Source organism: Alkalisalibacterium limincola, assembly GCF_008017755.1.
Taxonomy (GTDB): domain Bacteria; phylum Pseudomonadota; class Gammaproteobacteria; order Xanthomonadales; family Xanthomonadaceae; genus Alkalisalibacterium; species Alkalisalibacterium limincola.
Map to the genome: position 1 here is coordinate 170365 of NZ_VRTS01000003.1, position 57504 is coordinate 227868.

The following is a 57504-nucleotide window of genomic DNA, read 5'->3' on the forward strand; positions in this document are numbered from 1 at the left end:
CGCCGGCACCGCCTTTGATCCGACGGCCGTGGAAGCCCTTGCGCGCCGTCGCGCGCAGGTGCGCGAGGTGTACGAGTTCTTCTCCGGCGAGCGGGGTTGAGCAGTCCGGTCCGCCGTCTGCGAGCATGCCATGACCGGACACCTCGACTCACTGCTGGCCCGCTTCCGTAACCGGCCCGATTCCGAGCACGGCCAGGCCACGGTGCGCCTGGTCATCCTGGGGTTGATCCTGCTCTACCTGGTCGCGGTGGTCTCCAACATCGACCGCGCCAACGAAGCCTTGCGCCTGGTCCTGTTCTTCGTCGCGATCGAGTCGATCATCGGCCTGGGGCTGCTGCTGGCGATCGCCGCGCGACCCGGTGTCTCCCATGTGAGGCGCATCATCGGCATGCTGGCCGACTACGGCCTGATCGGGATCGCGATGTACCTGATGGGGGAGGGACTCGCCCCCCTCTACGTCGTGCTGATGTGGGTGACGGTCGGCAACGGCCTGCGCTACGGAAACCGCTTCCTGTTCGCCGCCGTCGGCATGGCCACGGGCACGTTCCTGGCCGTCATCGTCACCACGCCGTTCTGGCAGGGCATCCCGGTGCTGGCCTATGGCCTGCTGGCCGGACTGGTGGCGGTGCCGCTGTACCTGAGCAGTCTGTTGCGGGCCCTGGTGAAGGCCACGGACGAAGCGCGCCGCGCCAGCGAGGCCAAGAGCCGGTTCCTGGCCAACATGAGCCATGAGTTCCGCACGCCGCTCAACGGCATCGTCGGCATGGCCGAACTGCTGGTGACCACGTCGCTGACGCCGGAGCAGCGCGAGAGTGCCGAGGTCATCCAGGCCTCGGCGCGCTCGCTGCAGGTGCTGGTCGAGGACGTGCTCGACATCTCGGCCATCGAGGCGGGCAAGCTCAAGCGCGCCGACGAGGACTTCCGCCTCTCGGAGATGCTCAAGGGTGTCCAGTTGATGCTGTCCCAGGCCGCTGAGGATCGCGGCCTGCGTTTTGACATGGAAGTGGAGCAGGGCGTGCCGGACCGCCTGCACGGCAGCGCGGGGCACCTGCGCCAGGTGCTGGTCAACCTGCTCTCCAATGCGATCAAGTTCACGGAGGAAGGCAGGGTGTCATTGAAGGTGGAACGGATTCCAGGTGGGGCCAACGAGCAGGAGGTGCGGCTGGGTTTCTCCGTGCATGACACCGGCATCGGAATGCCGGCGGAGGCCCTGGAACGGATCTTCAAGGCGTTCGAGCAGGCCGAGGGTGGGCATGCGCGCCGCTTCGGCGGGACCGGCCTGGGCACCACCATCGCCAAGGCGCTCACCGAGATGATGGGTGGCACGATCAGCGTCGAGAGCACGCCGGCGGTGGGCACCCACTTCAGGGTGGAACTGCCGCTCAAGCTTGCCGCGCAGCCCCAGCCCGAGCTGGTCGCCGACGACACCACGGGAAAGATCATCGCCTTCGACGATCCCTTCGTCCGCCACCGTGCGCGCGTTGCGCCGATGCGGATACTGGTCGCCGACGACCAGGCCGCCAACGTGATGGTGCTGCAGCGACTGCTGGAGAAGGCGGGGCACCGTACCGTCGCCGTCACCGAGGGCGACGACGTGCTGGACCAGATCGAGGACCACGCCTACGACGCGGTGATCATCGACCTGCACATGCCCGGGCTGAGCGGCCTGGACGTGCTCAAGCAGGCCCGGGTCATCGAAAGCGGGAGGCGTCGCACGCCCTTCGTCGTGCTCACGGCCGACGCGACCGCCGAATCGGTGGCGGCGTGCGAACGGGCCGGAGCCTTTGCCTTCCTGTCCAAGCCCGTCTCCGTTCCGCGACTGCTGGACACCCTGGCCGAGATCAATGCGGGGGCTGGCAAGGGAAGCCAGGCCGGGCCGGGTTCGCCCGCCCACGGCGAGCTCATATCCCCGGAGATCCTCGATGAACTCGCCGAGCTCAACCTCGGGGAGGATTTCATCGAGCGCTTCGTCGATGAGTGCACGCGCGACGCCCGTCGTTGCATCGCCGCGATGGAGCAGTGCGCATCGTCGGCCAACTGGGATGAGTTCCGCGACCAGTGCCACGCGCTCAAGGGAGTCGCCAGCAACATGGGCGCAGTCCGTCTCGCCGCGCACGCCTCCTCGGCGATGCATGCGGCGAACTGGCAACTGCCCAAGACCTGGCGGGGCAGCGTCGCCGATCTGCGACGCGAGCTCGAGTTGGCCCGGGCCGCGTTGCGCCGACCGCGGAACAATGACGCGCGCGGGGAGGACCCCGAGCGAGGCTGACGCGTCCGGTTCGAGCGGAGCGTCAGCGTCGCCTGGCCCCGGGCATCAGTTCGCGAGCTGGTGGCTGCCGCCTTCCCCCGTCCGGCGCCGCTGGGCCCTGACCAGTCGTTCCATCGTCTTGAGCTGGCGCTCGCCCAGGCCCATCGCCGCATCGACCCACAGTTCGGTGATGCGCAGGAGCTCTTCGAGCGGAACCGGATTCACGATGTCGCGGATGCGATCCATCGCCATGCGCGTGCGGGCGATCTTCTGGTTGCGGCGCATCAGGTCCTGGACGGCCTTGTGGCCCTCGCCCTTGCCGACGAGCACGTCGACCACGCCGAGGCGGTGGAGTTCGTCGCTGCTGTAGATCACCCCGTTGAGCATCATTTCCTCGGCCAGGCGCGCGTTCACGCGACGGGTCAGGAAGGAATAGGCCCCCATTCCCGGGAACAGGCCGAACAGGACTTCCGGGAATCCCATGTTGATGCCGGATTCGGCCACGATGGTCTGGCAGCTCAGGGCCAGCTCCAGCCCGCCACCCAGCGCGTCTCCCTCGACCAGGGCCACCGTGTGTGCATGCGGGTGCAGGTGGGCGTGCAGGATGTGCACCCCTTCCACGCACTCGCGTGCGTAGTTGAGCAGCCGCTCGCGGTCGCGGCCCCGGATGAGCTGGGCGAACAGTTCCAGATCGCCGCCGAGGTTGAACACGTCCGCGTCCGATGCGATGACCACGTGCGCGAGGTGGTTGGGGTCTGCGTCGGCGGTGCTGCCGATCTGCTGGGCGGCCCGCTTGAGGTAGGCATGCATCTCGCGCATCAGCGGGGGGTTGAAGCAGGGCCGGTAGTCCGGGTCCGAAAGCGCCCTGGAGGCGTGCATGAAGCACCAGTGCGCATTGTCGGCCTGGTGGGTGCGGATGGTGTGCTCGTTGGACTCACGACGCAGCGGTTCGACGACGTTCATTGGCTAAAACCTCTCTGGATGGCCCCCGTGGGCGCGCATCACGGGTGGCTTGGGACCCTTTGGATGGGAAACGCGCCCGCCGCCTCGATTCTATGCCCGAGGCCTTGACATTCGTAAACTAATTGCTCTAGAGGGCGATTCGCTTCCCTCTCGCCGGGCTTGCCTTGTGGGTCTTGTTTCTGGCCCACTGCACGCATCGGTGTTTCATCAGCTGGGGGAAGCTGGATGGTCGATTCAGAACACCCGGGGATCAGGTTGTCGCGCTCGCGCCTGCAGGCCACGGCGAGCGTGCGCGTGCCCGACCATCACTGGGAAACACCGGTCGAGGACCTCTCCCTCAGCGGGGCGCTGTTGCGACGTCCGGATGGCTTCGATCCCGAGCGTGCCGCCCTTGCCTCGGTGGAGTTGCGTTGCGGTGACCTGGTGGCGCTGCGGGTCCAGGCACGCCTGGTGCGCAGCGACGAGCGCACGGTGGCCTACGTCTTCGAGGGGCTGGGCCCCAGCCAGGAACAGGATATCCGCGAACTGATCCAGCGGCGCGGGTCGCTCAAGGACGGCGTCGCCTGAAGCACGCGGCCCGGGCTCGCCCGGGCCGGTCGGCCAGCAGTCCGGGCCGGTGCTCAGTCTTCCTTCGAACTCTCCCTGAGCTCACGCCGCAGGATCTTGCCGACGTTGGTCTTCGGCAGCTCGGTGCGGAACTCGACGAAGCGCGGCTGCTTGTAGCCGGTCAGCTCATTGCGGCAGAAGGACTTCACCTTGTCGGCGGTCAGACCCGGGTCCTTCTTCACGATGACGACCTTGACCGCTTCGCCGGACTTTTCGTCCGGAACACCCACGGCAGCCACCTCGAGCACCTCGGGCATCTGGGCGATGACATCCTCGATCTCGTTGGGGTACACGTTGAAGCCCGAGACCAGGATCATGTCCTTCTTGCGGTCGACGATGTAGAAGAAGCCATCGGCATCCATCTTCGCCATGTCGCCGGTGTGCAACCACCCGTCGGAGTCGATCGCCTTGGCGGTTTCCTCGGGACGGTTCCAGTAGCCCTTCATGACCTGCGGACCGCGGATGCACAGCTCGCCCACTTCGTCGACGGGCATCATCGCGCCATCGTCGCCCTTGATGCAGGCCTCGGTGGAGGGGATCGGAAGGCCGATCGCACCGTTGAAGTCCTCGAGGTTCATCGGGTTCATGCAGGCGGCTGGCGAGGTCTCGGTCAGGCCGTAGGCTTCGATCAGCGTGCAACCGGTCACTGCCTTCCAGCGTTCGGCGACGGCGCGTTGCACCGCCATGCCGCCACCCAGGCTCAGGTGCAGGTTGGAGAAGTCGATCTTGTCGAAGCCGGGCGTGTTGAGCAATCCGTTGAACAGCGTGTTCACGCCGGTGATCGAGGAGAAACTGGTGCTGCGCAGTTCCTTGACGAAGCCCTTCATGTCGCGCGGGTTCGTGATCAGGTGGTTGCAGCCGCCGAACTGCATGAACACCAGGCAGTTCGCCGTCAGTGCGAAGATATGGTAGAGCGGCAGCGCGGTGATGATCGTCTCCTCGCCGTGCTTCACGTTCTGGCCCAGCCACACCGACGCCTGCAGCATGTTGGCGACCAGGTTGCGGTGGGTCAGCATCGCGCCCTTGGCCACGCCGGTGGTGCCACCGGTGTACTGCAGGAAGGCGATGTCGCCGGGGCTGATGTCGACGTCGGGGACCGACTTCCCACGGCCGGCGGAAAGCGCCTCGGAGAAACGGATCGAGCCCGGGAGGTCGGCATCGGGCACCTGCTTCTTGACGTACTTGAGCACGAAGTTGATCAGGGGGCCCTTGGGGAAGCCCAGCAGGTCGCCCACGCCGGTGGTGATCACCTGCTTGATCGAGGTCTCGCCGACCACCGACGCGACGGTGTCGGCGAAGTTGTCCAGCACCACGATCGCGGACGCGCCGGAGTCGGTGAGCTGATGCTTGAGCTCGCGCGCGGTATACATCGGGTTGGTGTTGACCACGGTCAGTCCGGCACGCAGCACGCCGAAGATCGCGATCGGGTACTGCAGCACGTTGGGCATCATCAAGGCGACGCGGTCGCCCTTCTTGAGCTTGAGCGTATGCAGCAGGTAGGCGGCGAACTGGGTGCTGAGATCGTCGATCTCACCGTAGGTGAGGGTCTTCCCGAAGTTGGAGAACGCCGGTTTGTCCCGATAACGCTTGATTGCCGTCTCCAGCACGGAGACGATGGAGCGGTACTGCTCGACATCGATCTCCGCCGGCACGCCCGCCGGATACTTGTTCAACCAGGGACGTTCCGAACTCATGCGCATCTCCTCCTGCGTGGACCAAACCGTATGCGCCTCCGAGTGGCTCGGAACAGCGCTGTTCAGGGCATCTTCATCGATTGGAACACAGCCCCCATGGGCAGGCAAGGCGGCATGCGCGAGCGTATGGAAGGGGCTTTTCGCGGTGCTCGTCGTGGCTTCCCTGCTGCTTGCCGGCGGCTGCGCAAGGCCGGATCCGGAGCAGGCCCTGCGCGACCGGATCGCGGCGATGCAGGAGGCCGCGCGCGAGCGATCGGCCAGCGGAGTCCTGGCAGGAATCGACGATGACTTCTCTGGCCCCCATGGGCTGGACCGCGAAGGCCTGGGTCGACTGGTCCGCCTGCAGTTCATGCAGCATGGCAGTGTCGGGGTCCGGCTGGGGCCGCTGGATGTGGAGATGTTCGAGGAGCGTGCGCGTGTGCGTTTCACCGCCGTGCTCACCGGAGGCAGCGGGCGGTTCGTGCCGGACACCGGCCGCATCTACAACGTGGAGACGGCGTGGCGACGGGACGGGAACGATTGGCGCCTCATCATCGCGCAGTGGGATTGACCCGGGGCGCGACGCGCGGGGAGTGCCGCGCGGCGGTGTTGCAAAGAAGAAGGGGCGCCGATAGCGCCCCTTCTTCGTGCAGCCTTCAAGCCTGGCTCAAGCAGCCTTCGACTTCGCCGCCAGCTGGCGCAGCACGTAGTGCAGGATGCCGCCGTGGCGGAAGTATTCGACTTCCTTCGGCGTCAGCAGCAGCACCTTGGCCTCGAACGCCAGCTCGCTGCCGTCCTCGCGCCGTGCGACGACCTGGGCCACCTTGGCCTCGCCGTCCTTGAGGCCGGTGATCGAGATGACCTCGTCGCCCTTCAGGCCCAGAGAAGCGATCGAGTCGCCCTCGTTGAACTGCAGCGGCAGCACGCCCATGCCCACCAGGTTGGAGCGGTGGATGCGCTCGAAGCTCTCCGCGATGACTGCCTTCACGCCCAGCAGGTTGGTGCCCTTGGCCGCCCAGTCGCGCGAGGAGCCGGTGCCGTATTCCTTGCCGGCCATGACCACCAGCGGCACGTCCTCGGCCTTGTACTTCTGGGCCGCGTCGTAGATCGCCAGCTTCTCCCGCGAGGGGAAGTGCAGGGTGTTGCCGCCTTCCTCGCCGTCGAACATCAGGTTCTTGATGCGGATGTTGGCGAAGGTGCCCCGCACCATCACGTCGTCGTTGCCACGGCGCGAGCCGTAGGAGTTGAAGTCCGCCGGCTGCACGCCGCGCTCCATCAGGAAGCGACCCGCCGGGGAGTCCTTCTTGATGTTGCCGGCCGGGGAGATGTGGTCGGTGGTGATCGAGTCGCCGAACAGGCCCAGCACGCGGGCGCCCTCGATGTCGCGGATCGTGCCGACGTCCATCGTCATGCCGTCGAAGTAGGGCGGGTTCTTGATGTAGGTCGAGGCCTCGTCCCAGGCGAACGCATTGCCGTCCGGCGAGGCGATCTGGTTCCAGCGGCTGTCGCCCTTGAACACGTCGGCGTAGTTCTGCTTGAACAGCTCCGGGCCCACCGTCGCGGCGATGACGTCGCCGATCTCCTTGTTGCTCGGCCAGATGTCCTTGAGGAACACGTCCTTGCCGTCACGGTCCTGGCCCAGCGGCTCGCTGGTCAGGTCGATGTCGGTGGTGCCGGCCAGGGCGTAGGCGACCACCAGCGGCGGGGAGGCCAGGTAGTTCATCTTGACCTCGGCGTGCACGCGGCCCTCGAAGTTGCGGTTGCCCGACAGCACCGAGGTGACGACCAGGTCTGCATGGGCGATGCCGGCGCTGACTTCGGTCGGCAGCGGGCCGGAGTTGCCGATGCAGGTGGTGCAACCGTAGCCGACCACGTGGAAGCCCAGGGACTCCAGGTCGTCCATCACGCCGGCCTTCTTCAGGTAGTCGGTGACCACCAGCGAGCCCGGGCCGAGCGAGGTCTTCACCCACGGGGCCGACGTCAGGCCCTTCGCCACGGCGTTGCGGGCCAGCAGGCCGGCACCCAGCATTACCGCCGGGTTGGACGTGTTGGTGCAGGAAGTGATCGCGGCGATGACCACGGCTCCGTCCCTGAGCTTCAGCTTCTCGCCGTTCATCTGGATCTCGGCGAAGCCGTTGCTGAGGACTTCCCGGTTGCCCACCGCGGAACCGCCGCCCTCGTCGACGAAGCGCGCGTCCTCGTTGCTACGCTTGTTGTCGCGGGCGATGGTGAACGGCTTGACGTTCTCCTGGAAGTTGGCCTTCATGTCCGACAGCAGCACGCGGTCCTGCGGGCGCTTGGGACCGGCCAGCGACGGAAGCACCTTGCCCATGTCCAGGCCCAGCACGACGCTGTACTCGGCCTCGTCGCTGGTGCGCCACATGCCCTGCGCCTTGGCGTAGGCCTCGACCAGCGCCACCTGCTCGTCGCTGCGGCCGGACAGGCGCAGGTAGTTCAAGGATTCGTCGTCGATCGGGAAGATGCCGCAGGTGGCGCCGTACTCCGGGGCCATGTTGGCGATCGTCGCGCGATCGGCCAGCGGCAGGTGGTCCAGGCCGTCGCCGAAGAACTCGACGAACTTGCCGACCACGCCATGCGAACGCAGCATCTGGGTGACCGTGAGCACCAGGTCGGTGGCGGTCGCGCCCTCCGGCAGCTTGCCGGTCAGCTTGAAGCCGACCACCTGCGGGATCAGCATCGAGCTGGGCTGGCCCAGCATCGCGGCCTCGGCCTCGATGCCACCCACGCCCCAGCCAAGCACCCCGATGCCGTTGATCATCGTGGTGTGGGAATCGGTGCCGAACACCGTGTCGGGGTAGGCCATCGCCTCGCCGTCGGCGTCGTTGACCATGACCACGCGGGCCAGGTTCTCCAGGTTCACCTGGTGGACGATACCGGTGTTGGGCGGCACCACCTTGAAGTTGTCGAATGCCTTCTGGCCCCAGCGCAGGAAGCTGTAGCGCTCCATGTTGCGCTCGAACTCGATCTTGCCGTTGAGGTCGAGCGCCTCGGGCGTGCCGAACACGTCGACCTGCACCGAGTGGTCGATGACCAGCTCGGCCGGCACCAGCGGGTTGATGTCCTCGGGATTGCCGCCGAGCGCCTTGACCGCATCGCGCATCGCGGCCAGGTCGACCACGCAGGGCACGCCGGTGAAGTCCTGCAGCACCACGCGGGCGGGGGTGAAGGCGATCTCGGTGTCGGACTCGTCGCTGGCCTTCCAGTTCGCCACCGCTTCGATGGACGCCTTGGTGACGCTGACGCCGTCCTCGTTGCGCAGCAGGTTCTCGAGCAGGATCTTCATCGAGAAGGGGAGGCGCTTGATGTCGAAGCGCTCGCCCAGCTTGGCCAGGCTGTGGATCGCGACCTTGCGACCGTTGACGTCGAGGGTGGTACGTGTGGCGAAGGAGTCGCTCATCGATGGCTCCTGGCTGTGATGCGGGAGGGATTGGGCACCCAAAGCAGGCGCCCTAAGCCGTCCATTATAGCGCGGGATCGGGTCGTTCAGGTTGCGCCCGGCGCCGTTTGCGCCCGCCGCTCAGGCCTCGTCGAGCCACGCGCGTGCCGCCTCGGCGATCTGGCGCCGGCGCAACAGCAGGTCGATGTAGCCCCCGCCCAGTTGGCGCCACAGCACGGCCGAGCGCAGGCCGGCGAGCAGTACGGCGCGGATTTCCGCCACTACGGTGGGTTGGCCCAGGTAGTTGGGGTTGCCCTGCACCAGGACGCGCGGGCGCAGCGAGCTCACCGTGCCGGCATACAGCTCGCCGAGCCGGCCCAGCACCGTGGGGTGGCTGGGGCCCCAGTGTTCGCGCTGCCGTGCGATGTCGAGGATGCCGGCATGCACCGCCTGCATCAGCTGTGGCTGTCGCGAGAAGCGGCGCTCGACGTGGAGCAGGGTCACGGCGATGCGGGTGATGGCCGGGTCGCGCAGGCTGGCGCCCGACGCGGTGTCGAACAGCAGCCTCAGGCCGGGTTCCAGGTTCGCCGGGCCTCCGTAGACATCCTGGGCCGTTTCCGCGTCGATGCGGAAAAGGCTGTCCACGCAGGGGGCAAGCGCCCCGGTATCGCTGCCGCCGGTGGTCGCGATGCGGCGTACCTGCTGCACCGACTGCAGGAGGCCGGCAAGGGCCAATGCACGTTGTTTCATCCACTACCTCGTTCAAGCTCGTCTACGGGCGCGTCGGTGGATTCGATCACCGCGCCACCCAGGCATTCGACACCAGCATAGAAGACCACCGACTGGCCCGGGGTCACCGCGCGCTGGGGGCGCTCGAAGCGCACCGCCAGCCGGCCGTCGCCGTCCATCTCGACGCGGCAGGGTTCGTCGGCCTGGCGGTAGCGCGTCTTCGCGGTGCATTCGAAGACGTCCGCCGGTGCCTGGCCTGCGGTCCAGCTTGCCTCGATCGCCACCAGGCGACTGGACATGAGGAAGCGGCTTTCACTGCCCTGGTCCACGTAGAGGATGTTGCCCGCCACGTCCTTGTCCACGACATACCAGGGCGCCTGTGGCCGGCCCTTCACGCCGCCCAGGGCCAGGCCCTCGCGCTGTCCCAGCGTGTAGTAGAAGACGCCCTCGTGTTCGCCCAGCGCTTGCCCGTCGACGCTGCGGATTTCCCCGCGCCGCGCCGGCAGGTACTGCGCCAGGAAGCTGCGGAAATCGCGTTCGCCGATGAAGCAGATGCCGGTGGAGTCCTTCTTGGCGGCCGTGGGCAGGCCGGCTTCGCGGGCCATGCGGCGTACCTCGGCCTTGGGCAGGTGTCCGATCGGGAAGCGGGTCGCGGCCAGCTGCTCCTGCCCCAGCTGGTGCAGGAAGTAGCTCTGGTCCTTGCCCGGGTCGGCCCCGCGCAAAAGGCGCCACAGGCCCCCGCGGCGGTCGATCCGGGCGTAGTGGCCGGTGGCGATGCGGGTCGCGCCCAGCGCGCGGGCCTCGTCGAGGAAGGTCTTGAACTTGATCTCGCGGTTGCACAGGACGTCCGGGTTCGGCGTCCGGCCGGCCCGGTACTCGGCGAGGAAGTGTTCGAACACACCGTCCCAGTAGGCCTTGGAAAAGTCGCGCGCATGGAACGGGATGCCCAGGCGGCCACAGATGGCCAGCGCATCGCGGCGGTCATCCTCGGCACGGCACTCGCCACTGCCATCGTCGGACCAGTTCTGCATGAACAGACCCGCCACGGACTCCCCGGCCTGGACCAGCAACAGGGCGCACACCGACGAGTCGACGCCGCCGGACATGCCGATCAGGGTTTCCGCCGGGGCTGCCATGCTCAGGCCAGCCAGTGGGTGGCGGACAGCGGGAAGCTGCACCCGTCGAGGAAATCCTGGGCCGCGCGCATCACCAGCGGGCTGCGGTGCCTCCCACGGCAGGCGCGCAGTTCCTCCGGGGTCAGCCACAGCGGTCGCAAGATGCCGGCGTCCAGCGGCGCGCCGGCATCGTGTTCCAGCGGGCGCGCCGCGAACGCCACCCGGAGGTACTGCCGTCGCGTCTCCGGATCGATCCACTGGTAGACGCCCACCAGCCCGGTGGGCTCGACCGTCCAGCCGGTCTCCTCGCGGCACTCGCGCACCATCGCATCGACCAGCGATTCCTCCGGCTCCAGGTGGCCCGCCGGCTGGTTTATCACCAGCTCGCCCCGCACGTCCTCCTCGACCAGCAGCAGGCGGCCCGCCTCGAGGACGAGGGCGGCCACGGTCACGTCTGGGAGGTAGACCTCGGAGTCGCCGGACGGGCCCGGGCGAGGTGCTTTTTCCGTGGTGTTCACCGAGGGGATGTTACATCACGCTGAATGGCGTGGGCAGGACTTGTGCCAGCCTGCGTGGGGCACCATATAGTGGTGTCATCAAGGATCGGTCATGGGTCAGGAAAACACGCCGGAACACGAACACGAGCACGACCACGGCCTGGCGGTGGAGCATGCCAAGCCCGAGGTGGTCAGGCCGCCGCTCTACCAGGTGGTCCTGCTCAACGACGACTTCACGCCGATGGATTTCGTCGTGGAGGTGCTGCAGCTGTTCTTCTCGCTCAATCGCGAGAAGGCCACGCAGGTCATGCTGCACGTGCATACCCGGGGCAAGGGCGTGTGTGGCGTATACACCCGGGAAGTGGCCGAGACGAAGGTGTCCCAGGTCAATGATTTCTCCAGGCAGCATCAACACCCGCTGCTGTGTGCGATGGAAAAGGCCTGAACCGGCCGCGCGACATCCCCCACCGGTGCCAGAACCAGGAGGCACGACATGTTCAGCAAGGACCTCGAATTCACCATCGGCCAGTGCTACAAGCAGGCCCGCGAGGCGCGTCATGAATTCATGACCGTCGAGCATCTGCTGCTGGCCCTGCTGGACAATCCCTCGGCGGCATCGGTGCTGCGGGCCTGCGGGGCGGATTCGCCACGTCTGGGCTCGGAGCTGCGCCAGGTGATCTCCGAGACCGTGCCGGTCCTGCCCGACGAGGACGCCCGCGACACCCAGCCCACGCTGGGTTTCCAGCGCGTCCTGCAGCGGGCGGTCTACCACGTGCAGTCCTCGGGACGGAAGGAGGTGACCGGCGCCAACGTGCTGGTCGCGATCTTCGGCGAAAAGGACTCCCACGCGGTTTATTTCCTGAACCAGCAGGAGGTCAGCCGGCTCGACGTGGTCAATTACCTGTCCCATGGCGTGGCCAAGTACATCGACGAGGGCGAGGCTGGTGCGGCCGAGCAGGCGCGCGAAGGCGAGGGTGACGGCGCGGCGGCGGCGGACGGCAAGACCAACCCGCTGGCGGAGTTCGCCGACAACCTCAACGAGGCCGCGAGGGCCGGCCGCATCGACCCCTTGATCGGCCGCGCCGACGAGATCGAGCGCACCATCCAGGTGCTGTGCCGCCGGCGCAAGAACAACCCCCTGCTGGTCGGCGAGGCCGGCGTGGGCAAGACCGCGCTGGCCGAGGGCCTGGCCAAGCGCATCGTCGATGGCGAGGTGCCCGAGGTGCTCGAGGATGCGGTGATCTACGCCCTCGACCTCGGCGCGCTGGTGGCCGGCACCAAGTACCGCGGCGACTTCGAGAAGCGCCTCAAGGCGGTGTTGCAGGCGTTGAAGAAGGAACCGCATGCGGTCCTGTTCATCGACGAGATCCACACCATCATCGGGGCCGGCTCGGCCTCGGGCGGCACGATGGATGCTTCGAACCTGATCAAGCCGGTGCTGGCCTCGGGCCAGCTGCGCTGCATCGGCTCGACCACCTTCCAGGAGTACCGCGGCATCTTCGAGAAGGACCGGGCCCTGGCCCGCCGCTTCCAGAAGATCGACATCGTCGAGCCGTCGGTGGCCGACGCGATCGCGATCCTCAACGGCATCAAGTCCAAGTTCGAGGAGCACCACGGCGTCGAGTACGCTGCCGACGCGATCCGCGCCGCGGTCGACCTGTCGGTCAAGCACATCGGCGACCGGCTGCTGCCGGACAAGGCGATCGACGTGATCGACGAGGCCGGTGCGCGGCAGCGGCTGCTGCCGGAGGAGAAGCGCAAGCGCCTGGTCGACGTCGAGGAGATCGAGCTGATCATCGCCAAGATGGCGCGCATCCCGACCAAGCAGGTCTCGGCATCCGACAAGGACGTGCTGCAGAACCTCGAGCGCAACCTGACCATGGTCATCTTCGGCCAGGACCCGGCCATCCAGACCCTGTCGGCCGCCATCAAGATGGCGCGCTCGGGTCTGGGCAATCCGGACAAGCCGATCGGCAGCTTCCTGTTCGCCGGCCCCACCGGCGTGGGCAAGACCGAGGTGACCCGCCAGCTGGCGATGCAGCTGGGCATCGAGCTGGTGCGCTTCGACATGTCCGAGTACATGGAGGCGCATTCGGTCAGCCGCCTCATCGGCGCACCCCCGGGCTACGTGGGCTTCGACCAGGGCGGTTTGCTGACCGAGCAGATCGTCAAGCATCCGCATTGCGTGCTGCTGCTCGACGAGATCGAGAAGGCGCATCCGGACGTGTTCAACATCCTGCTGCAGGTCATGGACCGCGGCACGCTGACCGACACGAACGGGCGCGAGGCGAACTTCCGCAACGTCATCATCGTCATGACGACGAATGCCGGCGCCAGCCAGGCCTCGCGCCGCTCGATCGGCTTCACCCGGCAGAGCAACGCCAGCGACGCGATGGAAGTCATCCGTCGCACGTTCAGCCCGGAGTTCCGCAACCGACTCGACGCGATCGTGCAGTTCGGTGGCCTGGGCCTGGAGCACGTGCTGCGGGTGGTCGACAAGTTCATCATCGAGCTCGAGGCGCAGTTGCACGAGAAGCACGTCAGCCTGACCGCCTCGCCCGAGGCGCGCACGTGGTTGGCCGAACACGGCTTCGACCCCGAGATGGGCGCGCGCCCGATGGCCCGCGTGATCCAGGAGCAGATCAAGCGGCCGCTGGCCGACGAGCTGCTGTTCGGAAAGCTGGTCGGAGGCGGCCGGGTCAAGGTCGACGTGGTCGACGGCAGCCTGCACGTGACAGCCGAGGCGGAACCGGAGAGACTGCTTCCAGCCACCATCGACTGAGGCCTGGATGCGGATCCTGCTTGCGAGACATGGAGAAACCCCCTGGAACGCCGAAGGGCGCTACCAGGGGCAGATCGACATTCCACTCTCACCGGTGGGCGAAGACCAGGCGCAACGCCTAGGGGAGCGCCTGCGCGACATCCGCATCGACCGTGCCGTCGCCTCGCCGCTGTCGCGTGCACGACGCACCGCGGAGTTCGCCCTGGGTGTCCAGCGCGAGTCCATGCTGCAGTTGTCCAACGGGCTGCTCGAGATCGCCCACGGCGAGTGGGAGGGCAAACTGGCCTCGGAGATCCGCGAGAGCGACCCGCAACGGCTGGCGGCATGGCGCGACGCACCCGACAGCGTTCAGATGCCCGGCGGCGAAAGCCTGCCCGAGGTCTTCGAGCGGTCCTGGGCTGCGCTCGAAGCGGCCTGCGAAGGCTTGGGCGATGACGACACGCTGCTGGTGGTGGCCCACGATGCGGTCAACAGGGTGATCCTGTGCCGGGTGCTGGGCATGCCGTTGGCGCAGCTGTGGCGATTCCGCCAGGCGCCGGCAACCTTGAACCTGCTGGAGGGCGCGCGACCGGACCGGCTGGAGGTGGTCCGGCTCAACGACAGCGCACATCACACCGCGCTGTTCGGAGAGGCCGTGCACCGGGCGCTGTAGGCGCGCCTGCCTCGTGGCGCCCGCGTCGTGCCGCTTACTTCATGCGGTAGGTGATGCGGCCCTTGGTCAGGTCGTAGGGCGTCATTTCCACCTTGACCTTGTCGCCGGTCAGGATGCGGATGTAGTGCTTGCGCATGCGGCCGGAGATGTGGGCGATGATGACGTGCCCATTCTCGAGCTGCACGCGGAACATCGTGTTGGGCAGGGTCTCCTGGACCGTGCCCTCCATTTCGATGGAGTCGTCCTTAGGCATAAATCTCGTCATAAACGGCAGGAAGCCGCTCTCAAGGGCGGGAATTCTGCCACGTCCGGGGGGCGAGGGCAAAATTCCGTTAAGCGTGGGTTTCGGGGGTCGGGCCGCCGGACGGGGGAGGCGTGGCCAACGCCGCTGCCGAAACGGTCTCCCAGGTCTCGCTCCATGCGCCTTCGCGACCCGGAAAGCCGCCCAGGGACTGGATACGCGCAAGGAACGCCTCGCGCGGTACCGGCCGTGCGCCGAGCGAGAGCAGGTGTGGATTCTCCACCTGGGCATCGATCCACGGCCAGCCCCAGGCGGCGAGCTGGCGCGCCAATCCCGCCAGGGCCACCTTCGATCCGCCGCTGGTGCCACTGAACATGCTCTCGGCGAAGAACATCCGGCCGATCGCGACCCCGTACAGGCCGCCGACCAGCACGTCGCCATCGAGCACCTCGATGCTGTGGGCGTGGCCGAGCCGGTGCAGCCGACCATACGCCGCGCGCACCTCGGCGCCGATCCAGGTGCCGGACTGGCCCTGGCGGGGCGCATCGGCACAGCGCGCGACGACCTCGTCGAAACGGGTGTCGGCGCTCATGCGCCAGGTGGAGGCCTTCAGCCGCCTCCGGAAGCGACGCGGCAGCACAAAGGTCGCGGTGTCGAAGACCAGCCGCGGATCCGGCGACCACCACAGGATCGGCTCGCCCGGGCTGAACCAGGGGAAGATCGCATGGCGGTAGGCGTCCAGCAGGCGCTCCGGGTGCAGGTCGCCACCGACCGCAAGCAGTCCGTCCGGGTCGCGCAGGGCCCGGGACAGGGGCGGGAAGCCGCCCCGAGGGTCATCCGGCAGCCAGGGGAGGCGCATCGCGGAACGGGTTGTGGTTGGTTTCGATCAGGCTCGCGTAGCGTTGCGCGTGGGTGCGCTCCTCCGCGCACCAGGGGGCCAGCGCCTCGCGGAAGCCCGGGTGCGCCACCCAGTGTCGGCTGTGGGTGAGCACCGGCAGGAAGCCCCGGGCCACCTTGTGTTCGCCCTGGGCCCCCGGCTCGAACACGTCGATGCCCTCGCGCAGGCAGTACTCGATGCCCTGGTAGTAGCAGGCCTCGAAATGCAGGCCGGGCACGTCCACGCGCGTCCCCCAGTAGCGTCCGTAGAGCCGGTGCCGGTCGCGCAGGCATATCGCGCCGGCCAGCAGCTCGCCCTGGCGCTCGGCCAGCACCATGACGAGTTGCCGCGGCATGTGCGCCGCCAGGTGCTGGAAGAACGCAAGCGTGAGGGCCGGGGAGTTGCCCTTGCTCGCGAAACTCAGGCAGTACAGCGCGTGCAGGGTCGCGATTTCGTCGGCAGTGGCTTCATCGCCGTGGACCACGCGCAGGGCCACGCCGGCGTCGCGCACCTGGCGCCGTTCGGCCCGGATGTTCTTGCGCTTCTTGCGCTCCAGGGCGCCGAGGAAGTCCTCGAAGTCGTGCCATCCGGCCTGGCGCCGCCAGTGGAACTGGATGTCGTTCCGGGCCAGCCAGTCCGGCCCCGTCGCCTGCAGCTGCGATGCCGGGGCGAAGTTGAGATGGATCGAGGAGAGGCTTTCCCCGAGCGCGCGTTCGACCATCGCGTCCAGCAGCTGGCCTGCATGGGCGGGGGTGCGTGCCAGCAGGCGAGGGCCGGTCACCGGGGTGTAGGGCGAGGCCACCAGCCACTTCGGGTAGTAGGCATGGCCATGCTGTTGGTAGGCGTGCGCCCAGGCATGGTCGAAGACGAACTCGCCGTGCGAGTTCGTCTTCAGGTAGGCCGGTGCCGCGGCAACGAGTCGTCCGTCCTCCCACAGCGAGGCGTGCCGGGGCGTCCAGCCCCAGGCGTCGCGCAGGCAACCGGTCGACTCCAGCCCGGACAGGAACGCGTGCCGCATGAACGGATGTTCGCAACCAAGCAGCCCGTCCCAGGTCGCGGCCGGGATCTCGCCAATCGAATCGTGGATGCGGAGTTCACTCATGGCGGGCCCGGGCGGCAGCGTCGAGCCCATGGTCGACGCTGCCGGGTCGCGACGGCGTGACCCAGTGCCTGTGCCTACTCGCCGGTTTCCAGGAAACGCTCGGCATCGAGCGCGGCCATGCAGCCGAAGCCTGCCGACGTGATCGCCTGGCGATAGACCTGGTCGGCCACGTCGCCGGCCGCGAACACGCCCGGCACCGAGGTCGCCGTCGCCATCCCCTCGAGCCCGGTACGGATGGTGATGTAGCCGTTGCGCATGTCCAGCTGCTCCTCGAACAACGAGGTGTTGGGCGTGTGCCCGATCGCCACGAAGAAGCCGGTCACGTCGATCTCGCGGGTGGACTCGTCCTTGGTGGACCGGATGCGCATGCCGCTCACGCCGCTGTCGTCGCCCAGTACCTCGTCCACGGTGTGGTCCCAGATCAGCTCGATCTTGCCAGCCTTGGCCTTGGCGAAGAGCTTGTCCTGCATGATCTTCTCCGCGCGCAGCTTGTCGCGGCGGTGCACCAGGTAGACCTTGCGGCAGATGTTGGAGAGGTACAGCGCCTCCTCGACCGCGGTGTTGCCACCGCCGATCACCGCCACGTCCTGCTCCTTGAAGAAGAACCCGTCGCAGGTGGCGCAGGCCGACACGCCCTTGCCCATGAACTTCTGCTCCGACGGCAGGCCCAGGTACTTGGCGGTGGCGCCGGTCGAGATGATCAGTGCGTCGCAGGTGTACTCGCCGCTGTCGCCCTTGAGCCGGAACGGGCGCCTGGACAGGTCGGCCTCGTTGATGTGGTCGAAGATCATCTCGGTGTCGAAGCGCTCGGCGTGTGCCTGCATGCGCATCATCAGGTCCGGGCCCATCAGGCCGTGGGCATCGCCGGGCCAATTGTCCACCTCGGTGGTGGTCATCAGCTGGCCGCCCTGCTGCAGGCCGGTCACCAGCACCGGCTTGAGGTTCGCGCGGGCGGCGTAGACCGCCGCGGAGTAGCCCGCCGGGCCGGAACCCAGGATCAGGACGCGGCTGTGGCGGGGCGTTTGCGCGGGGTTGCTCATGTATAATCCTTACGGCTTTGCAGGAGGGTGATCGCGCCTCCCAGCGCCTTTGGCGCAGGGAGGGCAGTCGGTGGGAGACGGCTGAACGTGTCGCCGCGGCGACGGTCCCGGAAAGGATGGGGCTGCAGCCGGGTCGATTCAAGCCTGACACCCCGGCGTGATCGCCACCGCAGGCTAGACAGGCCGGCGATTCGCCGGTTTTCGCTTTTTTAGTATGGGACCCAACATGCGCATCGGTATCCCCCGTGAGACCAAGACCCTCGAAGGCCGCGTGGCCCTCGTTCCCGCCGCCGCCGCCGACCTGGTCCGACGTGGCCACGAGGTCTGGGTCGAGACCCAGGCCGGCGTCAAGAGCGGCTTCAGCGACGAGCACTACTCGGCGCTGGGCGTGAACATCGCCGCGGACGCCGCCACGCTGTACGAGAAGGGCGAACTGATCGTCAAGGTGAAGGAGCCGATCGCCGGCGACCTCAAGCACCTGCGCAAGGACCACCTGCTGTTTTGCTACCTGCACCTGGCCGCCGAGCCCGAGCTGACCTCGCGTCTGCTCGACATCGGCCTGACCGGCGTGGCGTTCGAGACCGTCGAGCTCGAGAACGGGGACCTGCCGCTGCTGGCGCCGATGTCCATCGTCGCCGGTCGCATCGGCGTGCAGGTCGGCACCCACCTGCTGCACGCCCCGATGGGCGGCAAGGGCAAGCTGCTGGGTGGCCTGCCTTCCACCGAGCGCGGCAAGGTGGTGGTGTTCGGTGCCGGCGCCGCCGGTGGCAACTCCGCGGAGCTGGCAGCCTCGGGTGGCTCCAACGTCGTGGTGTTCGAGAAGCGCCAGGACCGCCTGGCGCAGATGATGGCGCTGGGCGCCAACGTCACCGCGCTGTTCCCCTACGAGGACGTGGTGGCGCGCGAGCTGGCCACCGCCGACCTGGTCATCGGCGCGGTGCTGGTGACCGGCGCGAAGGCCCCGCACGTGGTGACGCGCGAGATGGTCGCCTCGATGCAGAAGGGCAGCGTGCTGGTGGACATCTCCGTCGACCAGGGCGGCTGCTTCGAGACCACGCGTCCGACCACCTGGGCGGAGCCGACCTACGACGTCGACGGGGTGACCCACTTCGCCGTGACCAACATGCCCGGCGCGGTGCCGCAGACCTCCTCGCAGGCGATCTGCGCGGCCATCCTGCCCTGGGTGCAGAAGCTGGCTTCGGGCGAATGGCGCGACAACCAGGCGCTGGTGCGCGGCATCAACGTCGAGGGTGGGAAGCTGGTGCATCCGGCGCTGCAGGACATGGGCGCCTGATCGGCGCTCGACAGCCGGCCGATCCGGTGTAACGTGGTGGCCGCCGCTCCTTCCGGGTCGGCGGCCACTTTCGTTTTAAAATGCCGTATATTCAACGGCTAATCAGGATTTCCTGAGGTAGGTTCTAACGGTGGGACGCGCCCGTACAGCCCGCACCAAGCCCGACGCGCAGCCGGCGAACCGCAAGCTGTGGCGCGAATTGATCCTCGTGGCGGTGGCGCCGGTCGTGCTGTTCCTGCTGGCGAGCCTGCTCAGTTACACCCCCGACGACCCGGGCTGGTCGCGCTCGGGCAGCGTCACCGGCCAGATCAGCAACTTCGGCGGCACCGTCGGGGCCTGGCTGTCGGACCTGGTGTTCTACTTCTTCGGCTACGTCGCCTACACATTGCCCTTCGTGCTGGCCGGGATCGTGTGGGTGGCGCTGTTTGCCGCCGACGACCGCGGCGCGGGGTTCACGCCGGCGCTGCGCCTGGTCGGCCTGGTCGGGTTCCTGGTGTGTGCCAGCGGCCTGGTGCACATCCAGATGGGGGCTGCGCCGGCCCTGCCGGCCGATTCCGGCGGCATCCTCGGCCAGCTCGTCGGGCGCTCGTTCTCCAACCTGCTCGGGCCGTTCGGGGCCAACCTGTTCCTGCTGGCCGCGGTGCTTGCCGCGATCACGCTGGCCACCGGCCTGAGCTGGCTGGGCCTGATGGACCGCCTGGGGCAGTGGGCGATCGCCGTCTGGATCTGGGCCGGGGCGAGCGTGGTCCGCCTGCGCGAATGGCGCCAGGCCCGCGCCGCACGCGAGGTGCGCGGCGAGACGCGCAAGGTCGAGACCGCGCGACGCGCACGTCGCGAGCCGATCCGGATCGAGCCGCCGCCGGCGCCGGTCATCGAGAAGAGCGAACGCGCCAAGCGCGAGCAGCAGATCCCGCTGTTCCACACCGATCCGGCCGGGGGACTGCCACCGCTGTCCCTGCTGGATGATCCCAAGCCCCAGCCGAAGGGCTACTCCGAGGAAACGCTCGAGGCGCTGTCGCGGCAGATCGAGTTCAAGCTCAAGGATTTCCGCATCGACGTCGAGGTGGTCGGCGCGTTCCCGGGCCCGGTCATCACCCGCTTCGAGATGGAGCGGCGCCGGGCGTGAAGGGCAGCCAGGTCAACAGCCTCGACAAGGACATCGCCCGCGGACTGAGCGTCAAGGCGGTGCGCGTGGTCGACGTGATCCCGGGCAAGTCGGTGATCGGACTGGAGATCCCGAACGCCACGCGCGAGATGATCTACCTCAGCGAGCTGCTGCGCTCCAAGGAGTACGACAAGTCCCCCAGCCCGCTGACGATCGCACTGGGCAAGGACATCGGCGGCCGGCCGACGGTGGCCGACCTGGGCCGCATGCCGCACCTGCTGGTGGCCGGCACCACCGGTTCGGGCAAGTCGGTCGGCGTCAACGCCATGGTGCTCAGCCTGCTGTACAAGGCCTCGGCCCAGGACGTGCGGATGCTGATGATCGACCCGAAGATGCTGGAACTTTCGGTTTACGAAGGCATCCCGCACCTGCTGGCGCCGGTCGTGACCGACATGAAGGAGGCGGCGAATGCGCTGCGCTGGTGCGTGGCGGAGATGGAACGCCGCTACAAGCTGATGAGTGCGGTCGGCGTGCGCAACCTGGCCGGCTTCAACCGCAAGGTGAAGGATGCGCAGGAGGCGGGGCAGCCACTCCTGGATCCGCTGTTCCAGCCCAATCCGGAGCTCGACGAAACCGCCCCGGAGCTCGAGACCTTGCCCTACATCGTCGTCTTCATCGACGAGTTCGCCGACATGATGATGATCGTCGGCAAGAAGGTCGAGGAGCTCATCGCCCGCCTGGCGCAAAAGGCCCGCGCAGCCGGCATCCACCTGATCCTGGCCACCCAGCGGCCCTCGGTCGACGTGATCACCGGCCTGATCAAGGCCAACATCCCGACCCGGATCGCCTTCCAGGTCAGCTCCAAGATCGACTCGCGCACGATCCTCGACCAGAGCGGCGCGGAAACGCTGCTGGGCCACGGCGACATGCTCTACCTGCCCCCCGGCACGGCCATGCCCGAGCGTGTCCATGGCGCCTTCGTCAGCGACGAGGAGGTCCATCGGGTCGTCGACTACCTGAAGAAGCAGGGCGGCGGCCCGGACTATGTCGAGGGTGTGCTCGACGACACCCAGACGATGGGCGACGGCGTCGTGGTCGGTGCCACCGGCCTGCCGGAGGCCTCGTCCGGCGGCGACGAGTCCGACCCGCTCTACGACGAGGCGGTGCGCATCGTCACCGAGAGCCGCCGCGCGTCGATCTCCGGTGTGCAGCGACGGCTGAAGATCGGCTACAACCGTGCCGCACGCCTGATCGAGGCGATGGAACAGGCCGGGATCGTGACGCCCCAGGAATCCAATGGCGACCGCAAGGTGATCGCGCCACCGCCGCCGAAGTGACCCTGAACGGAGCAGTGGCCATGTGTACGGCCGCGGGTCCGCGGTTCAGCCTCCGCCGTTCAGAATCGACCACGAACCTCCCCATGTGGATGCCGCCATGCGACGTGTGATTGCCCTTGCCACCCCGCTGCTGCTGCTCGGCCTGGTTGCGCCCCAGGCGCAGGCCGATGACGCGCGCGCGGCCTTCGATCGCTTCAGCCAGGACCTGCGCGGACTGGACGGCAGCTTCGAGCAGCGCGTTTACGACGCCAACGGCCACCTCAGCGAGCACTCCACCGGCACGATCGCGTTGCGCACGCCGCGGCAGTTCCGCTGGGAGTACCTCGATCCGTTCCCGCAGCTGATCGTGGCGGACGGCAACCACGTCTGGATCTACGATCCGGACCTGGAACAGGTCAACGTGCGCATCCAGAGCCACGAGGAGCAGTCCAGCCCGCTGGCCGTGCTGATCGATCCCGACGAGCTCGAGCGTCAGTTCACCGTCTCCCGGGGCGGCGACGAGGACGGCCTGGACTGGATGGTGCTGACCCCGCGTGGCGAGGACGCACAGTTCGACCAGGCGCGCCTGGCCTTCGACGGTGCCGGGGCGCTGGCGCGCATGGAGCTCGACGATTCCCTCGGCCAGAAGACCCGGGTGACGTTCAGCGGCTGGGAGCGCAACCCGGACTTCGCCGCGGACCACTTCAGCTTCGAGCCGCCGGCCGGCGTCGACGTGGTGGGTGCGATGGCCGAGGCCGCCGAGGTCACGCCGATCCGGTAACGAGGCCTGCAGCCGCCTACAATGGGTCGATGAACCGCCCTTCCTCCGTCGACGGCCAGGACGGCCTGTTCGAGGCCCCCGAATCGCTGCAGCCCCTGGCCGAGCGCATGCGCCCGCGCACGCTCGACGACGTGGTGGGCCAGCGCAGGCTGGTGGCGGAGGGGTCGGCACTGCGGCGCGCGATCGAATCGGGCCGCGTCCATTCGATGATCCTCTGGGGCCCGCCGGGCTGCGGCAAGACGACGCTGGCGCTGTTGCTGGCGCGCTATGCCCGGGCCGGGTTCCGGGCCATCTCGGCGGTGCTGTCGGGACTCCCCGACGTGCGCAAGGTGCTGGCCGAGGCGCAGGCGCGGTTCGAGGCGGGCGAGCGCACCGTGCTGTTCGTCGACGAGGTGCACCGCTTCAACAAGGCCCAGCAGGATGCGTTCCTGCCGCACATCGAGCGCGGCAGCATCCTGTTCGTCGGCGCCACGACCGAGAATCCCAGCTTCGAACTCAACTCCGCGCTGCTCTCGCGCTGCCGGGTGCACGTGCTCGAACCGGTGTCGGCCGACGACATCGTGCAGGCGCTGCAGCGTGCGCTCGGTGACGCCGAGCGGGGACTTGGCGAACGTGGCATCGAGGTGGAGGCCGACCTGCTGGCGCTGATCGCACAGGCAGCCGACGGCGACGTGCGCCGTGGACTGACCTTGCTCGAGATCGCCGCGGAGCTGGCGCAAGACGAGGATGGCGTCATCACCGAGGCCACGCTGGCGCAGGTGCTCGCCGACCGCACGCGTCGATTCGACAAGCAGGGCGAGCAGTTCTACGACCAGATCTCGGCGCTGCACAAATCGGTGCGCAGCTCCAATCCCGATGCCGCGCTGTACTGGCTGTGCCGCATGCTCGATGGTGGCTGCGACCGCATCTACCTGGCGCGGCGGCTCACGCGCATGGCGGTCGAGGACATCGGCCTGGCCGATCCGCGGGCGCTGGCCATGGCCACCGAGGCCTGGGATGCCTACGACCGCCTCGGCAGCCCGGAGGGCGAGCTGGCGCTGGCGCAACTGGTGATCTACCTGGCCAGCACCGCCAAGTCCAACGCCGCCTACGTGGCCTACAAGGCGGCGATGTCGGATGTGCGCGAGCACGGCAGCCAGGAGGTGCCGATGCACCTGCGCAACGCACCGACCAAGCTGATGAAGTCCCTGGGCTACGGCAGCGGCTACCAGTACGACCACGATGCGGAGGCCGGCGTGGCGCTGTCGCAGACGGCCTTCCCCGATGCGATGGGCGAGCGCACCTACTACCAGCCGGTCGAGCGTGGCCTGGAGATCCGCCTCAAGGAGAAGCTCGACCAGCTTCGCGCCCAGCGCGGGCAGGCACGCGGGAAAAGTTGACGCGGCGTTGGCGCATCGCGGGAAGGGCGGCGATAATGCGCGGTCCCTTGCCGAACCCGGAAGTCCCCGATGCTCGATCCGATGCTGCTGCGCGTCCAGCTGGCCGACACCGCCGCCCGCCTGAAGGCCACCCGGGGTTTTGACCTGGACGTGGCCGCGCTCGAGCGGCTGGAGGCCGAGCGCAAGCAGTTGCAGACGCGAACGCAGGAACTGCAGAACCTGCGCAACACGCGGTCCAAGGCGATCGGGCAGGCCAAGGCGAAGGGCGAGGATGCCAGCGCCCTGTTGGCCGAGGTGGCGGGGCTCGGCGATGAACTCAAGCATGCCGAGCATCGGCTGGCCGAGCTCAAGTCCGAGCTGGAGGCGATTGCGCTGGGCATCCCGAACCTGCCCGACGACGGCGTGCCGGTCGGCGCGGACGAGACCCACAACGTGGAGGAGGAGCGCTGGGGCGAGCCGCGCACCTTCGATTTCGAGGTCCGCGACCACGTGGCACTGGGCGAGCGCCATGGCTGGCTCGACGCCGATGCCGGGGCCAGGCTCAGCGGCGCGCGGTTCACCGTCATGCGAGGCAAGATGGCCCGCCTGCACCGGGCGCTGGCGCAGTTCATGCTCGACCTGCAGGTCGGCGAACACGGCTACAGCGAGTGCAACGTCCCGCTCATCGTCAACGCCGATGCGATGCAGGGCACCGGCCAGTTGCCCAAGTTCGAGGAAGACCTGTTCTCCACGCCGTTCGGCGACACCACCCGCTACCTGGTGCCGACCGCCGAGGTGCCGCTGACCAACCTGGTGCGCGAGGACATCGTGGAGGACTCGGCGCTGCCGATGTGGCTGGCGGCCCATTCGATGTGCTTCCGGGCCGAGGCCGGCAGCCACGGCCGCGACACGCGCGGCATGATCCGCCAGCACCAGTTCGAGAAGATCGAACTGGTCGCGATCAGCCGACCGGCCGAAAGCGATGCGGCCCACCAGCGCATGGTGGGCCATGCCGAGGCCGTGCTGCGGCGCCTGGGCCTGCCGTACCGGCGCATGCTGTTGTGCACGGGCGACATGGGCTTCTCGGCCCGCCGCACCTACGACCTGGAGGTGTGGCTGCCGGGGCAGGACAGCTATCGTGAAATCAGCTCGATCTCCAACTGCGGTGATTTCCAGGCGCGCCGGATGCAGGCACGCTGGCGCAATCCCGAGACCGGCAAGCCCGAGCCGCTGCACACGCTCAACGGCTCCGGCCTGGCCGTGGGGCGGACCCTGGTCGCGGTGCTGGAGAACTACCAGGAGGCGGACGGCTCGATCACCGTGCCCGAGGCCCTGCGCCCGTACATGGGTGGACTGGAGCGCCTTGCCTGAGTTGCCGGAGTCGTTGACCGCGGCAGGACGATGCGCTTAAGTGGGAGAACGGTGTTCCCCTGGCGAAACGGCTGCCCGCGATGCAGGACCTCAACGATCTCTACTACTTCGCCGTCGTGGTCGAACACGGCGGATATGCCGCGGCCGAGCGCGCCCTCAACATCCCGAAATCGCGCCTGAGCCGGCGCGTGTCGCAGCTCGAGAGCGACCTCGGCGTGCGCCTGCTGCAGCGCTCGACCCGGCGCTTCTCGGTGACCGAAGTCGGGCAGGACGTCTACCGCCATGCCCAGAGCATGCTGGCAGAGGCCCAGGCCGCCCGTGAAGCGGTGGACCGGCTGAGTGCCGAGCCGCGCGGACTGGTCCGGGTGAGTTGCCCGGTGGCCCTGGCACAGAACCAGCTGGCCCGGCTGTTGCCGGGGTTCATGGCGGCGCACCCCAAGGTGCGCGTGCACGTGCATGCCAGCAATCGGCGTATCGACGTCATCAACGAAGGTTTCGACGTTGCATTGCGGGTGCGCAGCCAGCTCAACGACGACGGCAGCCTGGTCATGCGCAGTTTCGGACAGATACAGGAGCTGCTGGTGGCCAGCCCGGCCTATCTGGCCAGGGCAGGGCGCCCGGCGGCGCCCGCGGACCTGCACGACCACCAGACGCTCAGCATGAGCGAGGACGAGGGCAGGCAGCGCTGGGAACTGCACGGCCCGCAGGGTCAGATCGAGCGCGTCGACATCCAGCCCCGGCTGATGTGTTCGGATTTCCCCATGCTCGAGCAGGCCGCGGTCGAAGGGCTGGGCATCACGCTGCTTCCCGAGACGATCTGCGCCGACGACGTACGCAGCGGGCGACTGGAGGTGGTCCTGCCGCAGTGGAGCCTGCCGCAGGGCATCTGCCATGCGGTGTTCCCCTCGCGCCGCGGCCTGCTGCCGGCGGTGCGGGGCTTCATCGACTATCTTGCCGAACACCTTCCCGGGCAGATCGAATCGAGCCGGCTCGACTGTTCCGGGTGTCGCCGCGAGCCCGATGGCGAACTGGCGCGGGCTGGCTGAACGCGCTGTTTTCGTACAGAATTGCGCAGGCTCCGGCCAGGAACGGCCGGGGTTTTTCATGGAGAGGTGGCCGAGTGGTTTAAGGCAGCAGTCTTGAAAACTGCCGTGGAGGCGACTCCACCGTGGGTTCGAATCCCACCCTCTCCGCCATCCAGGGAAGGACTATGGGGAGATATGGAATGATCCGAGTGTTCATTCTCGATGACCATGCGCTGGTGCGAACCGGACTGCGCATGATCCTGGCCGGACAGGTCGACGTGGACGTGGTCGGCGAGGCCAGCAGTGGCGAGGAAGGCCTGCCGATGATCCGGCAGCTCAAGCCCGACGTGGTGCTGTGCGACCTGCACCTGCCCGGCGTGAGCGGCCTGGAGATCACCGAGCGCATCGTGCGCGGTGCGATGGATACGAAGGTGATCATCGTTTCGGTGCAGGAAGACGGCCCGTTGCCGCAGCGCCTGCTGGCGGCGGGTGCCAGCGGATACCTGGGCAAGGCCTGTGGTGCCGACGAGTTGCTTCGCGCCGTGCGCGACGTGGCCCACGGCCGGCGCTACGTGGCCAGCGACCTGGCGCAGCGCATGGCCCTGGGCGTGGTCAACGGCACCGCATCGCCCTTCGAGGCGCTGTCCCCGCGCGAGACCGAGATCGCGATGATGCTCTGCCAGGGCAAGCGCATGGACGATATCGCCGAGCGCCTGAGCCTGAGTCCGAAAACCGTCGCCACGCACAAGTACCGCTTGTTCAACAAGCTCGAGATCCGCGACAACGTGTCGTTGCTTCGACTGGCCAGCCAGTATGGCCTGGTGGAGGCGACGCAACAGGCGCGCTAGCGGAAAGCGGTCCACCGACATGCAAGAAGGGCGCGTCGTTCGACGCGCCCTTCTGCGTTTGCACCTTTGCTGATGGAATCAGCGGTCGGTCCGGGTGCTTTCCTCCTTGCCCGACTCGACAGACTCCGAGGCCTCTTCGACGCGAGTCACTTCCTCTTCCTCGTCCTCGTCGGTTGCCTCGACAGCCCGGGTGTCGACGACGGCGGCCGGGGTGCCCGACAGCTCCCGATCCGACTGGCCTGGTTCGACCGACGACTCCGGCATGGCGTGGCTGGTGGCCTGGGCGGGCGCTTCGCCGATCTTTTCGACCGACTGCTCGACCGGAGAGTCATCCAACGCTTCAACCGGCTTGGCCGGCGCGGCTTCCAACGGAAGGCTGTGCTGCGGCGAGCCCTCTCCAGACCCGTCCGACGACTCGGGCCTGGCCTTCGGCGCGGCGGGCATCGCCGGCTGGCTCCGGTTCGCCGAGAGCGCGACGGCGACCGCAAGCGCCACCTGGCGCGGCTCCGGGCGTGGTTCCGGACGCGGCTCCGCCTGCGGACGACGTGGTGTGCGCTCCGTGCGGGGGGGGCGCGGCCTTGGCCACGGCCTTGGGCTCGGGCTGCGACTCCCGTGCGGCAGCAGCGTCATCTTCCGCCGGGGCGGCTGCCTCGGCGGCGGTGGATGCTTCGCTGGTGGAGGCTTCCGCGGCCGCTGCCTGGTTGCCCGTGCCGGAGATGTATCGACTCTTGCGCGCGGCGGGGGCGTGTGCAGCCCGCTCCGGCGACGCCTCGGTCCGATCGACGTTCGCCGACGAGGTGCTGTCTTCGACAGCCTCGATCGCCTCGGCAGTCGCGGTGGGTGCGGTAGCTTCGGCAGGCTCGGCAGACGCCGCTGCCTTCTCGGCCTTCTCGGCTTTCTCAGCCTTCTCGGCCTGCGGGGCCGGAAGGTCGTCGAAGCTCAGCTCGGAGCGACTGGCGGCCGCGGTGGCGGGGCCATCCTCGGCCACGGGGACCGAAGGCCCGTCGTTGCGGTTGCCGTCGGAGGCGGTACGGGAGCCGTCTTCGCTCGAGTGGGCCGGGGCAGTTTGCGCCCGGTTGCCGTCGGCATCGCCCGTACCGTTCTCGTCGTGGCCGTCCTGGCCATCCTCGATCACATTGGGCGCGTCGGCCGCGCTGCGGCGACGGCGGCGGCCACCACGGCGTCCACGACGCCTGCGGCTGCCGGCGCTGGCATCCTGTCCATCCTCGCCCGGGGTGGTGCTGGCCGGATTCGCGGAGGCATCGGCCATGGCCTGCGGGTCGGCATCGGCGGCGACATCCTTTTTCGGATTGGCACCCGTGCCGGCGTCGCGACCGCGGCTGCGGCAGTCGCCTTGCCGGCGCCTGCGCTGCCGTCCTCGGACTTCGCGGTGCCACTTCGGCGAGCGCCGTCCCTGGCGGGTTTGGCGCCGTCCTGGGTGGCTGCGGCTTCGTTGCGCGGCCGGCGCTCGCGGCGTGCCTTGGGTGCGGCGGCGTCCTCGCGCTTGTCCTCGGGACGTTCGTCGCGACGCTCTTCGGACTTCGCGGCGCTGCCGGTGCGCTGGCTGCGGCTGCGGCCGCTGCGCTCCTCGTCACGGCCACCCCGGCGCCGTCGGCCACCACGGCTGGACGGGCGCTGGTCCTCGTCGGCCGCTGCGCGTTCTTCGCGCTTGGGTTGCGTGCGGGGCGTGGAGGCCGGCTTGTCGGCGCTGCCGCCGAAGAACCCGACGATGCGATCCCACAGGCTCGGCTCGGCGGCCTGCACGGCGCGAGGGGCGGTCACGGCCTTCGGCGGCGGGGCCTCCTCGGCCGGCTCGCGTTGCGGGGCGGGGCGTACCGGCTCCACCTTGCGCACCGCCGGCGGCGGCGGGATGTTGAGGTTGTCACGCGTCAGCGCATGGGTCTCGAGCTTGCGCGGCGTGGTGCGGTGGTAGCTCGGGCGACCCGCCTCTTCGGCCAGCTCGTTCTCGCGCAGGCGGCTGACGTTGAAGTGGGGCGTCTCGAGCTGCAGGTCGGCCACGATGACGACCGGCGCGTCGTGGCGCTGTTCGATCTCGACCAGTGCGCGGCGCTTCTCGTTGAGCAGGTAGTTCGCGATTTCCGGCGGCGCCTGGACCAGGACCTGGCCGGTGCTCTCCTTCATCGCATTCTCTTCGGCCAGTCGCAGGATCGACAGCGCGAGCGATTCGACGCTGCGCATGCGGCCATGGCCGGAGCAGCGCGGGCAGACGATCTGGCTGGACTCGCCCAGGCTCGGGCGCAGTCGCTGGCGCGACATCTCCAGCAGGCCGAAGCGCGAGATCCGGCCGATCTGCACACGGGCGCGGTCGTGGCGAAGCGCCTGCTGCAGGCGGTTCTCGACCTCGCGCTGGTGCTTGCTGGAGGACATGTCGATGAAGTCGATGACCACCAGCCCACCCAGGTCGCGCAGGCGCAACTGGCGGGCCACTTCGTCGGCGGCCTCCAGGTTGGTGTTGAACGCGGTGTCCTCGATGTCGCTGCCCTTGGTGGCGCGCGCGGAGTTCACGTCGACCGCGGTCAGCGCCTCGGTCTGGTCCATGACGATGGCGCCGCCGGAGGGCAGGCGAAGCTCGCGCTCGTAGGCGGCCTCGATCTGCGACTCGATCTGGTAGCGGTTGAACAGCGGGACGGTGTCTTCGTAGAACTTGAGCTTGCGCAGGTTGTGCGGCATCACCCGCTCCATGAACTCGCGCGCGTCCTCGTAGAGTTCACGGGTGTCGACCAGGATCTCGCCGACATCGTTGCGCAGGTAGTCACGCAGCGCACGGATGATCAGGCGCGATTCCTGGTAGATGAGGAACGGGGCCGGCTTGGTCAGTGCGGCTTCGGTGATCGCGCGCCAGACCTGGATCAGGTAGTCGAGGTCCCACTGCAGTTCCTCGGCGTCGCGGCCGACACCGGCGGTGCGGATGATCACGCCCATCTCGTCGGGGATGTCGAGCTTGTCCATCGCGTCCTTGAGGGCGGCGCGGTCGTCGCCCTCGATGCGGCGCGAGACGCCACCGGCGGTCGGGCTGTTGGGCATCAGCACCATGTAGCGGCCGGCCAGCGAGATGTACGTGGTCAGCGCCGCGCCCTTGCCCTGGCGCTCATCCTTGGTGACCTGCACGACGACTTCCTGGCCCTCGCGCAGCAGCTCCTTCATCGACGCCTTGTTCGGGTCGACGCCGGCCTGGAAGTAATCGCGGGAGATTTCCTTGAGCGGAAGGAAGCCGTGCTTTTCTCCGCCGTAATCGACGAAGGCCGCTTCGAGCGAGGACTCGACGCGGGTGATGCGGCCCTTGTAGATGTTGGACTTCTTCTGTTCCTTCGACGGCTGTTCGATATCGATGTCGTACAGCGTCTGGCCATCGACGATGGCCACTCGCAACTCTTCTGCCTGAGTCGCGTTGATAAGCATCCGCTTCATTGTCAGTTCCTCACGCGCTCTACCGCGAGGAACGCCGGGTGTCCGCGCCCTGATGTGGGGCGCCCTCCGCGCCATGGAGAGCGGAAGGCACTGCGAATTCGCCAGCGCTGCCAAACAACCGACGGACGTTCATCCGCGGGAGCGCTTGTTCATTAAGACCGGTGGGCGCCATGCCCGCCGGCAACCATTCGGACCCCGGGACGCCCAGATGGTTCGGACGTTCCGTGGCGCTCGAGCGACTCACGCCTAAGATGCGGGCACCGATCGCGCGGCCCGGCTACCATGGGCAGCCTCAGGGCGGTGCGCGTTGCAGTACCCGGGTCCACCTGGACGGCACAGCGAATTATTGCGCTGCAGCAGTGCCAGGGAAATCAGGACGTTATTTCGCCTGCTTAGTGTAGCAGATAGGAGTCAGAGTGAGTCGAGAGGTGACCGGGGCCAGCCCGGCAGTCAGGTTGGTGAAGGTGCCTGCCGACCGGGCCGGCCAGCGGCTGGACAATTTCCTGCTCGGCCTGCTCAAGGGGGCGCCGCGCAGCCTGGTCTACAAGATCGTGCGCAGCGGCCAGGTGCGGGTTGACGGTGGCCGGGCCAAGGCCGACTTCAAGCTCAGGGGCGGCGAGGAGGTGCGGGTGCCTCCGGTGCGTTTGCCGGAGCCGGGCGAGGAGCGTGCGCCGCCCGCCTCGCAGCTCGACCGGATCCAGGCCGCGATCGTGTTCGAGGACGACCGGCTGCTGGCGCTGGACAAGCCCAGCGGCATCGCCAGCCACGGCGGCAGCGGCATCAGCCACGGGGCGATCGAACTGATCCGGGCCGCACGCCCCGGCGAGTCGCTGGAGCTGGTCCATCGCCTGGACCGGGACACTTCCGGCCTGCTGGTCATCGCCAAGAAGCGCAGCGCGCTGACCACGCTCCAGCGCCTGATGCGCGAAGGTGGGCTGCGCAAGCGCTACCTCACGCTGCTGGTCGGGCGCCTGCCCGAGGGGCGACTCCGCGTCGACGTGGCGCTGCTCAAGGCCACGCTGCGTGGCGGCGAGCGCATGGTGCGCACCGACGAGGGCGGCAAGGACTCGGTCAGCCATTTCCATCTGCTCGAGCGGCGGGGCGGGCACAGCTTCACCGAAGTGCGCATCGAGACCGGCCGCACCCACCAGATCCGGGTGCACGCCGTGCACCTGGGCCATCCGGTCGCCGGAGACGACAAGTACGGCGACCGCGAGGCCAACAAGCGGCTGCGCGAGAAGGCCGGGCTCAAGCGCCTGTTCCTGCATGCCGCGTCGCTGGAGTTCGCGCTGGAGGACGGATCGCGTCCCTACGTGCTCAACGCCCCGCTGCCGCCCGACCTCTCGGGCGTGCTGGACCGCCTTGCCTGATCAGCCGGGCGGGCGGCGTCGCGTCGCGGTCAGGGCGCGTCGGCGTAGAGCGCGTCCGCGCGGGCCGCGCAGATGAAGTCGTTCTCGGACAAGCCGTCCACGTCATGGGTGGAGAACCTGACCACCACGCGGTCGTAGTGCACGCCCAGGTCGGGATGGTGGTCCTCGCGGTGGGCGATGAAGCCCAGTGCATTCACGTAGGCCAGGGTGCGGTAGTAGTCCTTGAAGCGGAACGTGCGCGTGATCGCCCGGCCTTCCTCGACCAGCTCCCATTCAGGCAGCAGGCCCAGGCGCTCGGACACGGCCACGGCCTCCAGGCGGTCGCCTGCGCCCTTTCGGGGCTGGCAGTGGGAGGAGGCGAGGGTGGCGAGATCGGTCATGGGGCACATCCTGTGATGTCGGGTTCGCGCAAAGTATACGCAGCCCCTGCGTTAGAATAGCGGGATGATCGAGATCTCCACGCACGCCCAGAGCCACTTCCGTCGCCTCATCGAAACGCAGGGCGGCGATGCCATCGGCATCCGCCTCACTGCCGTCGACCCCGGCACGTCGCGTGCCGACGCGCGACTGGAGTTCTGCGAGCCACTCGACCTCAGCGGCGACGAATGGTCGCTGGAGTGCGACGGCTTCACCCTGTACGTCGACGGTGCCAGCGCTCCGTTCCTGGAAGGGGCCGAAATCGACTTCACCGACCAGCAGACCGGTGGCCAGTTGACGATCCGCGCGCCGCGCATCAAGGGTGAGGCCCCGGCCGGGGATGCCGGCCTGGTGGAGCGCGTGCGCTGGCTGGTCGACAACGAGATCAACCCGCAGTTGGCCTCGCACGGCGGGCGCGTCGCGGTGGAGGAGATCACGGCGGAAGGCGTCGTGGTGCTGAGGTTCGGTGGCGGTTGCCACGGCTGCGGCATGGCCGACGTCACGCTCAAGCAGGGTATCGAGAAGACGTTGCTGGCCAAGGTGCCGGGCGTCACCGCCGTGCGCGATGCCACCGATCACGCCACTGGCGAGAACCCCTACATCTGATCCGCGCGAGGGAGCCCCGCCAGGCGCGAGGGCCCCGGATAACATCCCGCTAACCCTGCCGTCGCTACGCTCTGCCGCGGCCAGGATGCGGTGTGGATGTCATGCGGGGAAGCAACGGGGGAGATCTTCCAAGGCGATCGGGTCTTATCCGGCCGGCGGAGCAGGCACCGTTGCAGCCCTGGCGCATCCTCGTGGTGGCCGTCGTTGTGGCCCTGCATGCCGCGGTGCTGGTACACGTCACCCGTCCTCCTTCCAGCGATTCGGCGCCCGCGGCTTTGGTGCGGGTCGATCGCATCCAGCTCGTCGAGATCGCCCCGCCTCCGCCGCCGCTGCCCGTACGTCGTCCACAGCGCCCCGCGCCGGGTCCGTCGGCTGCCCCTGCCGACGCCCGGGCGGGCGCGCTGCAGGTCGTCGCGGCCCCTGCGGATGAGGCTGGCGGCGTTGCTGGGGCCCCTGCCGCCGGTGCCGATCAGCACGCTGCCGAGGAGCGGCCTGCCGATGCGCAGGCGACGTTCGCGCGACCTTCGGCCGGCGCCCGCCCGCTTCGGGAGCCGGGGAGGCAGCACCTGCCTGGTCGCGACGAGGCGTTCGTCGAAGGATTCCATGTGCGGGAAGCACCGAGCCTCGAGGATCGGGTGCTCGGCGCGGCGGCCATGCTGTTCGGTGGCGGCCGGCCGGAGACCTGCGACGACGTCCGCCAGCGCCTCATCGGGGCCGGGCCCGGGCTGGCCCGCGACATGGACGTGGAACGCCTGCGGCGCCTGTGCACGAACTGAACCACCGGTGCCGGTGCATCTCCGGAAACGCGCGAGGGCCCCGTTCGGGGCCCTCGAGGCGAAGTCGCCCGGTGCGGCTCAGCGCGTGCCGCGCATGCTCCGCAGCGGACCCGTCTGGGCGGCGTAGAATGCCGACAGGTCGCGGATGTCCTGGTCGCTCAGGGTCGCGGCGAAGCCCGCCATGATGAGGTTGTCGCGGGCACCGGAGCGGTAATCGCGAAGCGTCTTTTCCATGTAGTCGGCGTACTGGCCCGCCAGCAGCGGGTACTGCGGATCGCCGATGCCGTTTCCATCCGGACCGTGGCAGGCCTGGCAGACCTGCGACTTACGCTCGCCGGCTTCGACGTCACCCGCATGGGCCGGGGCGAGGAGGAACAGCGAGGCCACGGCCACGCCAAGGATCGTCTTGTACATGCTTACTGCTCCTTGCCCAGCTGTGCGAGGTAGGCGGAAATGTCGCGCAGCTCCTGCTCGGTGTAGCCCTCGGCCTGCGCCCGCATGGTCGGATGCTGGCGGGAACCTTCGCGGTACTGGCCGAGCGCGGCGACCAGGTACTCGTAGTTCTGGCCGGCGATCTTGGGGACGCTGTAGCTCGGGTAGGCGTTCTTGTAGCCCGCGATGCCGTGGCAGCCATAACAGGTGTAGGCGAGCGACTTGCCGTTCTCGATGTCGTTCTCGGCAAGTGCGGGCGAGGCTGCGAGGGCAAGGCCCAGGGCAGTCAGAAGGAAGGTTGGCTTCATCTGAGGATCGTTCCGGCTTGGAAGTACCGGCCGCCGGGTGTGGCGACCACCAAAACCCGAAGTATAGCCGGAGCCGGCCGGCTCTTGCAGTCCAATGCGTATCCCGCAGCGGGGCAGGTCATTTCGTGACTTGCGTCACTCGCGCCGGACCGCCGGCTTGCGGAGACTGGCCACACTGGTGCTTGCACGCTTCGGTGTACTAGGCTACTATAACACCAGAACCCCACCCTCGAGTCCTGCTCATGAACGTGAATCCCTGCAGCCACCGCCTTCACATCCCGCGAGCCGGGCTGGCCTGTGTCCTTGCCGTGTCGTTCGCGCTGGGCCTTTCCGCCTGTGGCGGCAGCGGCACCGATGCCGCCGCCCAGGAAGAAGAACGCCCGCCGGACGCGGTGCCGGTGGAAACGGCGCAGGTCGGGCGACGCGAGATCGCTGCCAGCTACAGTGGCACCGCGACGCTTGAGGCGGTCAACGAGGCCCAGGTCGTGTCCAAGACCAGCGGCGTGCTGCTCGAACTGATGGTGGAGGAGGGGGATGTGGTGCGCGCCGGCCAGGTGCTGGCCCGGCTGGACCCCGACCGCAAGGGCCTGGCGCTGGCCCAGGCCCAGTCGCAGTTGCAGAAGCTGCAGAGCGAGTACGCGCGCTCCGAAGAACTGTTCGCCCGGCAGCTCGTCTCCGCCGACCAGCACGAGCGCCTGCGCGCGGAGCTCGACATCCAGCGCTCCGCGGTCGACATCGCCCGGCTGGAAGTGTCCTACACCCGCATCACGGCGCCCATCGATGGCGTGATCGCGGTGCGTGAGGTCAGGCTGGGCAACCTGATCCAGCCCAACCAGTCGCTGTTCCGCATCGTCGACACGGCCACGCTCGAGGCGGTGCTCAATGTCCCCGAACGCGAGCTGGCGACGATGCGCATGGGCCTGCCGGTATCGATGCAGGTCGATGCGGTGCCCAACCAGCGATTCGAGGGCCGCGTGGCCCGCGTCAGCCCGGTGGTGGACTCCGGCAGCGGCACGTTCCGGGTGACCACCGAGTTCACCTCCCAGGGTGTGCTGCGTCCGGGCATGTTCGGACGCGTCGGTGTCGTGCACGACCAGCGTGCCGACGTCTTGAGCGTGCCGCGATCGGCGCTGATCGAAGGCGACGGCATGACTTCCGTGTTCGCGGTGCGCGACGACACCGCGGTCCGCACGCCGGTGGAGCTGGGATACATCAACGGCACCTTCGCGGAGATCCGCGGCGGCATCGAGGAGGGGACCCAGGTGGTGACCGTGGGCAAGGTGACGCTGCGCGACGGCAGCCGCGTGCAGGTGCTCGACGCACCGGGGCAGGCGGTGCCTGCCGAGGACGTGGCGGGTGATGCCGAGCCGGGCGCGGGTGCCGACGTGGGCGCGGCGGAGGACGCCGCGCAGCAGGATGCCGGCGTGGCCGACACGGCCGGGTCCGACGACGGGGAAGAGGCCGGGGCATGAGCCTGATCGAATTTTCCACGCGCCGTCGCGTCACCATCGCGATGGCGACGTTCACCCTGGTGCTGTTCGGCTTCATCGCGCTGGGCGACCTGCGCATGAACCTGCTGCCGACCTGAGCTATCCGACGCTCACGGTGCGCACCGAATACACCGGGGCCGCGCCGAGCGAGATCGAGAACCTGCTGACCGAGCCGGTCGAGGAGGCGGTCGGCGTGGTCAAGGGCCTGCGCCGGCTGCGTTCGGTGTCGCGCACCGGCCAGAGCGACGTGCTGCTGGAGTTCGCCTGGGGCACGAACATGGATATCGCCAGCATCGAGGTGCGCGACAAGCTGGAGGTGCTGCGGCTGCCGCTGGAGGCGGAGAAGCCGGTGATCCTGCGCTTCGACCCGTCCACCGAACCGGTCATGCGCATGGTGCTGGCGGGAGCGAGGGCACTGCGGCCCTCGGGGCGGCGGCCGAGGAGGCCGAGCTCAAGCAGCTGCGCCGGCATGCCGACGAGGAGATCAAGCGCCGCCTTGAACCGACCCCGGGTGTCGCCGCGGTCAAGGTCTCCGGTGGCTTGGAGGACGAGGTGCAGGTGTGGCTGGACCAGCAGCAGCTGGCACGGCTCAACCTGGACCCGGGGCGGGTCATCGAGCGGCTGCGACAGGAGAACATCAACATCTCCGGCGGCCGGATCGAGGAGGGCAGCCAGCGCTACCTGGTGCGCACGGTGAACGAGTTCATCGAGCTCGACCAGATGCGCGAGTTGCTGGTCACCGACCTCGATGGCGTGCCGGTTCGCCTGCGCGACATCGCAACCGTGACCCAGGGCTACCGGGAGCGCGAGGCGATCATCCGGCTGGGCGGTCGCGAGGCGGTCGAGCTGGCGCTGTACAAGGAAGGCGATGCGAACACCGTCGAGGTGTCCGAGTCGGTGATGCCGCTGCTGGAGCGCTTGCGGCAGGACCTGCCGCCGGGCGCCAGCCTGGTGGTCGTCGACGACCAGGCGATCTTCATCCGCCAGGCGCTCAACGACGTCAAGCTCGAGGCCGTCATCGGCGGCCTGCTGGCGATCCTGGTGATCTTCCTGTTCCTGCGCAACGGCTGGAGCACGCTGGTGATCGGCCTGTCGCTGCCGGTGTCGATCATCGCCACGTTCTTCTTCATGGGCCAGTTCGGCCTGAGCCTCAACGTCATGTCGCTGGCGGGCCTGGCCCTGGCCACCGGCATGGTGGTGGACGACTCGATCGTGGTGCTGGAATCGATCGCCAAGGCGCGCGAGCGCGGCCTGGGCGTCATCGAGGCGGCGATCGTCGGCACCCGCGAGGTCGGCATGCCGGTCGTTGCCTCGACGCTGACCACGCTGGCGGTGTTCCTGCCGCTGGTCTTCGTCACCGGCATCGCCGGCCAGCTGTTCGCCGACCAGGCGCTGACCGTGGCGATCGCGGTGATCATCTCGACCTTCGTCGCGCTGAGCCTGATCCCGATGCTGGCCTCGCTGGCGGCGCCGGCGCCGATGGCGTTCCCGGCCCACCCGGCGAACCCGCGCCCGCTGTGGCGCCAGACCTTCGAGTTCTCGCGGCGCAGCGCGGCCTGGCCGGTGGACCGTTCGCGGCCGCTGGCCGCGCAGCGGCTGCGTGGCCTCGCGTGGCTCGTTGTCCTGGTGCCGAAGCTGGTGATGCTGCTCGTGTTGCTGGTGGTGACGGTGCTGCTGCTGTTGCTGTCCCTGCTCGTCCGTTACGGGCTGCTGGCGCTGTCGTTCGTGTTCGTGGGCCTGCGCGGCAGCGTCGGCCGCGTGATGGACCGGACGGCGGGCGGCGTCGGCGCCGGGTTCAATGCCCTCTCGGCGCGCTACCTGCGCGTGCTGCCCGAAGCGCTGTCGCGGCCCTTCGCCGTATTGGGCATCGCTGCGGCGATGTTCATCGTGTCTGTGCTGATGGTGCCGCGACTGGGCATGGACCTGGTGCCGCAGCTGGCGCAGGACCGCTTCGAGATGACCGCCAAGCTGCCACCGGGCACGCAGCTGCGCGATACCGACGCATTGGTGCGCAGCCTGCAGCTGGCCCACCAGGACGACGAGGACATCCGCGTGCTGTACGGCGTGAGCGGCAGTGGCACGCGCCTGGACGCCAACCCGACCGAGTCGGGCGAGAACATCGGCAAGCTGACCATCGTCATGGGCAGCGGCACCAGTGCGCGCACCGAGGCCCAGATCAGCCAGCGCCTCCGCCGCACGATGGAGCGCTACCCCGGCGTGGAGGTCGATTTCAGCCGGCCGGAGCTGTTTGCGATGGCCCAGCCGCTGGAGATCGAACTGCGCGGCAACGACCTGGCCCAGCTCGAGGTCGGCGGCAACGAACTGGTGCGGCGCCTGGCCGCCGACGACCGCTTCGTCGACGTGAGGGCGACCACCGACCAGGGCTTCCCGGAACTGCAGATCCTCTTCGACCAGGAGCGGGCTGCGGGACTCGGGCTGACCAACCGGCAGATCGCCGACCAGGTGGTGCGGCAGGTGCGCGGCGAGGTGGCCACCCGCTACAGCGTGCGCGACCGCCGCATCGATGTGCTGGTCAGGGCCCAGCCCAGCGACCGTGCTTCCGTCGCCGACATCCGTCGCCTGATCGTAAACCCGTCCAGCGACCGCCCCGTCACGCTCGATTCCGTGGCCGATGTCGTCCAGACGATCGGGCCGAGCGAGATCCACCGCACCAACCAGAACCGCGTGGCGATCGTCTCGGCGAACCTGGCCTACGGCGACCTGGGCAGTGCGGTGGCTTCGGTGGAGCGCATGCTGGCCCAGGGCCCACTGGCCGCCGGCGTGAGGACCTCGATCGGCGGGCAGAGCGAGGAGCTGGTCGCTTCGCGGCAGTCGATGATCTTCGCCTTCGTCCTGGCGATCTTCCTAGTCTACCTGGTCATGGCCTCGCAGTTCGAGTCGCTACTGCACCCGTTCGTCATCATGTTCACCATCCCGCTCGCGGTCGTGGGCGCCGTACTGGCGCTCTCCCTGACCGGCAACACCGTGTCGGTGGTGGTGTTCATCGGACTGATCCTGCTCGCGGGCATCGTCGTGAAGAACGCGATCGTCCTGATCGACCGGATCAACCAGCTGCGCGAGGCCGGCGTGCCCAAGCGTGAGGCGATCCTGGAGGCGTGCGAGGTGCGCTTGCGCCCGATCCTGATGACGACGCTGACCACGGTGTTCGGCTTCATGCCGCTGGCGCTGGGGCTGGGCGACGGTTCGGAGGTCCGCGCACCGATGGCGATCACGGTGATCGGCGGCCTGCTGGTGTCCACCCTGCTGACGCTGCTGGTGATCCCGGTGATGTACGACCTGCTGGACCGGCGCAGCGACGAGAGCTATGTGGCGCGTGCACGGCCGGTTTCCCTGGATTCGGGGCGCGATCTTCCGGCGGAGGTCGGCGCATGAGTCCCCCGGACGGTGGCTGGAGCCTCGCCCGGCTGAGCCTGAAGCGGCCGGTCACGGCGACGATGTTCTTCGTCACGCTGCTGCTGCTGGGCATGATCGCCGCGGTGCGCATCCCGCTGGCGTTCTTCCCGGAGTTCGACGCACCGTTCCTGTACGTGGACATGCCGTATCCGGGCTCGACGCCGGAGGAAGTGGAGCAGACCCTGGTGCGGCCGGTCGAGGAGGTCATGTCGACGCTGTCCGGCGTCAAGCGCATCCAGTCGACCGCACGTGCCGATGGCGCCGGGGTGGGGGTGCAGTTCGCCTGGGGCCGCAACATCAACGTGCTGGCCTCGGAAGCGCGCGATCGGCTGGATGCGATCCGCGGCGACCTGCCTTCGGACCTGCAGTTCTACCGCGTGGTCAAGTTCTCGAGCTCCGACCAGCCGGTACTGCGGGTGCGCTTCGCCAGCGAACGCGACCTCAGCGATGCCTGGGGCCTGCTCAACGACGAGGTCAAGCGACGCCTCGAGCGCCTGCCCGGCGTGGCGCGGGTGGAGCTGTCGAGCATCGCGCCGCCGGAGGTGGAGGTGGCGATCGATTCCGACCGCGTGACCGCGGCGGGAATCGGCTTGAACGAACTGGCCAAGACGCTGCAGGAGGCGAACTTCTCGCTGTCCGCAGGCGAGATCGATGACGGCACGCGACGCCTGCGGGTGCAGCCGGTCGGCGAGATCAGCGACCTGGACGTGCTGCGCAACCTGGTGGTGGCGCCCAACGGCATGCGCCTGGGCGAGATCGCCGACGTACGCCTCCAGGGAAGCCGGCTGGACTACCGGCGTCGGCTCGAGGGCCGCACGGCGATCGGCATCGACCTGTGGAAGGAGCGCGATGCGAACCTGGTGGAGGTGGCGCGCTCGGTGCACGCCGAACTGGCGGTCATCGGTGCGCAACCGGACTTCCAGGGCATCGAGTTCATCACGATCCAGGACCAGGCCAGCGGCGTGACCAGCTCGCTGACCGACCTGGCCAAGGCCGGGGCCCTGGGCTCGGCGCTGGCGATCCTGGTGCTGTTCTTCTTCCTGCGCCACTGGATGTCGACGCTGATGGTGGCGGTGGCGATCCCGATCTGCTTCGTCATCACGCTCGGCGCCATGTACTTCTTCGGCACCACGCTCAACATCATCTCGATGATGGGCCTGCTGCTGGCGATCGGACTGCTCGTGGACAACGCCGTGGTGGTGGTGGAGAGCATCTACCAGAAGCGCGAGAAGTACCCCGACGATCCGGTGCGCTGCGCGATCGAGGGCACGCGCGGGGTGCAGCTGGCGATCTCGGCCGGCACGCTGACTTCGATCATCGTGTTCCTGCCCAACCTGTTCGGCGAGCGAAACGAGATCAGCCTGTTCTTCGGCGAGATCGCACTGACGATCACGATCGCGCTGCTGGCCTCCTGGCTGGTCGCGGTCAGCCTGATCCCGATGATCTCGGCGCGGATCAAGGCCCCGCCCAAGGTGGCGGCCGGGACCGGCCTGATCGGGCGGTTGCAGGACCGCTACGCACGCGGCCTGCGCTGGTCCCTGCGGCACCGGGGCGTGACACTGGTGGCCCTGGGCTGCCTGGTGCTGTCGAGCTGCGTGCCGTTCGGCTACATCCAGCAGAACACCGACATGTTCCCGCAGAACCCGGCGCGCGAGTTCGAGATGTACTTCCAGTGGCGCGGTTCCTATTCGCTGGAACAGATGTCGGGCGAGGTGGGCAAGATCGAGGCGTTTCTGGACGAGAACCGCGAGCGCTTCCAGATCCGCCAGGTCTACAGCTGGTTCTCGGAGCAGGGCTGGGGCGGGGTTCGCGTTTCGCTGCAGGAGCAGGGCAGTGGCCTGCGCCCCGTGGGCGAGTTGCAGCAGCTCATGCGCGACGAGATGCCGAAGCTGGCCACGGCCAACATCGGCTTCCGCGGCGAGGGCGGGGGTGGTGGAGGCAGCGAAGGCCTCCGGGTCAACCTCTACGGCGATTCCTCGGAGACGCTCGACGAGCTCTCCGAGGAGGTGGTCCGGGTGCTTTCGCAGAGCGACGTGCTGCGTGACGTGCGCGCGGACCGCGGCGATGTCTCCAGCGAGCTGCGCATCCGCGTGGACCGCGACCGGGCGGCACTGTACGGCTTCAACGCGCAGGAAGTGGCCACCTTCGTCGGAACGGCGATCCGTGGCACGCCGCTGCGCGAGTTCCGCTACGGCGATCGCGAGATCCCTATGTGGGTGCGTTTCGACAGCGGCGAGGAGCCCTCGCTGGAGGACCTCAGCAACTTCATGGTTCGCGCGCAGGACGGACGCATGGTCCCGCTGCTGGCCATGGTGTTCGCGGACGTCCAGCCGGGCGCGGCGCAGATCCGGCGCGAGGATCGCCGCTCGTCGCTCGCCGTCGAGATCAACCTGGTCGACGGCACCACGCAGAACGATGCGCGCAAGGCCATCACCGAGGCGCTGGAGCCGATCGCGATGCCACCCGGCTACCGCTGGAGCTTCGGTGCCGACTTCCAACGCTCCAACGAGGCGCTGGAGCGGATGATGTTCAACACGCTGCTGGCGCTGATGATGGTGGTCGTGGTGATGGCCGCACTGTTCGAGTCGATGCTGTTCCCGGTCGCGATCATCAGCTCGATCGTGTTCTCGTACTTCGGCATGTTCTGGTTCTTCATGGTGACCGGCACCACGTTCTCGATCATGGCCTTCATCGGGCTTATCGTGCTGATGGGCATCGTGGTCAACAACGGCATCGTCATGGTCGAGCACATCAATTCGCTCCGGCGTGACGGCCTGGAACGCATCGATGCACTGGTGTCGGGCTCGCGCGAGCGGCTGCGACCGATCCTGATGACGATGGGCACCACGGTGCTGGGCATGCTGCCGCTGTGCATCGCCGGGGCCCAGGTGGGTGGCGACGGCCCGCCGTACTATCCGATGGCCCGAGCCATCGTCGGAGGACTGCTGTTCTCGACGATCGCGAGCCTGGCCTTCCTGCCGACGATCTACGCGGTGCTCGACGACTTCAGCCTGTGGTTGAAGCGCCAGTGGAGCGACGCGGCGATCGTGGTGGCCCGGAAGCCCGCCTGAAGGATTGCCCCCGGACCGGCCATGGGCCGGTTCGGGGCCGATCCGACGCAGGACGCGTGCTTCAGCCGCCGGCCATCCGGCCGGCGATGCGGAAGATGCTGATCCACACGCCGATCGAGGTGCCCAGGCTGGTCAGGAAGAACACGACCAGCACGTGCGAGACGCGGTTGCGCCACCAGCCGCGCAGCGTATTGGTGTCGTCGCGCAGGTAGAGGAAGTCGCGATAGGTGGGTTTTCGCAGCCAGGCCTGCACGCCGGCGCTGATCATGCCCGAGGGCACCAGGCGGTGGAACGGCGTGAACGGGGAGGCCACGAAGGCGGCGAGGATCGCCAGCGGATGGCCGCCCGCCGCCAGGCAGCCCAGGGCGCCCAGCGTGCCGGTGGTCAGCACCCAGCCCAGCGCCATGCTGGCACCGACTTCGCGCCCCTGGGAGAAGCCCCACGCCAGGCCACCGACCACGGCCAGCGCGACCAGGATGGTGATCCAGGGGATCGAGCGCTTGCGGACGACCTGCTCGAGCACCCCGCGTGCGGTGGCGGGCTCGGCCTTGTCATGGGCAAGCCGCTCCGCCAGTCCCTTGAGGTGCCCGGCGCCGACCACCGCGAGCACGCGTGTGGGGCCCGCGGCCGCGCCATGCTCGCGCAGGCGCAGCGCCATGTACTCGTCGCGCTCGGCGATGACGGCTTCGTACAGCGCCGGATCCATCGCCGCGAACTCGCCGAAGCTGCGCTCGAGCATGTCGCCCTGCTTGAGCTTCTCGATCTCCGCCTCGTCGACGTCGTCGTTGGTGAACAGGCTGCCGGCCAGCCCCATGGCCAGCTTCATGCGTCCCCAGAAGCCCAGCGCGGTCCAGGCCCGTCGCAAGGTGAGGCCCACTTCGCGGTCGATCAGCACCACCGGCACACCGGCGGCGTCGGCGCCCTCGGCGGCGGCCTTGAGCTCGGCGCCCGGTTGCACGCCCAGCTTCTCCGCCAGTCGCCGCTGGTAGGCGGCCAGGGCCAGGTTGGCCGCCACCAGGCCGACCTTGCCCTCGCGGATGATCGCGAACAGGTCGAGCTTGTGGAGCGACTCCACGTCGGTCAGCGCCCGCAACCGCTGCTCGTCGAGTTCGACGGCGACGGCATCGAAGCGGCCGCTGGCGACCAGGGCCTCCACCGCGTCGATGCTGGCCTGGGAAATGTGTGCCGTGCCCAGCAACGTGTAGTGGATGCCGTCGCGCTCCACTTCCAGGATCGGCTGGCCCAGCAGGGCCTTCTCGAGCCTGTCGGGAAGGGTCGGGTCGTCGATGCCCTGCAGGGTGTTGCCGTCCCCGCCCGTCGGCTCGCTGCTGTCGGTTCCCATCAGTCGCGGTACCTGCGCAGCAGGTCGCCGTAGGCATCGATGCGACGGTCCCGGAGGAAGGGCCAGATGCGCCGCACGTCCTCGCTGCGTGCCAGGTCGACGGTGGCGTGCAGCACTTCGGGTGCATCGGTGCCGGCCTGCGCGATGAACTCGCCCTGCGGACCCAGCACGTGGCTGGTGCCCCAGAAGCGGATGCCGCGGGTGCCCAGCGGCGAGGGCTCGTGCCCGACCCGGTTGCAGCTGAGCACCGGGAGGCCGTTGGCCACGGCGTGGCCACGATGCGAGAGCACCCACGCATCGCGTTGCCGCGTGTTCTCGTCGTCGCCTTCGTCGGGGTCCCAGCCGATCGCGGTGGGGTATAGCAGCAGCTCCGCACCGGCCAGCGCCATCAGGCGCGCCGCTTCGGGGTACCACTGGTCCCAGCACACCAGCACCCCCAGGCGGCCCACCGAGGTGTCGATGGGTTCGAAGCCGAGATCGCCGGGGGTGAAGTAGAACTTCTCGTAGAAGCCCGGGTCGTCGGGAATGTGCATCTTGCGGTAGGTGCCGACCAGGCGGCCGTCGGATTCCAGCACCACGGCGGTGTTGTGGTAAAGGCCCGGCGCGCGTCGTTCGAACAGCGAGCCGACGATGACCACGCCGTGGCGCTTGGCCAGCGCACCCAGCCGATCGGTGCTCGGCCCGGGGATCGGCTCGGCCAGGTCGAACTCGTCGACCGACTCGTGCTGGCAGAAGTAGGCGCCGTTGTGCAACTCCTGCAGCAGCACGAGCCTGGCGCCGGCGGCCGCGGCCTCGGCTACGCGCTGCTCGATCACTGCCAGGTTCGCTTCGGCGTCGCCGTGGTTGGATTCCTGCACCAGCGCGACGGACAGCGTGCGCTTGCTCATGGACTTGTCCTCGGGTTCGGGCCCGTGCCGCCGTGGCGGTCGGGCGGGGGATCAGCGCCGCAACAGGCCAGCCGGCAGCTGCATCGTGATGCAGTGCAGGCTGCCGTTCTGCCAGATCAGCGGGCGGCACGGGACCTGGACGATGGCACGGCCGGGAAAGGCTTCGGCCATGACGGCGGCCGCGGCATCATCGGCAGGATCGTCATAGGCCGGCATCAGCACCGCGTCGTTGATGATCAGGAAGTTCGCGTACGAGGCCGCCAGGCGCCGACCTTCATCGAGGACCGGGCGGGCCCACGGGAGCGCGAACAGGCGGTAGGGCGTGTCTTCGACCGTGCGCAGTGCGGCCAGTTCCGCAGCCATCGCCTGCAGCTCGCCGTGATGGCTGTCTTGCGGGTCGTCGCAGCCCTGGTAGACGATGGCATCCGGCGCGGCGAAGCGCGCCAGCGTGTCGATGTGGGCATCGGTGTCGTCGCCCTCCAGGTAGCCATGCTCCAGCCACAGCACCCGGTGTTGGCGCAGCGACTCCACCAGCACCGCCTCGATGTCCTGCCTGCTGCGGTCGGGGTGGCGCTCGGCCAAGCAACGCCATGTGGACAGCAGCGTGCCGTCGCCGTCGGTCTCGATCGCGCCGCCCTCGAGCGCGAAATCGATGCGTTCGCGCCGGGCATCCTGGAACACGTCCGCGTCCATGAGCTGCTCGACGAGCCGGTCGTCGTTGCCCGCGTCGAACTTCCCGCCCCATCCGGTGAAGCGGAAATCGAGCAGCCGGAAGCTGTCCTGGCCGACCAGCGTGACCGGCCCGGAGTCGCGCAGCCAGGTGTCGTCATAGGTCGCACGCACGAAGCGGACCTGGTCGAGGTCGACACCGGCACGCTGCAGGCGGGTGGCGGCATGGTCGCGCAGCTCGGCGTTGGCCACGGCCACCAGCACCGGTTGGCGCGCGGCGATCGCCGCGACCAGCGCCAGGTAGGTGGTCTCCACATCGTGGAGCCGTGCGGCCCAATCGGTACCGGCATGGGGCCAGGCGATGAGGACAGCCGACTGGGGCTCCCACTCGGCGGGGAACCGGAATTCAGATGGGGTCATCGGAAAAGGACTGGTGCGGCGGCGAGCCGCCCCGGCTGGGTCAGCGCGAGGCGGGCTTGGGACCGGTTTCGCGGTCGAGGCGGTTGGCGACGGAATCGATCACCGTGCTGTGCTCGAAGTAGACCGAGAAATCGGGGTAGGTCCAACGGGTGATGGGCGGGTGCTGGGGGCGGTTGCGACCGGCGCGTGTTTCTGCTCCGGGGCGCCGAAACGGCGTTCCACCTCGCCCATGCTCAGGCCGCGGCGGGGCAGGTCCATGCTGCGCTCGGCGGCTTGGCTGCGCTCGACCAGCAGCACGTCGCCCGACGCGCGGCGGTCGTGCTCCTGCGCCAGGGCGGTTCCTGCCATGCCCAGCAGGGCAGCGAAAAGGCTCGTCACGGTGATGGAACGGATCATCGTCGGTCTCCGGATGAGGGGCGGCAGGGCCGCCTGGGTCCCACTATTTAACAAATGAATCGGGTTTGCGCCACGAATAGCGCTCCGGGCAATAAAAAAGGCCGCACGGTGGCGGCCTCCTTCATGCATGGCGGAACGCGTCCGCCATCCAACCCTCAGCGCTGGCGCGCCTTGAAACGGGGGTTGGACTTGCAGATCACGAAGACCTTGCCGCGGCGGCGGACGACTTTGCAGTCGCGGTGACGGGTCTTCGCCGACTTCAGGGACGACAAGACTTTCATGACTGAATCCTCGGAACGGGCATACAAAGAAGCGGAATGATAACGCCTGCCCGAGTCCTCGGCAAGTAGGGCAGGGTTTCCCGCTGCCGGGGCTCAGTTGCGGCGGCGCTCGAGCCCCAGCCAGAAGAATACCCCGATGCCCAGCAGCAGGCCGAGGAGGTTCCTGACCACGTCGGCCACGCTGGGCCAGCGGCCGGGTATCCAGTACTGCAGCACCTCCGTCCCCACGGCCAGCGTGGTGCCCACCGCCAGGCACATCACCACAGCCGCCGCCGTCCCCAGCCACTTCCGCGTGAGCGCATGCATCCACAGCAGCACCAGCAGCGCGAACATCGGGATGTGCATCAGGCTCAACAGCGGTCCCAGCTGGATCTGCTCGGTCATCGGCACCAGCAGCGCCAGCACGATGGCCAGCGTGGCGAAGGTGGCCAGCCTGAAGGGGTTGCGCCGGGCCGCATCAAGGACCTGCTCACGCCGCATGGCTGACCCCGTCACGAAGTTCCCAGGCCAGCGAGCTGCGGGCGATCACGTCCAGGTCGTCCAGGCGCGGCGACCAGCCCAGCACGTCGCGGATGCGTTGGCATTCCGCGACGAGCACCGGCGGGTCCCCGGCGCGCCGGGGAGCCTCCTGCACCGGGATCGGGCGCCCGTGGGCACGCGACATCGCGTCGACCACCTCGCGGACGCTGTAGCCGTGCCCGTATCCGCAATTGAGCGTGATGGACTGGCCCCCGGCACGCAGGTAGGCCAGCGCATCGGCGTGTGCCTGTGCCAGGTCCTCGACATGGATGTAGTCGCGCACGCCGGTGCCGTCCGGCGTGGGGTAGTCGGTCCCGTAGATCATCAACTGGGCCCGGCGGCCGGCCGCCACCTCCGCGGCCACCTTGACCAGAAGCGTGGCGTTGGGCGTGCACTGGCCGATGCGTCCGCGCAGGTCGCACCCTGCCACGTTGAAATAGCGCAGGGCCACGTACTGCAGCGGCGAACTGGCGGCGAGGTCGCGCAGCATCCACTCGGTCATCAGCTTGGAGCTGCCGTAGGGATTGATCGGGCTGGTGGGGGTTTCCTCGCTGGCCCGGCCTCCGTCGGGAACGCCATAGACCGCAGCGGTGGACGAAAACACGAGCCGGCGGATGCCGGCATGCTGGCACTCCTCGAGCAGGGTCCGCGAGGCGGCGGTGTTGTTGCCGTAGTAGCGCAGGGGATCGCTCACCGACTCCGGCACGATGGTGCGTGCCGCGAAATGCATGACCGTGCCGACGTCGTGGTCCTTCAGTATCCTGCGCACCAGGCCGGCGTCGCCGACATCGCCGACGACGAGGGGGGCGTCGAGCACGGCCTCGGGAAAACCGGTGCTGAGGTTGTCCAGCACCACCACGCGTTCCCCGGCTTCGCGCAGGTGGGCGACGACGTGGCTCCCGATGTAACCGGCGCCGCCGGTGACGAGTACGGTGTCAGGTTGCATGGCCGATCTCCGTTTTCCTGTGACTGGGGCGGGCGTGCGAGCGCGGCGCGGAAAACTTGCCGTCGATCGCCATGAGCCCGTCGCTGAATGCGTAGGTGTGGCAACCGCGAAGCCCGGGATGCCAGTCGCCGGCGAGCCGACCGAGGGGTCGCTCCTCGTAGGCCTCGGGCGTGAGGGTCACGATGTGGTTGAACTGCACGGCACGCCCGTATTCGATCGAGCCGTCCTGGGAAGGACGGATGAGCCGCGAGCCATGGCGGAACAGTGGGCCGGCAGGCCGCGCCCGCGACACGTCGCTGCACACCGGATTGCACGGGTGCGGGGTCCAGGGGCCACGCGGACTGGTGGCATGGAACACGAAGAGTTCGTTGGACTCGCGCCCTCCGTCGTCGAAGGGGGACTCGCTGATGCAGCCGAACAGCCACCAGCGGCCCTCGTGCTCGCACAGGGTCGTGTCGACGATCCGGCATCCCGGCAGCACGTCGCCCTCCGGCACCCAGCGATCGGGGAACTGCTCGCAACGGTACAGCGTGGTTCGACGGGCGGCGCTGCTCTCCACGACCATCCAGGTCGCATCGCTCCACCGGAACACGAACGGATAGGACAGGTGGTGGTCCACGCGCATGACCGGGTGCACCCGCCGCACGGCCAGCGACTCGTCGAGCTCGAGCGCCTGGATCTCGCCGCGGCCGTTGCGGTAGTCCAGTGCCTCGATCATGACCCAGTCGCCGCCGTCCTCGCGCCAGGGGAACGGATCGGCCCAGAACCAGCCGGTGGGCGGCTTCAGGCGCCGCACCTCGCCCACCTTGGGGGCCTCTGGATCGAGGTGGGCGCTTCGTCGCTGCACCGCCACCATCCAGCATTCGATGCCCCTGGCACGCTGCAAGATGCTGCGCGTTGCCCGGATCCCGAGCCGGCCCAGCAAGGCGATGACATTGACGGCATGGGGGCGCATCGGCTCGGGTCGTTCCACCCAGCGCAGCCCGGTGCCTTCGGCCAGGCGTCGCAGCGCCCGCAACAGCTGCGCGGGCGCCTTCTGCAACTGGTAGGCACGGTGTCGCGAAAAGCTCAGGCGCGGCGGGGACACGATCACGGGCTCCAGCAGTCGCCACGCACCCCGGGTGCTGTCGTGCACGCACAGGCCGGCCACCGTCGTCGTGTCGCCGCGCGCGAACGCGTCCAGCATCCAGGCGCCACTCGCCAGCGGGTCGCAGGCATCGGGTTCGAGGGTCCATGCACCATGCCGGGCCAGGGCAGCCAGTTCCCGCGCCGGACGTGCCAGGCCGACCGCAAGGATCAGGTCGGGTGAGCATTGCCCGATCCTGTCCAGGGTCCCCTGGTCCAGTCCCAGCCGGCCGCTGGCGTCGAGGGCTCCCGTCGCATGGTGTTCGAGCATGTCGGCGGGCAGTGCGGTGGGGGTGAACACGGCGGCCATCGACCCCACGGTGATCCGCTCGAGTCGTAGGTAGGCACGGAAGACCGGGCCAAGCCGGGGGGGCGGCGACGGGCCGGACACGCGCACGAAGGCGGGCTTCACATGCCGGCTGGTTCCCAGGTCGTGGAGCATGCGGACCAGCCAGGCGGGCGCCTCGTCGACACCCAGCAGTACCAGGACCCGCAAGGCGGCTCCGGTGAACGGGGGGTAGAGGTCGGGGGAAGCTGGATGGTTCATGCGGCCTGAGCCTGGTGCCCGCCCATCCATTCGCCGACCGTATCGGCCAGCCGCAGGCGGTCCTGCGGACGGAACATCAGGTGGTCGCAATCGCGCCAGTGCTGGAAGCGCACCTGGGTGCCGTCGGCGTCGCAGCCCCAGGTCCTTTGGAACTGCCTGGGATGCAGGAAATAGGAGGCCGAGCCACCCGTGTAGACGAACAGCATGCGCGCGCCCCTGCGCTGCAGCGCCTGCATGCCGCTGCGGGCCTGCTCGGGCCGTGGCCACGCACGCAGGTCGTCGTCCGTGGGTTCGCTCGGCGCGGAGCGCTTGAAGACCTGGCCCAGGGCCTTCCAACGCCGTCGCCAGCTTCGGCGCCGCAGCAGGCCCAGCCGACCCCAGTGCAACCAGAACCCGCCGGTTGCGAAGGCGTCGACCAGCAGCAGCCCATCGACGCGCTCGTCGACCTGGGCCAGGCGCCAGGCGTCGTCCGCGGCGCTGCAGATGCCACCCACCGCCACGCTCGCGCACCCGGTGTCCGCGCAGACCTGGTCCAGGACCTGACGAGGCCAGGCCGGCCAATGCAGTTGTCCGTGGCTGTCGCCGACCCCCGGCATCTCGCAGCGCACCGTCGTGATGCCCCGCAAGGCCAGCGAGCGGGCAAGTTCGACATGCAGGCGAAACGCGCCACTGCGCGGCATGAAGCCGGCATTCAACAGCACCAGCACCCGCGGCTCGCGGGCATTGCCATTGCCCGGCGTCAGTATGCCGAAGCCTCCGTCCTGGAATGCAAGTACGCGTTCGTTCATGCCGCCTCCCGTACCAGCCAGTGCAGCCGGTCCGACAGGCTCTCGGCGATCCGGGCGATGTCCCGGTTCGGAAAGCGACCCGGTGCATCGACCTTCCCTGTCCATGACGCCAGCGCCTGCGTGAGCGCGATGAAACCCATGCTGCCCGGGTGTTCACCTGGGGGCGACGGCTCTTCGTCCACGAGGATGGCCGCGAGCCCCGGAGTGACCACCGCATCCATGAGTTCCCTGCGCAGGCGCGCGCCCGTGCGGAAGCCCATCAGGCAGTCCGAGGGAACTTCGGCCAGTTCATCCGGGCTCAGGAAGGGGAAACGGTGCGTGCTGAAACGCTCCTGCGCATCGAGTGCGTGCAGCTCACGCAGCCACTGGGCGCCAGTGGGGACCGGCTGCCACAACAACAGGGGGAGCGATCGCCGTTGCGCGACGACGGCCGCGGGGAACGCGCCGGCACGGGCACCCGCGACCATGGCCGGCACACCCGGCAGTTGTTCAGCCAGCCAGTCGACGACAGCACCTGCATCCCCAGCCGCACCCGCCAGTGTCAGTGACTCGCTGTCTCCGGGCGAATCACCACTGCCGCGGTAGTCCAGGCGAAGGCTCGCAACGCCGCGACCGGTCAGTTCCTCCGCAAGCAGGGAGAACAGGCGAACGCTGGTCGGTTGCTCATGCAGCATCGGCGGGCACCAGGCGATCACCATGCGCGGCGTGGTCGCCGGCAGGTGCGCCATGGCGAAGATCGACCCTTCGCCCGCGGCAACGAACTGTGGCCCCGGGCGGATCATCGCTGCTGCCCCGTCCGGTCGCCGCCGATCATGCGAAGCAGGCGCCGGCCCAAGCCTTGGCGCACTTCGGGTTCGGCTGCCCGACCGGGGCTCGGGAGTTCCATCGCGACGATACGCAGGCTCGAGTTGGCCAGCCGCAGCAGGTTGGGTCGAACGCCGGTGCGCGCCTTCACCCGTGCCGCCACGCTCAGCGCGAGCAGGGAATGGCCGCCACTTTCGAAAAAGTTGTCGTTGGCCTGGATGCCCGGATCGCCCAGCACCTCGCGGACGAGTTCCAGGAGCATCTCCACGCGCGGATCCTCGGCTCCGGTGTCGGCCGCGGCCGACGCCTGGGCATGGGCGACCACCGTCAGCGGGCAGGGCAGGGCGTTGCGGTCGATCTTGCCGTTGGGGGTCAGCGGAAGCCCCGGAAGCACCACGACGTGCTGTGGCACGAGGTAGTTGGGCAGGGCATCGACGAGGTGCTGGCGTACCGAGGCCGGATCCGGTGAGTGGGCGGCACGGGCGGTCACATACGCCACGAGGCGCACGTCCCCGGGAGCGACCTCCCGGGCCACCACGACCGTCTGGCCGACGTCGGGGTGCCGCGCGATGCAGTGCTCGATCTCGCCCGGTTCGATGCGGTGACCGCGCACCTTGAGCTGGAAGTCCGCCCGGCCCAGGTGCTCGAGTTGACCCGATGCATCCCACCGGCCCAGGTCGCCGGTCCGGTAGAGGGGCCCGGCGATCCCGGCCTGTTCCGGCGCGTCGAGGAAGCGCTCCCGGGTCAGGTCTTCTCGACCCAGGTAGCCCAGCGCCAGGCCATCGCCACCGATGAAGATCTCGCCCACCGAACCCGGTCGGCAGGGCATGAGGCCTGCATCGAGTACGTGGATCGTCGTGTTCGCGATCGGGCGGCCGACGCGGATGGCATCCGCATCACGGACCGGCCACAGGCTGGACCAGACCGTTGTCTCGGTCGGGCCATACATGTTCCAGGGCTCCAGTCCCAATGCCAACAGTTCACGCGCCAGCGTCGGTGGCAAGGCCTCGCCGCCGACCAGGGCCTTGAAGCCCTCGCGCCCCGTCCAGCCGGTCTCCAGCAGCATCCGCCAGGTCGACGGCGTGGCCTGCATGACCGTCGCCCGGGAGTCGTCCAGCAGTCGGATCAGCGCCTCGCTGTCGGCTGCCTGCCCGCTGTCGGCCAGGATCAGCGTGGCCCCGGTCGCCAGGGGCAGCATCAGCTCGAGGACGGAGATGTCGAAGCACAGGGTGGTGACCGCCACCAGCCGGTCCTGCGCGTCGAGCCCGGGTTCGACCGCCATGCTGGTGAGGAAGTTGACCACGGCGCGGTGCGGCACGACCACGCCCTTCGGGCGACCGGTGGAACCGGACGTGAAGATCACGTAGGCCGGGTCTTCTCCGGACGCATCGCGTTCGGGATCAGGGGGCAGGGGCGAGGCGTCCACCTCCGGGGCCATTGCTTCGGTGGGGTCGAGGCGTTGCACGCTCCCCAGCCAGCCGAGCACCGCGCCGGCGTCCGCCAGCACCAGGTCGAAGCCTGCATCCTCGGCGATGACCTGAAGCCGCGCATCGGGATAGGCCGGGTCCAGCGGGACATAGGCCGCGCCACTCTTGAGTACCGCCAGGACCGCCACGAGCATCGTCGGACCGCGCTCGAGGCACAGCCCCACGCGCCTGCCGCGCCCAATGCCCCGCTCGCGCAACGCCCGGGCCAGGCGATTGGCGGCGTCGTCGAGATCCTCGCCCCGCCAGCAGGTGTCATGGAAGACCAACGCGGCCTCGGAGCGGCGCAGGGTCGCGCACACGTGCTCGTCGACCCTGATCGTGCGGGGATAGGCGAGCGCCGGACCGGAGCAGTGCGCAGCCGCGCCGCGCTCGCCCGTCGTCGCCCTGCCGCGGCCTTCGATGGCGCGATCGTCCGTGCCGAGGCCGGCAATGCGCTCGACGAGGCCGTCCAGCACCTGCTGCGCGTGCCCTTCGGAGAAGAAGTCGCGGCTGTAGTGCAGCTCCAGGAGCAGCGAGTCGTTGAGTTCGTAGAAGTTGAAGAAGGCCTCGCTGAGCAGCCCCGGCTTGGTCGCTTCGCGCACGCTGGCCACCAGCGGTTCGAAGCCGGTCAGGGGCACCCGCGGATTGAGGTTGAAGAACACACCGCTGATCGGTGGCCGATCCCCGTTCGCCTTCAAGCCCAACGCGCGTGCCAGCGTGCCCTGGGTGATGTTCGGGTGCTCCAGGGCCTCGATCATCGCGTCGCGGGCGATGCCGAGGGTCTCGTCGAACCCTTCGGCCTGCGAGAGGTCCAGCAGCACGGGAAGGTCCAGGGCGCCATCACCGACCAGGTGGTGTCGCCCCGCCACGGCCTGGCCCGGATAGGGAACACCCACGACCACGCGGGGACGGCCGGTCCGGTCCGCGAGCTCCGATGCGAGGCACGCCAGCAGCAGGTGGAAAAGGGTGGCCTTGCCGGGCACCGCTCGGCGTCGCAGCCCCTTGAGCGTGGCCGTGTCGAACTCGTGGCGCAGGGTCGCGCAGGAAAACCCACGGTCTCCGGCCGGTGCGACATCTCCGATCCGGGGTGCCTCGGGGACGTCGCGGAGCGTGTCGCACCACCAGGCCAGGTCGGCCTGTCCAGCCGGTCCGTCGAACCGATCGCGCTCCGCCACCGCGAAGGCGACCGGCGAGTCGGCCTCGGGCAGGCGGGAGTCCAGGCCCTGCGTGCGGGCGCGATAGGCCTGGGCAAGTTCGCGGACCAGGACCGAAGACGACCACCCGTCGAAGATCAGGTGGCTGACCACCAGCAGGAATACGTGGTGTCCAGGCCTGACCCGGATGAGAAGCGCCCGGGCAAGTGGTGGCTGTCCCATGTCGAAGCGGGTGTTGGCGTATTCATCGCACAGCGACTCCAGCGCCCCCAGCAGGTCCGGGCGCCGGTCGAGGTCGATGCGCTCCAGCTGCAGCCTGGCCGTGCCGTCGAGATGCTGGCGCGGCTGTTCGTCGTCGAACGCCAGCCGGAAAGCGCCGTGCCTGTCGAAGATCTCGCGTGCAGCGTCCTGGAACGCCGCCAGATCCAGGTCTCCGGTGAGCTCCAGGCGAAGCGTCTCGTTGAGCGCGAGCATGCCGCGGTCATCGAAGTTCGCCGCCAGCCAGCGTTCCATCTGCCCCGGGCCGAGCGGGCCGGATTGCAGCGCTTCCCCAGTCACGGGGGGAGGGGGGCGTCGGCCGATGTTCGCGTACGTGCATCCGGCTCCGCCGCGGATGGGCGGGTGGCGGACTCCGGCGTGTCCTCGCGGATCGGGTCGCGGGAGGGCAACGACCCCTGGATTGAACGCAGCAGTTCCAGCTGCTGGGCCATCAGTGCCATCTGCTGCTCGATGAGGCGCGCCACGTCCGTCGACGACACAAGCGCAGGTACTGTCGGCAGCGGGCTCGCAGGCGCCGGATCGCTGGCAGCATCCTGCCCGTCCGCACGTTGTGGCGCCTGGGCCGGGGTGTCGGGTTCCACGTCCGGCGTGGCCGGCATGAACCGATCCGGCGACACCCGCTCGTCCAGGTGGTCCACCAGCACTCCGAGTCGATCCAGGGGCCCGAGCAGTTCGCGCAACGCGACGCGGCAGTCGAACACGCGACTGATTTCCAGTGCAGCCTGGGTCAGCGACAGCGAGTCCAGGCCCTGTTCCAGCAGCGATGACTGGCCGTCGATCTCTTCAGGTGCGAGTCCCGCGACGCCGGCGAGGACCTGGCGCAGCTCGGATTCGATCACCGACCTGCGATCCGCAGCTTGTCCTGGGGCAGGCGTGGCAGGCGGCTGCCGGATCGCTTCGCGGGGCGGGGCGACGGGCGTCGACGAGGCTGGCTGCGCTTCGCTGGCGTGGCCGGGTTCGGGTCGCGGATACCAGAAGCGTGTGTCGGCGAAACAGTAGCCGGGCAGTTCAACCCGATGTGCGTGCGCGTCGGCAACAGGCGCAATGGGAAGGCCCAGCGCCCACAGGGACCCCACGGCCTGCACGGCATGCGGTGCGGCCGCGCCGTCGCCCGAAGCGGTTGGCAGAAGTGCGACGCAGGGGGGCACGCTCCCATCGCCGCGCCGGTGGGCGCGAACCAGGGACGAAAGCGCCTGCGAGGGACCGACTTCGACGAACACCGTGTCGGGCTGGTCGATCTCGGCCATCAATGCGTCACTGAAGCGCACGGGCTGGCGGACCTGACGTGCCCAGTAGGCCGGGTCGCCCGCCTGCTCGCGGCTGATCCGTGCGCCGGTGACACAGGAATAGAACGGGACCTGCGGCTCGCGCGTGGCCACCGCCCGCCAGGCGGACTCCACCGCATCCAGCGCGCCTTCCATGCTGCGGCTGTGGAAGGCATGCGACACCTTGAGCCGGGTGGTCTGGACGTCGCGCTCGCCCAGGCGCGCGGCGATCGCCTCGATGCCTTCTACCGACCCGGAAAGGACCGTCAGGGCGGGTGCGTTGCTGGCGGCGACTTCGGCGGTTTCGCCAAGCAATGGTTCGACGTCTGCCAGGGCGGCGCGCACGGCCAGCATGGCGCCGGGCGGCTGGGCCTGCATCGCGGCCCCGCGTGCACAAACGCAGCCCGCGGCGGATTCCATGTCGATCAGGCCCGACACCGCCGCGGCCGCGTATTCGCCAATGCTGTGCCCGATCATCGCGGCAGGTTCGACGCCCAGCGAACGCAACCAGGTCGCCAGTGCGTACGACATCGCGAACAGGGCGGGCTGGGCGTAGCGCGTCTGTGCGAGCAGGGCTGCGGCGTCCTCGCCTGCCTCGCGCTCCAGCAGGAGGCCCGCAAGGTCGATGTCGAGATGCGGGCCAATGACGTCCATCACCGCGTCGAAGGCGGTGGCGAAGGCCGGCAGGGACTCCCGCAGGCCGGCGGCCATGCCCGGATGTTGCGAGCCCTGGCCAGGGAACAGGAACACGACCCGGGGGGCGTCGAGCGCCGCCCGCACGTCCCGGATGGCGCGCAGTGAGGCTACGGCTTCCGCGCAGTCGCTGGCGGTGGCCACCGCCCGGAACGTCCGCGCGGTCCGGCGGCCCAGCGTGGCGGCGACATCCTGCAGCGCGAGGGTCGGGTGGTCCTCCAGATGGGTGGCCAAAGCGTCGGCGTTGCGCAGCACCGCGTCGCGGTCGGCGCCGGAGACCGGCAGCCAGAGCGGCATGGGCATGTGGCGGCTTGCCGGCGCCTGCACCTGCCTGGCCGGGGATTCGCCAAGCACCACGTGGGCATTGGTTCCGCCGACGCCGAAGGAGCTGACCGCCGCCAGGCGCGACGGGGGCGGCGCGGCCACGGCCTCGCCTCGCGCTGCACAGTGAACGCGGTGGTGCTGAAGTCGATATGCGGATTGGGTGCGTCGAAGTGGGGCGTTCCCGGGATCTTCTCGTGGTGCAGGCTCAATGCGCAGCGGATCAGGCCCAGCACGCCGGCGGCGGCGATCGTGTGGCCCACGTTCGCTTTCACCGAGCCCAGCATGCAGCGCTCCGCCGACGGATCCCTCGACCCCCACGCCCGGGCCAGTCCGGATACTTCGATGGGATCGCCCAGTGGCGTGCCGGTCCCGTGCGCTTCGACGTACCCGATGTCGGCCGGGTCGGCATCGGCGTCGCGCAGGGCCCGCCGGATCGCATCGCACTGGCCTTCGACGCTGGGCGCGGTGAAGCTGGCCTTGTGGCCGCCGTCGTTGTTGACCCCGACGCCTTCGATGACCGCGTAGACCGTATCGCCTGCCGCCAGCGCATCGTCCAGCCGGCGCAACACGACCAGAGCTGCTCCGCTGGAGAACACGGTGCCGCTGGCGCCGGCATCGAACGGCCGGCAATGGCCGTCGGCGGATTCCATGCCTCCCTCGATGTGCAGGTGGCCGGTGCGTTGCGGCACGATCACCGTGGCGCCGCCTGCCAGTGCGGCCTCGCACTGGCCACTGCGCAGGGCCTGCACGGCCTGGGCCACCGTGACCAGCCCGGTCGAGCAGGCCGTGTGCACGCTGATGGCCGGGCCCTTGAGGTTGAGCCGGTGGGCGATGCGCGTTGCGACGAAATCCTTGTCGTTGCCCACCATCGTCGCGAACTCGCCGCTTTGCGCGACCAGCTGCGCGGCGTGCTGGCGCAGGTGCGCGACATAGGTGTTGTTCGCGGTGCCGACGAAGACCCCGATGTCGGGGCAGCGCTCAGGGTCGATTCCCGCATGCTCCAGTGCGTGCAGGGCCATTTCGACCAGGATGCGCTGTTGCGGGTCGGTCAGCGTGGCTTCCCGGGGTGGAACACCGAAAAGCGCTGCATCGAAGCGGTCGGCATCTTCGATGATGCCCTTGGCCGGGACGAAGTCGCTTCGTGTGCGCAAGGTCTCGGGGACTTCCGGGTCCAGTTCCCCGGGAGCGAATCGACGGATCCCCTCGCGTCCCTCGCACAGCATGTCCCAGAACGAGGCCAGGTCGTTCGCACCGGGCGCACGCACG

The 57504-nt window shown here is 68.7% G+C and carries 46 protein-coding genes, 1 tRNA gene and 3 pseudogenes (2 of these 50 cut by a window edge); 21 read left to right on the plus strand and 29 right to left on the minus strand.

Features of this window, described 5'->3' with window-relative positions:
- A protein-coding gene (locus tag FU658_RS05905) for a response regulator (RefSeq protein WP_425477593.1) crosses the window boundary here: on the plus strand, nucleotides 1-100 show its 3' portion. The gene continues 962 nt to the left of window position 1, outside the view; only the last 100 of its 1062 coding nucleotides appear in the window; the start codon falls outside the window, past its left edge; the stop codon is at nucleotides 98-100.
- Nucleotides 101-130: 30 nt separating this feature from the next.
- Nucleotides 131-2269, plus strand: coding sequence for an ATP-binding protein (locus FU658_RS05910; protein WP_147891238.1), 2139 nt, complete (start codon nucleotides 131-133; stop codon nucleotides 2267-2269).
- Nucleotides 2270-2314: 45 nt separating this feature from the next.
- Here FU658_RS05910 and FU658_RS05915 read toward each other — a convergent pair whose 3' ends face one another.
- On the minus strand, nucleotides 2315-3211 hold the full coding sequence (locus tag FU658_RS05915; protein ID WP_147891239.1) for a crotonase/enoyl-CoA hydratase family protein: 897 nt from the start codon (nucleotides 3209-3211) through the stop codon (nucleotides 2315-2317).
- Between the two features lie 225 nt (nucleotides 3212-3436).
- Between FU658_RS05915 and FU658_RS05920 the strand changes: the two genes are divergently transcribed.
- On the plus strand, nucleotides 3437-3778 hold the full coding sequence (locus FU658_RS05920; protein ID WP_147891240.1) for a PilZ domain-containing protein: 342 nt from the start codon (nucleotides 3437-3439) through the stop codon (nucleotides 3776-3778).
- Between the two features lie 53 nt (nucleotides 3779-3831).
- Here FU658_RS05920 and FU658_RS05925 read toward each other — a convergent pair whose 3' ends face one another.
- A complete protein-coding gene (locus tag FU658_RS05925; RefSeq protein ID WP_147891241.1) occupies nucleotides 3832-5511 on the minus strand; it encodes a long-chain fatty acid--CoA ligase in 1680 nt (559 codons plus the stop codon).
- Nucleotides 5512-5665: 154 nt separating this feature from the next.
- On the opposite strand from FU658_RS05925, the gene FU658_RS05930 reads away from it, so the two are divergent.
- Nucleotides 5666-6061, plus strand: a complete 396-nt coding sequence (locus FU658_RS05930; RefSeq protein WP_147891242.1) for a nuclear transport factor 2 family protein — start codon at nucleotides 5666-5668, stop codon at nucleotides 6059-6061.
- 96 nt (nucleotides 6062-6157) lie between these two features.
- Here the strand turns inward: FU658_RS05930 and acnA are convergent, their stop codons facing one another.
- The 4 genes from acnA to FU658_RS05950 all read right to left on the minus strand — a co-directional run bounded on the left by acnA (nucleotide 6158) and on the right by FU658_RS05950 (nucleotide 11177).
- On the minus strand, nucleotides 6158-8908 hold the full coding sequence (gene acnA / locus FU658_RS05935) for an aconitate hydratase AcnA (RefSeq protein ID WP_147891243.1): 2751 nt from the start codon (nucleotides 8906-8908) through the stop codon (nucleotides 6158-6160).
- A gap of 120 nt (nucleotides 8909-9028) precedes the next feature.
- Nucleotides 9029-9637 (minus strand): high frequency lysogenization protein HflD, encoded by a 609-nt coding sequence (gene hflD / locus FU658_RS05940; protein ID WP_147891244.1) that lies wholly within the window; start codon nucleotides 9635-9637, stop codon nucleotides 9029-9031.
- Nucleotides 9634-10752: a tRNA 2-thiouridine(34) synthase MnmA gene (mnmA, locus tag FU658_RS05945; RefSeq protein ID WP_147891245.1), complete on the minus strand. Its 1119-nt coding sequence runs from the start codon at nucleotides 10750-10752 to the stop codon at nucleotides 9634-9636. The genes hflD and mnmA overlap by 4 nt, the downstream gene beginning before the upstream one ends.
- A gap of 2 nt (nucleotides 10753-10754) precedes the next feature.
- The gene (locus FU658_RS05950) at nucleotides 10755-11177 is read right to left on the minus strand and encodes an NUDIX hydrolase (protein ID WP_425477585.1); all 423 of its coding nucleotides are present in this window, start codon (nucleotides 11175-11177) and stop codon (nucleotides 10755-10757) included.
- Nucleotides 11178-11340: 163 nt separating this feature from the next.
- Between FU658_RS05950 and clpS the strand changes: the two genes are divergently transcribed.
- Genes clpS through FU658_RS05965 form a run of 3 tightly spaced genes read left to right on the plus strand, consistent with a single transcriptional unit; the run spans nucleotide 11341 to nucleotide 14662 of the window.
- On the plus strand, nucleotides 11341-11673 hold the full coding sequence (clpS, locus tag FU658_RS05955; protein WP_147891247.1) for an ATP-dependent Clp protease adapter ClpS: 333 nt from the start codon (nucleotides 11341-11343) through the stop codon (nucleotides 11671-11673).
- Between the two features lie 48 nt (nucleotides 11674-11721).
- The gene (gene clpA, locus FU658_RS05960) at nucleotides 11722-14010 is read left to right on the plus strand and encodes an ATP-dependent Clp protease ATP-binding subunit ClpA (RefSeq protein WP_147891248.1); all 2289 of its coding nucleotides are present in this window, start codon (nucleotides 11722-11724) and stop codon (nucleotides 14008-14010) included.
- A gap of 7 nt (nucleotides 14011-14017) precedes the next feature.
- Nucleotides 14018-14662 (plus strand): histidine phosphatase family protein, encoded by a 645-nt coding sequence (locus FU658_RS05965; protein WP_147891249.1) that lies wholly within the window; start codon nucleotides 14018-14020, stop codon nucleotides 14660-14662.
- A 34-nt stretch (nucleotides 14663-14696) separates the two neighbouring features.
- Here the strand turns inward: FU658_RS05965 and infA are convergent, their stop codons facing one another.
- From infA to trxB, 4 genes are all read right to left on the minus strand, one after another.
- Nucleotides 14697-14915 carry a translation initiation factor IF-1 gene (infA, locus tag FU658_RS05970; RefSeq protein WP_147891250.1) on the minus strand — a complete coding sequence of 73 codons (219 nt, stop codon included), beginning with the start codon at nucleotides 14913-14915 and terminating at the stop codon, nucleotides 14697-14699.
- A 79-nt stretch (nucleotides 14916-14994) separates the two neighbouring features.
- Complete coding sequence (gene aat / locus FU658_RS05975; RefSeq protein ID WP_147891251.1) at nucleotides 14995-15762, minus strand: leucyl/phenylalanyl-tRNA--protein transferase; 768 nt, start codon at nucleotides 15760-15762, stop codon at nucleotides 14995-14997.
- Complete coding sequence (locus FU658_RS05980; protein WP_147891252.1) at nucleotides 15737-16882, minus strand: GNAT family N-acetyltransferase; 1146 nt, start codon at nucleotides 16880-16882, stop codon at nucleotides 15737-15739. Before FU658_RS05980 ends, aat begins: the two co-directional genes overlap by 26 nt.
- A 74-nt stretch (nucleotides 16883-16956) precedes the next feature.
- Nucleotides 16957-17922: a thioredoxin-disulfide reductase gene (gene trxB, locus FU658_RS05985; RefSeq protein ID WP_147891253.1), complete on the minus strand. Its 966-nt coding sequence runs from the start codon at nucleotides 17920-17922 to the stop codon at nucleotides 16957-16959.
- Between the two features lie 226 nt (nucleotides 17923-18148).
- Between trxB and FU658_RS05990 the strand changes: the two genes are divergently transcribed.
- The 8 genes and pseudogenes from FU658_RS05990 to FU658_RS06025 all read left to right on the plus strand — a co-directional run bounded on the left by FU658_RS05990 (nucleotide 18149) and on the right by FU658_RS06025 (nucleotide 27020).
- Nucleotides 18149-19216: an alanine dehydrogenase gene (locus tag FU658_RS05990; RefSeq protein ID WP_147891254.1), complete on the plus strand. Its 1068-nt coding sequence runs from the start codon at nucleotides 18149-18151 to the stop codon at nucleotides 19214-19216.
- A gap of 130 nt (nucleotides 19217-19346) precedes the next feature.
- A pseudogene (locus FU658_RS05995) lies at nucleotides 19347-21658 on the plus strand (DNA translocase FtsK).
- A gap of 97 nt (nucleotides 21659-21755) precedes the next feature.
- On the plus strand, nucleotides 21756-22418 hold the full coding sequence (gene lolA / locus FU658_RS06000; protein ID WP_147891255.1) for an outer membrane lipoprotein periplasmic chaperone LolA: 663 nt from the start codon (nucleotides 21756-21758) through the stop codon (nucleotides 22416-22418).
- A gap of 29 nt (nucleotides 22419-22447) precedes the next feature.
- Entirely contained in the window at nucleotides 22448-23797 is a 1350-nt protein-coding gene (locus tag FU658_RS06005) for a replication-associated recombination protein A (protein WP_147891256.1), read from the plus strand.
- A 69-nt stretch (nucleotides 23798-23866) separates the two neighbouring features.
- On the plus strand, nucleotides 23867-25147 hold the full coding sequence (gene serS, locus FU658_RS06010; protein ID WP_147891257.1) for a serine--tRNA ligase: 1281 nt from the start codon (nucleotides 23867-23869) through the stop codon (nucleotides 25145-25147).
- An 80-nt stretch (nucleotides 25148-25227) separates the two neighbouring features.
- Nucleotides 25228-26193 (plus strand): LysR family transcriptional regulator, encoded by a 966-nt coding sequence (locus FU658_RS06015; RefSeq protein WP_147891258.1) that lies wholly within the window; start codon nucleotides 25228-25230, stop codon nucleotides 26191-26193.
- Between the two features lie 60 nt (nucleotides 26194-26253).
- Nucleotides 26254-26343: transfer RNA gene (locus tag FU658_RS06020), tRNA-Ser, on the plus strand.
- Between the two features lie 29 nt (nucleotides 26344-26372).
- A complete protein-coding gene (locus tag FU658_RS06025; RefSeq protein WP_147891259.1) occupies nucleotides 26373-27020 on the plus strand; it encodes a response regulator in 648 nt (215 codons plus the stop codon).
- Nucleotides 27021-27098: 78 nt separating this feature from the next.
- Here FU658_RS06025 and FU658_RS15970 read toward each other — a convergent pair whose 3' ends face one another.
- From FU658_RS15970 to FU658_RS06030, 3 genes are read right to left on the minus strand one after another with little or no spacing between them, the layout of a single operon-like run.
- A complete protein-coding gene (locus FU658_RS15970) occupies nucleotides 27099-27389 on the minus strand; it encodes a hypothetical protein (protein ID WP_255505445.1) in 291 nt (96 codons plus the stop codon).
- A complete protein-coding gene (locus FU658_RS15975; protein WP_425477586.1) occupies nucleotides 27361-28155 on the minus strand; it encodes a hypothetical protein in 795 nt (264 codons plus the stop codon). Before FU658_RS15975 ends, FU658_RS15970 begins: the two co-directional genes overlap by 29 nt.
- Nucleotides 28152-30449, minus strand: a complete 2298-nt coding sequence (locus tag FU658_RS06030) for an Rne/Rng family ribonuclease (protein WP_425477587.1) — start codon at nucleotides 30447-30449, stop codon at nucleotides 28152-28154. Before FU658_RS06030 ends, FU658_RS15975 begins: the two co-directional genes overlap by 4 nt.
- Nucleotides 30450-30865: 416 nt before the next feature.
- Between FU658_RS06030 and FU658_RS06035 the strand changes: the two genes are divergently transcribed.
- On the plus strand, nucleotides 30866-31819 hold the full coding sequence (locus FU658_RS06035; RefSeq protein WP_255505446.1) for an RluA family pseudouridine synthase: 954 nt from the start codon (nucleotides 30866-30868) through the stop codon (nucleotides 31817-31819).
- Nucleotides 31820-31848: 29 nt separating this feature from the next.
- On the opposite strand, the gene FU658_RS06040 is transcribed toward FU658_RS06035, so the two are convergent.
- Nucleotides 31849-32199, minus strand: coding sequence for a 4a-hydroxytetrahydrobiopterin dehydratase (locus tag FU658_RS06040; RefSeq protein ID WP_147891261.1), 351 nt, complete (start codon nucleotides 32197-32199; stop codon nucleotides 31849-31851).
- 64 nt (nucleotides 32200-32263) lie between these two features.
- Between FU658_RS06040 and FU658_RS06045 the strand changes: the two genes are divergently transcribed.
- Nucleotides 32264-32842 (plus strand): NfuA family Fe-S biogenesis protein, encoded by a 579-nt coding sequence (locus FU658_RS06045; protein ID WP_147891262.1) that lies wholly within the window; start codon nucleotides 32264-32266, stop codon nucleotides 32840-32842.
- A gap of 170 nt (nucleotides 32843-33012) precedes the next feature.
- Entirely contained in the window at nucleotides 33013-33618 is a 606-nt protein-coding gene (locus FU658_RS06050; protein WP_147891263.1) for a hypothetical protein, read from the plus strand.
- 78 nt (nucleotides 33619-33696) lie between these two features.
- On the opposite strand, the gene FU658_RS06055 is transcribed toward FU658_RS06050, so the two are convergent.
- Both FU658_RS06055 and FU658_RS06060 read right to left on the minus strand, forming a co-directional pair.
- On the minus strand, nucleotides 33697-34032 hold the full coding sequence (locus FU658_RS06055; protein ID WP_147891264.1) for a c-type cytochrome: 336 nt from the start codon (nucleotides 34030-34032) through the stop codon (nucleotides 33697-33699).
- A 2-nt stretch (nucleotides 34033-34034) separates the two neighbouring features.
- Nucleotides 34035-34358: a c-type cytochrome gene (locus FU658_RS06060; protein ID WP_147891265.1), complete on the minus strand. Its 324-nt coding sequence runs from the start codon at nucleotides 34356-34358 to the stop codon at nucleotides 34035-34037.
- Nucleotides 34359-34600: 242 nt separating this feature from the next.
- On the opposite strand from FU658_RS06060, the gene FU658_RS06065 reads away from it, so the two are divergent.
- From FU658_RS06065 to FU658_RS06080, 3 genes and pseudogenes are all read left to right on the plus strand, one after another.
- Nucleotides 34601-35830 (plus strand): efflux RND transporter periplasmic adaptor subunit, encoded by a 1230-nt coding sequence (locus FU658_RS06065; RefSeq protein ID WP_147891266.1) that lies wholly within the window; start codon nucleotides 34601-34603, stop codon nucleotides 35828-35830.
- A pseudogene (locus FU658_RS06075) lies at nucleotides 35827-39241 on the plus strand (efflux RND transporter permease subunit). The gene FU658_RS06065 and the pseudogene FU658_RS06075 overlap by 4 nt, the downstream one beginning before the upstream one ends.
- The gene (locus FU658_RS06080; protein ID WP_147891268.1) at nucleotides 39238-42333 is read left to right on the plus strand and encodes an efflux RND transporter permease subunit; all 3096 of its coding nucleotides are present in this window, start codon (nucleotides 39238-39240) and stop codon (nucleotides 42331-42333) included. Before FU658_RS06075 ends, FU658_RS06080 begins: the two are co-directional and overlap by 4 nt.
- A gap of 61 nt (nucleotides 42334-42394) precedes the next feature.
- On the opposite strand, the gene FU658_RS06085 is transcribed toward FU658_RS06080, so the two are convergent.
- The 13 genes and pseudogenes from FU658_RS06085 to FU658_RS15150 form a co-directional block, all read right to left on the minus strand.
- Nucleotides 42395-43675: a TraB/GumN family protein gene (locus FU658_RS06085; RefSeq protein ID WP_147891269.1), complete on the minus strand. Its 1281-nt coding sequence runs from the start codon at nucleotides 43673-43675 to the stop codon at nucleotides 42395-42397.
- Nucleotides 43675-44562: a carbon-nitrogen hydrolase gene (locus FU658_RS06090; protein WP_147891270.1), complete on the minus strand. Its 888-nt coding sequence runs from the start codon at nucleotides 44560-44562 to the stop codon at nucleotides 43675-43677. The genes FU658_RS06085 and FU658_RS06090 overlap by 1 nt, the downstream gene beginning before the upstream one ends.
- A gap of 51 nt (nucleotides 44563-44613) precedes the next feature.
- A complete protein-coding gene (locus tag FU658_RS06095) occupies nucleotides 44614-45651 on the minus strand; it encodes an agmatine deiminase family protein (RefSeq protein ID WP_147891271.1) in 1038 nt (345 codons plus the stop codon).
- A 99-nt stretch (nucleotides 45652-45750) separates the two neighbouring features.
- Nucleotides 45751-46047, minus strand: coding sequence for a hypothetical protein (locus tag FU658_RS06100; protein ID WP_255505447.1), 297 nt, complete (start codon nucleotides 46045-46047; stop codon nucleotides 45751-45753).
- 155 nt (nucleotides 46048-46202) lie between these two features.
- Nucleotides 46203-46328 carry a type B 50S ribosomal protein L36 gene (gene ykgO, locus FU658_RS06105; RefSeq protein ID WP_005913193.1) on the minus strand — a complete coding sequence of 42 codons (126 nt, stop codon included), beginning with the start codon at nucleotides 46326-46328 and terminating at the stop codon, nucleotides 46203-46205.
- 93 nt (nucleotides 46329-46421) lie between these two features.
- A complete protein-coding gene (locus tag FU658_RS06110; RefSeq protein ID WP_147891272.1) occupies nucleotides 46422-46808 on the minus strand; it encodes a VanZ family protein in 387 nt (128 codons plus the stop codon).
- The gene (gene galE, locus FU658_RS06115; RefSeq protein ID WP_147891273.1) at nucleotides 46798-47793 is read right to left on the minus strand and encodes a UDP-glucose 4-epimerase GalE; all 996 of its coding nucleotides are present in this window, start codon (nucleotides 47791-47793) and stop codon (nucleotides 46798-46800) included. The genes FU658_RS06110 and galE overlap by 11 nt, the downstream gene beginning before the upstream one ends.
- Entirely contained in the window at nucleotides 47783-49465 is a 1683-nt protein-coding gene (locus FU658_RS06120; protein ID WP_147891274.1) for a glucosamine inositolphosphorylceramide transferase family protein, read from the minus strand. Before FU658_RS06120 ends, galE begins: the two co-directional genes overlap by 11 nt.
- Nucleotides 49462-50253: an alpha/beta fold hydrolase gene (locus tag FU658_RS06125; RefSeq protein WP_147891275.1), complete on the minus strand. Its 792-nt coding sequence runs from the start codon at nucleotides 50251-50253 to the stop codon at nucleotides 49462-49464. The genes FU658_RS06120 and FU658_RS06125 overlap by 4 nt, the downstream gene beginning before the upstream one ends.
- The gene (locus FU658_RS06130) at nucleotides 50250-50981 is read right to left on the minus strand and encodes an alpha/beta hydrolase family protein (RefSeq protein WP_147891276.1); all 732 of its coding nucleotides are present in this window, start codon (nucleotides 50979-50981) and stop codon (nucleotides 50250-50252) included. Before FU658_RS06130 ends, FU658_RS06125 begins: the two co-directional genes overlap by 4 nt.
- A 50-nt stretch (nucleotides 50982-51031) precedes the next feature.
- The gene (locus FU658_RS06135; protein WP_255505448.1) at nucleotides 51032-54235 is read right to left on the minus strand and encodes a non-ribosomal peptide synthetase; all 3204 of its coding nucleotides are present in this window, start codon (nucleotides 54233-54235) and stop codon (nucleotides 51032-51034) included.
- On the minus strand, nucleotides 54232-56340 hold the full coding sequence (locus FU658_RS06140; RefSeq protein ID WP_187265951.1) for an acyltransferase domain-containing protein: 2109 nt from the start codon (nucleotides 56338-56340) through the stop codon (nucleotides 54232-54234). The genes FU658_RS06135 and FU658_RS06140 overlap by 4 nt, the downstream gene beginning before the upstream one ends.
- Nucleotides 56341-56417: 77 nt before the next feature.
- Nucleotides 56418-57504: pseudogene (locus FU658_RS15150) on the minus strand (amino acid adenylation domain-containing protein); its annotated part runs 2144 nt beyond the window's last position; the annotation flags it as partial.

Coding starts and splice junctions, on each gene's coding strand:
- FU658_RS05910 (WP_147891238.1), top strand. CDS start 131: ATGACCGGACACCTCGACTCACTGCTGGCCCGCTTCCGTAACCGGCCC.
- FU658_RS05915 (WP_147891239.1), bottom strand. CDS start 3,211: ATGAACGTCGTCGAACCGCTGCGTCGTGAGTCCAACGAGCACACCATC.
- FU658_RS05920 (WP_147891240.1), top strand. CDS start 3,437: ATGGTCGATTCAGAACACCCGGGGATCAGGTTGTCGCGCTCGCGCCTG.
- FU658_RS05925 (WP_147891241.1), bottom strand. CDS start 5,511: ATGAGTTCGGAACGTCCCTGGTTGAACAAGTATCCGGCGGGCGTGCCG.
- acnA (WP_147891243.1), bottom strand. CDS start 8,908: ATGAGCGACTCCTTCGCCACACGTACCACCCTCGACGTCAACGGTCGC.
- hflD (WP_147891244.1), bottom strand. CDS start 9,637: ATGAAACAACGTGCATTGGCCCTTGCCGGCCTCCTGCAGTCGGTGCAG.
- mnmA (WP_147891245.1), bottom strand. CDS start 10,752: ATGGCAGCCCCGGCGGAAACCCTGATCGGCATGTCCGGCGGCGTCGAC.
- clpS (WP_147891247.1), top strand. CDS start 11,341: ATGGGTCAGGAAAACACGCCGGAACACGAACACGAGCACGACCACGGC.
- clpA (WP_147891248.1), top strand. CDS start 11,722: ATGTTCAGCAAGGACCTCGAATTCACCATCGGCCAGTGCTACAAGCAG.
- FU658_RS05965 (WP_147891249.1), top strand. CDS start 14,018: ATGCGGATCCTGCTTGCGAGACATGGAGAAACCCCCTGGAACGCCGAA.
- infA (WP_147891250.1), bottom strand. CDS start 14,915: ATGCCTAAGGACGACTCCATCGAAATGGAGGGCACGGTCCAGGAGACC.
- aat (WP_147891251.1), bottom strand. CDS start 15,762: ATGCGCCTCCCCTGGCTGCCGGATGACCCTCGGGGCGGCTTCCCGCCC.
- FU658_RS05980 (WP_147891252.1), bottom strand. CDS start 16,882: ATGAGTGAACTCCGCATCCACGATTCGATTGGCGAGATCCCGGCCGCG.
- trxB (WP_147891253.1), bottom strand. CDS start 17,922: ATGAGCAACCCCGCGCAAACGCCCCGCCACAGCCGCGTCCTGATCCTG.
- FU658_RS05990 (WP_147891254.1), top strand. CDS start 18,149: ATGCGCATCGGTATCCCCCGTGAGACCAAGACCCTCGAAGGCCGCGTG.
- lolA (WP_147891255.1), top strand. CDS start 21,756: ATGCGACGTGTGATTGCCCTTGCCACCCCGCTGCTGCTGCTCGGCCTG.
- FU658_RS06005 (WP_147891256.1), top strand. CDS start 22,448: ATGAACCGCCCTTCCTCCGTCGACGGCCAGGACGGCCTGTTCGAGGCC.
- serS (WP_147891257.1), top strand. CDS start 23,867: ATGCTCGATCCGATGCTGCTGCGCGTCCAGCTGGCCGACACCGCCGCC.
- FU658_RS06015 (WP_147891258.1), top strand. CDS start 25,228: ATGCAGGACCTCAACGATCTCTACTACTTCGCCGTCGTGGTCGAACAC.
- FU658_RS06025 (WP_147891259.1), top strand. CDS start 26,373: ATGATCCGAGTGTTCATTCTCGATGACCATGCGCTGGTGCGAACCGGA.
- FU658_RS06030 (WP_425477587.1), bottom strand. CDS start 30,449: ATGAAGCGGATGCTTATCAACGCGACTCAGGCAGAAGAGTTGCGAGTG.
- FU658_RS06040 (WP_147891261.1), bottom strand. CDS start 32,199: ATGACCGATCTCGCCACCCTCGCCTCCTCCCACTGCCAGCCCCGAAAG.
- FU658_RS06045 (WP_147891262.1), top strand. CDS start 32,264: ATGATCGAGATCTCCACGCACGCCCAGAGCCACTTCCGTCGCCTCATC.
- FU658_RS06055 (WP_147891264.1), bottom strand. CDS start 34,032: ATGTACAAGACGATCCTTGGCGTGGCCGTGGCCTCGCTGTTCCTCCTC.
- FU658_RS06060 (WP_147891265.1), bottom strand. CDS start 34,358: ATGAAGCCAACCTTCCTTCTGACTGCCCTGGGCCTTGCCCTCGCAGCC.
- FU658_RS06065 (WP_147891266.1), top strand. CDS start 34,601: ATGAACGTGAATCCCTGCAGCCACCGCCTTCACATCCCGCGAGCCGGG.
- FU658_RS06080 (WP_147891268.1), top strand. CDS start 39,238: ATGAGTCCCCCGGACGGTGGCTGGAGCCTCGCCCGGCTGAGCCTGAAG.
- FU658_RS06085 (WP_147891269.1), bottom strand. CDS start 43,675: ATGGGAACCGACAGCAGCGAGCCGACGGGCGGGGACGGCAACACCCTG.
- FU658_RS06090 (WP_147891270.1), bottom strand. CDS start 44,562: ATGAGCAAGCGCACGCTGTCCGTCGCGCTGGTGCAGGAATCCAACCAC.
- FU658_RS06095 (WP_147891271.1), bottom strand. CDS start 45,651: ATGACCCCATCTGAATTCCGGTTCCCCGCCGAGTGGGAGCCCCAGTCG.
- FU658_RS06100 (WP_255505447.1), bottom strand. CDS start 46,047: ATGATCCGTTCCATCACCGTGACGAGCCTTTTCGCTGCCCTGCTGGGC.
- ykgO (WP_005913193.1), bottom strand. CDS start 46,328: ATGAAAGTCTTGTCGTCCCTGAAGTCGGCGAAGACCCGTCACCGCGAC.
- FU658_RS06110 (WP_147891272.1), bottom strand. CDS start 46,808: ATGCGGCGTGAGCAGGTCCTTGATGCGGCCCGGCGCAACCCCTTCAGG.
- galE (WP_147891273.1), bottom strand. CDS start 47,793: ATGCAACCTGACACCGTACTCGTCACCGGCGGCGCCGGTTACATCGGG.
- FU658_RS06120 (WP_147891274.1), bottom strand. CDS start 49,465: ATGAACCATCCAGCTTCCCCCGACCTCTACCCCCCGTTCACCGGAGCC.
- FU658_RS06125 (WP_147891275.1), bottom strand. CDS start 50,253: ATGAACGAACGCGTACTTGCATTCCAGGACGGAGGCTTCGGCATACTG.
- FU658_RS06130 (WP_147891276.1), bottom strand. CDS start 50,981: ATGGCGCACCTGCCGGCGACCACGCCGCGCATGGTGATCGCCTGGTGC.